The organism is Acidovorax sp. SUPP3434, from assembly GCF_030159015.1.
Taxonomy (GTDB): Bacteria; Pseudomonadota; Gammaproteobacteria; order Burkholderiales; family Burkholderiaceae_C; genus Paracidovorax.
Genome location: NZ_BQXL01000003.1, coordinates 504,138 through 556,417 on the forward strand (window position 1 = coordinate 504,138; position 52,280 = coordinate 556,417).

A 52,280-nucleotide genomic window follows, 5' to 3' on the forward strand; every position below is an offset into this window, starting at 1 on the left:
GAGGTGTCGATGCTGTTCGCCGCTCTCATCGGCGGCCACCTGCTGGGTGAGGGCGACCGGGCCGCGCGCATCGCGGGCGCGGTGCTGATCGCGGCGGGGGTCACCGCCCTGGCGCTGGGGTAGGGCATGGATGCGGGTGACAGCGCCGTGCCGCCGCTGCCGATGCCGATGCTGATCGGCTGCGATTTCTCCAGCAGCCCCAGCCGGCGCAAACCCATCGTGGTCGCCAGCGGGCAACTGGCCGGCGCGCGCGTGCTGCTGTCGGGCCTGGAGACCTTCGACACCCTGGCGGGCTTCGGCCGCTGGCTGGCCGAGCCGCGCACCTGGGTGGGCGGGTTCGACCTGCCGTTCGGCCTGCCGCGCGAGCTGCTGGCGCACCTGGGCTGGCCGCTCACCTGGCACGCGAGCATGCAGCACTACCGGGGCCTGAGCCGCGCGCAGATCCGCGACACCTTCGCGGCATTCTGCGATGCGCGCCCGGCGGGGGCCAAGTTCGCCCACCGCGCCTCCGATGGGCCGGCGGGCTCCAGCCCGTCGATGAAGTGGGTCAACCCGCCCGTCGCCTACATGCTGCACGCGGGCGTGCCGCTGCTGCTCGATGCGGGCGTGCACCTGCCCGGCCTGCATGCGGGCGATCCGGCCCGCGTGGCGCTGGAGGCCTACCCCGGCCTGTTGGCGCGCGAGATCCTGGCCCGGCGCAGCTACAAGAGCGACGACCGCGCCAAGCAGACGCCCGACCGCCTCATCGCCCGAAAGGACCTGGTCACGGCGCTGGAGAACGGCGTCACCCGGCTGGGGCTGCGGCTCAAGCTCACGCACGCGCAGCGCGATGCGCTGGTGGACGACGCCAGCGGCGACCGCCTGGACGCCGTGCTGTGCCTGGTGCAGGCCGCCTGGGCGGAGCAGCGCCACCGGCAGGGCGATGCGCTGTATGGCCTGCCGCCGGGGCTGGACCCGCTGGAGGGCTGGATCATCTCGGCGCCCGTGGATTGAGGCCCGGGCCCTCACAATGGCAACGGGGCGGCGCCGCAGGCTGCGACCCGTCCATGCTCAACAGCCATGTCAAAGACACGCCATGACTTCGTCGCTTCCCGATTTCCGCACCCGCCTGGCCCGCGCCTTCGCCCTGCGTTGCGGCGCCGCGCTGCTGGCAGCCGCATGCCTGGCCGGTGCTGCGGGGGCCGCGCCCGCGCCGTGGTACTTCTGGCGCAGCAAGGTCGACGGCAAGCGCGTCTGCGCCCAGGTGTCGCCAGGGCCAGGCTGGGAGCGCGACAGCACGCCTTACGACGGCCCGGGCTGCGAGGCGCGCCGCCGGGTGTTCGTCATCCCGATGCGCTGACGCTGCCGCCGCAGGGCGTGGCAGCACCTGCACCGCGCCGCTATACGCCGGCCTGCTGGTGCCGCCATTCCTGGCTGCGTCCGCCGTAGCCGTAGGCGGCCCCGCGGGCATCGATCAGGTGGATGTAGCTCACCTCGTGCAGGCGGGGCAGCAGGCCGGCGAACGCGGCATGGATCTCGCGCAGGTAGCGCGCCTTCTCCGCCTTGGTGTTGGTCTCGTCGGTGATGCTGATGTCCAGGTGGAAGGCGGTCTGGCCCAGCTCGGCCAGCGAGACGCCCCCGATGAACCTTGGTCGGCCGCGATGAACTGCACCGTGGTGGCGATCACGGGCAGGGCCTTGCCCAGTGCGTTCTGGGTGATGTCGGCGACGGCGGCGGTCGCGCGGCGAGCCAGGGCGGCATCGGCGGGGCCGGACAGGTGGATGGCGATGTGGGGCATGGTGCGGGTGCTCGTTGAAGGGATGCCGTGATTTTTCGCCGCATCCACCGTCCTGAAAAGCGGGATTCATGGATACCATCCATCGGTTATTCCGTTGGATGCACTGCGCCATGCACGCCTTTCCCCTCGACCAGCTTCGCACCTTCGCCGCCGTGATCGACGCGGGAAGCCTCACGGCCGGCGCGCCGCGGGTGTTTTTGTCGCAGTCGGCCGTCAGCGAACAGTTGCGCAAGCTCGAAGAGCAGGCCGGCCAGTCGCTGCTGCTGCGCTCCAAGGCCGGCGTGGCGCCCACGGCAGCGGGCGAGCGGCTGCTCGGCCATGCGCGCCAGCTGCTCGCGCTGAGCGAGGCGGCCTGGCGCGATCTGCACGGCGTGGCGCTGCAGGGCACGCTGCGGCTCGGGGTCACCGATTACTTCCGCCCGGCCGATCTGGCGGGCCTGCTGGCGCGCGTGGAGGCGCAATACCCACAGGTGCGGCTGCAGGTCACGGTGCAGAAAAGCGGGCTGGTCGAAGCGGGCTATGCCGGCGGCGAGTTCGACGTGGGGCTGACCATGGCCTTGCCCGCCGCGCGCACGACGAGTGGCGCTGCCCGCGCACGGCCTGCCGCCAATGCCGCCGCGGCGAAGGCGTCGCTGCTGCGCCAGGAGGCCCTGCACTGGATGGCCGCCCCCGGCGTCACGCGTGTGCGGGGCGAGCCGCTGCGCCTGCTCGCGCTGCCCGACAGCTGTTCGCTGCACCAGTTCACCGTGTCGCTGCTGGAACGCCGCCGGGTGCCTTACCGCATCGCGCTGCTCGCCTCGGGCGTGGCGGGGCTCCAGTCGGCGCTGGCGGCGGGCCTGGGCGTGGCCTGCCTCAATGCCTCGGCGCTGTGCCCCGGCGTGCGGGTGCTGCCGGCGCCCCACGGCCTGCCGGCCTTGCCGCAGGCGGGCTTTTATCTGCTGCCGCCCCGGGCCGGGGAGTCGGATTTCGTGCGCGAGGCGCGCGGGGTGCTGGCGGCGGGCTTTGGCTGATCCCCGCACGTCCATGCGGATTGCTATTAAAAATATAGCGGCATGCCCTAGTTCCAATTGCGCTGGAGGCACTTTTCACTCCTGGTCGGTGAATGGCGGCCCTTCTAGCCCTCGGCCCGGGTGGCCGCAGGGGCGCCCGCCCGCATGGCCCTGCCGGCACGCGGGCCGGGCCGGCTGACTACAATCGCGCTCCCCGAAAGGCGGCTGTCCCGGCCGCCTTTCGCGTTTCCATCCCCCGGGACCATGTAGAGGACCACCATGTACAAAAACCTCGCAGCCACGCTCGTGGCCGCTTGCTGTTGGCTTTCCCCCGCCTTTTCCCAAACCGGCCAGACCGCCCAGACCGTCCCCCCGGCCGTGGTGAAGGCCGGCTTCGTCTATGTCTCGCCCATCACCGAAGCGGGCTGGACGCGACAGCACGACGAGGGCCGCAAGGCCGTCGAGGCCGCCTTGGGCGACCGCGTGCGCACCACGTTCGTGGAGAACGTGGCCGAGGGCGCGGACGCCGAGCGCGTCATCCGCGACTTGGCGGCCACGGGCCACCAGATCATCTTCACGCCCAGCTTCGGCTACATGGAGCCCACGCTGCGGGTGGCGCGGGACTATCCCGGCGTGAAGTTCGAATCCATCACCGGCTACCAGACCGCGCCCAACGTGGCCACGGCCAACGCCCGTTACTACGAGGGCCGCTACCTGGCCGGCGTCGCCGCCGGGCGCATGACGCGCACCAACGTGGCGGGCTACGTGGCCGGCTTTCCCATCCCCGAGGTGCTGCAGGGCATCAATGCGTTCACGCTGGGCCTGCGCTCGGTCAACCCCCAGGCCACGGTCAAGCTCGTGTGGCTGGACGTGTGGTTCGACCCGCCCAAGGAGCGCGATGCGGCCATGGCGCTGTTCAACCAGAACGTGGACGTGGTGGCCTTCCACACCGGCTCCACGGCGGTGATGGCCGCGGCCCAGGAGCGCGGCAAGCTCGCGATCGGCTACCACTCCGACATGCGCCGAATGGGGCCGGACGCGCAGATCCTCGCCGTCACGCACCAGTGGGGCGGCTACTACACCGAACGCGTGCGCGCCGTGGCGCAGGGCACATGGAAAAGCGGCAACCTCTGGGGCGGCGTGCGCGAGGGCATGATCCGCGTCGAGGGCTTCGGCAGCAAAGTGCCGCCGGCTGTGAAGGCCGAGGTGCTGGCCCGCCAGGACGACATCGCCAAGGGGCGCTTCCACCCGTTCCGCGCGGGCGCGACGCCCGTGCGCGACAACACCGGCCGCGAGGTCATCGCCGCGGGCCAGACCCTCGGCGATGCGCAGATCCTGCAGATGAACTGGCTCGTCGAGGGCGTGCAGCGCTGAAAAGGGCGGGAAGGGGCCTTGGCGAGGCCCCGTCCTCTCTCTTTCGGCTGCTACAGGTGGCGCGCCACCAGCTGCGGCAGCGACGAGGCCAGCAGGGCCACGCCCGATGCCGTGAGCAGGCCCAGCACGATCTGCCGGAAGGCCACGTCGCTCAGCCCGATGTACAGCCGCGTGCCGAGCAGCGTGGGCACCAGCATCGCCGGCGCCACGATGGCGAAGAACGGCAGCATGTCCCGCGTGACCATGCCGGTGCCCAGGTAGGTGCCCATGGTGACCAGCAGCATCGACAGGTTGAAGTTCTGGATCACGGCGCGCTGCTGGTCCTTCTCGTAGCCGCGCAGGGTGCACCACAGCGTGGGCAGCGTGCCGGTGAATCCGCCGATGCCGCCCATCACGCCGCCGGCCAGCCCCACGACGCCATCGGCCACGCGGCCACCCGAGCGGATGCGCGGCAGGCGCTTGGCCATCAGCATGGTCGGGCACCACAGCACCAGCAGGGCGCCCAGCAGCGTCTTGAACCACACCATGTCCAGGCGCGGCAGCAGCGCCACGCCCAGGGGGATGCCCAGCAGCCCGCCCAGCACGAACGGCGCGAGCGTGCGCACGTCGAAGCCGCGGCGCACCGACACCGCCGCGACGATCTGCCCGGTGAGCGCTCCGAACACCGCCAGCGCCGCCGCCAGGCGCGGCTCCAGCGTCCAGGCCCAGAACGACATGGCCACCATGCCGAACGCGAAGCCTGACAGCCCCTGCACGAACCCGGCCACCACCGCCCCGATGCCCACCACCCAGTAGATCGTTTCCATTGCGCGCTTCTCCCCCCATTTTTTTTGATCGGAAGGCGTCCGGCCCCGCAGGGCCGCCGCCGCATGGGCTGCGATTGTGGAGTAGCCGCATGAGCCAATCTTTCTCATTTAGTATTGCCCCATAAGCCAATGGATATGGCTCTGGGAGCGTTCAATGACCCCTGCCGACATGGAGGCCCGGCTCGCGTCGCGGCTCAAGATGCGCCACTTGGTGCTGCTGCGCATGATTGCGGAACACGGGTCGCTGACCCGCGTGTCGCACCGCATGGCGACCAGCCAGCCGGCCGTCACGCACGCGCTGGCCGAGCTGGAATCCATGTTCGGCGGCGCGCTGTTCCACCGTTCCGCGCGCGGCATGGCGCCCACGGCGCTGGGCGAGCTGGTCATCGCCCGGGCCCGGGCGATGCTGGAGGACCTGGGCCATTGGGTGCGCGACATCGAAGCCGTGGGCCTGGGTCGCGCCGCGCACCTGCAGGTGGGCGTGATCCCTTTCGTGTCCGGGCGGCTGCTGGCTGCCGCCATCGGCCAGACGCGGCCGCAGGGCCTGCAGGTGACCGTGACCATCCACGAAGGCACCAGCGACCGCCTGCTGGAGCGCCTGCGCCAGCATGAACTGGACTGCGTGATCGGCCGTGCATCGGCCGTGCTCGACATGCAGGGGCTGGAGCATGAGGTGCTCTACCACCAGACGCCCCGCCTCATCACCCACCGCCGCCTCGCCGCCCGGCTGGGGCGCCAGCCCCTGGCCTGGCAGGAGCTGGCCCGGCTGGAGTGGATTCTGGGCGCCCGCCAGACGCCCATGCGCGAGCAGATCACCGATTTTTTCCTGCGCGCAGGGGTGGCGCCGCCCGCGCCGTTCGTCGAGAGCCTGTCGTCCAAGCTCATCGGCGAGCTGATCGCGGCCAACGAAAAAGCGGTGTCCATCGTGCCCGCCGACATCGCGGAAGAACTGGCCCGCATCGCGGGCGTGGGCATCGTCGACCACCGCTTCGGCTGGACCCTGCCGCCCATCACGCTGTTCCAGCGGACCGAGGGCGCGCGCTACGAAGAGCAATCGCTGTTCGTGGCGGCGCTGCGCGCGGTCTGCGCCCGGCAGGCGGCAGCGCAGGCCGGCGACGCCGCATAGCGCCAAGCGCGTCGTTCGCAGGGCTCCGCGCTGACCTGGAATGCATCTGCGTCGGTCTGGCAACTACCCGAAGGGATAGTTTCCGGGCGCCCCGGGCATTGCTGTAATGCCATCGACATGCCTGCCAGGCGCGCGATGCGCCGGCCCGCGCGGCCTGCGGCGCGCCCGGCGGGTCCAGAAAAAAACCAAGGGGAGAAGGTCGATGCGAATGTTCATCACGGCGGCGCCTGTGGGCGCCGTTCCACAGCAAGCCCTGGCCCGGGAGCCGAAATTCCTGCCCGCCCGGTCGATCGAGGCCGCGGACGCCCAGGGCATGGGCCTGGCCCATCGGCTGGCCGCCGATGGCTGGGAGGCGGTGCCGGCCGGCGGCCTGGGGATCTGCGACAGCCTGGACGCCCTGCAGGTGGCCAGCGCGGCAGACGGGCCCCAGGCCCCGGGCCGCCGCCTGGGCGACGTGGAGGCACGCCGGCACCTGCCGGGTGAGGCCCTGCACCGCATCGCCTCGGCGAAGACGGCGCGCGAGCTGGTGCTGACGCTCACCTCCCAGGGTTGGGATGTGGCGGGCGCCGGCGATCTGGCATGGCGCGCGGAAACGATCGAGACCTACCTGCCGCCCGCATTGGTGGCCGCGTTGCAGGCCGAGGCGCCGCAGCTGCTGGACACCCTGCGCGAGCGCGGCTGGGCCGACCACGGTGCGGGCCACTGGAACCCGGGCAGGACGGCATCGCCGCACCTGCCCATCGCACCCGAAGCCATCGTCGCGCACAGCGTGGCGGCGGTGCGCGAAGGGGCCGCCATCGTGCACCTGCACACGCGGGACTGCAGCGGCCAGCACCCGGTCCACGTGCCCGGGGTGGCCATGCCGGTGCGCCTGGGGCGGCAGGCCAACCACATCGACGAGGCGCAATACGCGGCGATCGTGCCCCGGCTGCACCAGGCGACGCCCGCTGCCATCCTGAACCTGTCCACCAGCGTGCGAGGCGGTGCCGCCGACTTCGAAAGCCCCGTGCGCCGGGTGCATCTGCGGGCCTACGGCGCGCAGCAGCGCGCGCCGGAGATGGGCTCCTTCAGCCCCGGGCCGGTGGTCTTCCAGACGGGCGGCGGCTATGAAAACCCCCCGGCCTTCCTGGCGGCGCAGATCGCGCACTGCCGGCAATGGGGTGTGCGGCCCGAGGTGGAGGTGTTCAACGGCGCGATCCTGGACGGCGCGCTGGGGCCGTATCAGGCCGGCCTGCGTTCGATGGGCGGGCCCGTGCTGTTCATGCTGGTGGTGGGGGTGGACCAGCACCGGCGCCTGCCCGAGGGCGGTGTGCAGGACGATTCCCTGCTGCCGGTGCAAGAGCGCAAGGACATCCTGCGCCTGCTGGCCGAAGGCTCCGCGGAGTGCTTCGAGCAGGCACTGGCCCAGGCGGTGGCGCGGCTGCAGCCAGTGGTGGCGCGCATCCGCGCGGAGTGCCCGGGCGCCAAGGTGTCCGCCCTCGTGCCCGGCCCGATGATCGTGCTGCTGCCGCGCATGGCTGTGGCCCTGGGCCTCGACGGCGTGCGAGTGGGCCTGGAAGATGCCTTGAACGTGCCGGATCCCGAGGTGGCTGGTGGCTGGCGCCGCGGCACCACGGCGGAGCAGGTGCGCTATGTGCGCGAGCAGTTGCAGGCCCTGGGGGCCACGGTGCTGACGGCCGAGGAAACGCGCGTGGCGCTGGACATGCCCCACCCCGATGTGGCGCTGCTGCAGGCCGCGATCGCCCAGCTGCAGCCGCTGGCATCGACCGTGCCGCTGGACCGCCCCCGGGCCATGGCAAGCGCCGTGCTGGCGGCGCTGGCACCGCTGCAGCCCGCCTACGCGGCCCGGGAAGCCCGGTTCCTGGACGCGCTGGAGGCCGAGGCCAACCACCTGCCGCCCGATGCGCAGGCACCGGGTGCGGGCGACCTCGCGCTCGCGGCCCTGCGCGACCACGGGCTTTACGCGCGCTTTTTCGTGGAAGAGCGGGACCGCTATCCCCGTGAAGGTGCGGCGGTGTTCCGGCACGTCTATCCGCTGCAGGCCCTGAACTTCGTGCGCGAGTTGCTGGCCGAGCGCCAGCGCCCCGGCGGCCGATGGGACGCGGCGCTGCAGGCCATGGCTGCCGAAGCGGGCCTGCCGTCCCATGCCTACCAGGTGCCGCCTGCGCAGTTCAAGGGGCCGGAGGGGCGGTTTCTCGAATTCCTCACCGCCATTCCTTGCCACTACACGGACGACCGCACCGACATCGTCCACACCGCCGTGCGCAGCGAGCCCGGCTACAGCGCCGCCATGGCCGTGCTGTTCGAGGCCATCCACGAGCGGGCGGTGGCCCTGCGGGCCAATTCGGAGGCCGAGCCCAAGAGCGCCGGCATCCGGGTGTACCGGGACGCGCCGCGCAGCGGCGGCCTGGCGGTGCCCATCGACATGGACGTGGCGGCCGTGCAGGGCGCCATCGCCCGCGGCGCGTGGATCGTGCTGCCGAGCACGCCCACCACCCACTACCCGGAGGGGCTGAAGCTCTCCACCGGGCTCACGGCCACGTTCGCCCGGTTCCTGGAGCGCACGCAGGCTGCCGCCGAGGTGCTCGGCATCGCGCACGCCGGCCTCGATGCCGACGGCACCGTGCTGATCGAATCCAGCATGCTGCACAACCGCTTCACGCTCAACACAACGGCGCATGCGCAGGTGGTCAGCCACTCGTCCCGCCTCATCTACGAGCGCGTGGTGCTGCCCCGGCTGGTCGCGTTGCCGCGTGCGCTGGCCTGGACGGCCACCGGGCTGGTGGAGCGCGATGCGGCGGGCCGGCCGCTGAACCGCGACGGGCAGCCGGCGGGGCGGCTCTCTTTCCAGGGCATCGAAGACCTGGTGCGGCTGCATTTCCTGGCGCACAGCTCCGGCATCGCGACCATCCAGCAGATCGACAACGCCGCCCGGGCGGACCTGCAGCGGCTGGGCTATTCGGTGCAGGAGCAGGAGGAAATCTTCAACCGCTCCGTCGCCCTGTCGTTCGCGTCGGCCTGCGACGTGAACCTGTCGGTGCTCGGCACCCCCACCGTGGACGTCACGGCGCTGAACGATGTGCGCAGCGTGGCCGGCACGACCACGCCGGACTACCTGTGCGGCAGCGGCAACGGGCTCTGGAGCCTGGCGCCGCTCCTGCCGCACCGCGATGACGAGGCGTTCCGCTACGGCAGCGCGCACTGGATCTTGCGCAAGGGCGAGCAAAAGAAGCTGCTGCTCCGCCTGGCGGGCGTGGTGCTGCGGGAAGACCCCGTGCGCCTGCACGACGGGCACTCCATCCGCCGTTACCTGGAAGGCGCGCCCGCTTCGCTGGTCGAGCTGGTGGCACTGCTGCAGACCGCTCCCGCCTCGCTGCGCGCCGACATGTTGCTGCGCCAGCATTTCGCACGGCATGGCTCCCCGGCACGCCCCGTGCCCGCGGCCCGGGATCGCGCGGCGGACCTGGCCCTGGCCGGTGGTACCGCCTGATGCGTCGGCGCACCGCACCCGCGAAGGAGACATGAGCATGGCCAGGATCGCCATCATCGGGGGCGGCTGCAGCGGCACCCTCGTCACGCAAGCGCTGAGCCGCATGGGCGGCCAAGCCGGGATTTCCGAGGTGCTGCTGTTCGACGAGTCCGGCGGGTTCGGCCCGGGACTGCCTTACGGCCGGGACACCAACGACGGCGAGTTCATCCTCAACATGGCTTCGTCGTTGCTGAGCGCCCGGGCCGGCGAGCCGGACGGGTTCGACCGCTGGCTGCAGCAACTCTGCGCGGGGCAGGCCGAAGCGCCCGGGGGATACGTGCGGCGCTCGCTCATGGGAGCCTACCTGCAGGATGTCGCCCACCAGGCCGAGAGCGCGTTTGCCGCGCGCGGCGTGAAGCTGGTGCGCGTGGCGCAGGCGGTGACCGACATCGAGCGCGGGGCCAGCGGCTTTCACGTGGCCACGGCCCAGCATGCCTGGCATGTGGACCAGGTCGTGCTGGCGCTGGGGCATCTCAAAAAGCGGTCGCCGTTTCCGGGCGTGGCGCACTACCACGCGAACCCATACCACGACCTGGGCGCCATCAAGGCCGAACTGCCGCGGAACGCACGCATCGGCATCCTCGGCACCAAGCTCACGGCCATCGACATGGCGCTGCTGCTCGGCCGGCTCGGTGTGGAGCGCATCCACATGTTTTCCCATTCCGGTCAGCTGCCCCTGGTGCGCGGCGCCCTGCCCACCACGCCCCTGGTGCGCCCCGAGCACCGCTATGCGGGCGACACGCTGCGCGGCTTCCTGCGCTGGTTCCGCGAAAGCCATCCTTGTGGGCACGAATACCCGGGCCTCATGACGATCCGCGACCCCCTGGTCCGCATCGGCCGGGAGATCGAGGCGGCCCAGGCCGTGCGCAACTGGCAGCTGCAGCTGGACGCCACCAAGGAGGACATCGACTGCTACTGGGCCGCGCTGCGTCCGGACCAGAAGCGCCAAATACCAGGGCCTTTGGATGAGCTACCGGCACCCGATGCCGCTGGACAACGCGCGCAAGGTCCAGGCGCTGCTCCAGGCGGGCCGGCTGACCGTGCACCCCGGCTACCGGGCCACCCGGCTGGCGGAGGGCCGGCCGGGATTCCAGGTGGAGCTGGCCGGCGGAATGCTGGCGCTCGACGGCATCCTGGATGCGACCGGCGTGGCCGGCAACTTGGCGCGCATCGATTCGCCGCTCATCGAGAACCTGATCGACCGTGGCCTGATCCGCCAGCACGAACTGGGCGGCATCGCGATCGATGCGCAGAGCCTTCAGGTGCTGGGCCAGCCCGGCCTGTTCGCCATCGGGGCGCTGACCCAGGGCGCGCTGTTCTACGTGTCTGCCATCGAGCGGCTTTTGCTGCACGCCCAGCGCATTGCGGGGCAACTGGGCCGCTCAGCCGCTCCGACAGCGGCGCAGGACCGCGAGGCGTTGCGGCCCCGGGAGCGGGTGGCGGTGTAGCGCCGCCGGTATGGGCCCCATGCGCTGCGGCGCATGAAAGGCGCCGTGCCCGGCGTTAAGCTGCCGCCATGCAAATCTACCGCTCCGGCCTGCTGCGTTTCGCCGACGACCATTCGGCCCTGTATGAAGAAGACGGCCTGCTGGCCATCGGCCCCGATGCCCAGGGGCGCCAGCGCGTCCAGGCCGCAGGCGCCTGGAACACCCTGGCGGCCCAATACGCACAGTGGCCGGTGGTGCACTGGCCCGGCCGCATCATCGCGCCGGGGTTCGTCGACATGCACGTGCATTTTCCGCAGACCGACGTGATCGGCTCGCCCGCCGACGGCCTGCTGCCCTGGCTGGAAAACTACACCTTTCCCCACGAGTCCCGCTTTGCCGATCCAGCCTATGCCGCCGGCGTGGCCACCGTGTTCCTGGACGAATTGCTGCGCAACGGCGTGACGACCGCGCTCACGTTCGCCACCTCGCACCCGGCGTCGGTGGACGCGCTGATGGGCGAGGCCCAGGCGCGCGGACTGCGCCTGATCGCCGGCAAGGTGCTGCAGGACCGCCACTCGCCCGATGGCGTGCGCGACCAGACCGAGCAGTCCCTGCGCGACACTGAATCGCTGATCCGCCGCTGGCACGGCCAGGACCGGCTGGGCTATGCCATCACGCCGCGTTTTGCGCCCAGCTGCACCGAGGCCCAGTTGCGCGGCGCGGGCGAACTGGCCGCGCAATATCCCGACGTATGGATTCAGTCGCACGTGGCCGAGAACCTGGACGAGATCCGATGGGCCCGCGAACTGTTTCCCGCGGCCCGCAGCTACCTGTCGGTGTACGACGATTTCGGGCTGATGCGCGAGCGCGCCGTGTACGCCCACTGCATCCACTTCGACGATGCCGACCGGGCGCTCATGCGCGACACCGGCGCGGTGGCGGCGGTCAGCCCCACCAGCAACCTGTTTCTGGGCAGTGGCTTCTTCGACTACGCCGGGGCCGACCGGGTCGGCTTTCGCTACGGATTGGCGAGCGATGTGGGGGGCGGCACGAGCTTCAGCCCGTTCCACACCATGCTCGCCGCCTACTATGTGGGGCGCGAAGGGCAGACGAAGCCCGGCCTGTCGCTGTCGCCGCAGGCGCTGTGGTGGCAGCACACGGCCGGCGCGGCGCGCGCGCTGGGGCTGGCGGGCGTCATCGGCAACCTGCAGCCCGGGTGCGAGGCCGACTTCGTGGTGCTGGATCCGCGCGCCACGCCGCTGCTGGCGCGCAAGACCGCGCACGCGGCCAACCTGGACGAACTGCTCTTCGCGATGATCGTGCTGGGCGACGACCGGGTGATCGAGCGCACCGTGGTTTCCCAAGCCGAATAGGCCCCTGGCGCAGGTTGCACTAGCGCATGTCGCTATGAAAAATATAGTGCCTGCCCGCGCGTCCTCTCTACAATGGCGGCCCAGCAGGAGTGAGCAATGAGCATCAAAAGCGACAAGTGGATTCGCCGCATGGCAGAGCAGACCGGAATGATCGAGCCCTTCGAGCCGGGCCAGGTCCGTGAGGCGGAAGGCCGCAAGATCATCAGCTACGGCACCAGCAGCTATGGCTACGACATCCGCTGCGCGCCGGAATTCAAGGTGTTCACCAACATCCACAGCACCGTGGTGGACCCGAAGAACTTCGATGAAAAGAGCTTCGTCGACTTCGAAGGCGACAGCTGCATCATCCCGCCCAACAGCTTCGCGCTGGCACGCACGGTGGAGTACTTTCGCATTCCCCGCAACGTGCTGACCATTTGCCTGGGCAAGAGCACCTATGCCCGCTGCGGGATCATCGTGAACGTGACGCCGTTCGAGCCCGAGTGGGAGGGCTATGTCACGCTGGAATTCAGCAACACCACCCCGCTGCCGGCCCGCATCTATGCCGGCGAGGGATGCGCCCAGGTGCTGTTCTTCGAAAGCGACGAGGTTTGTGACGTGAGTTACAAAGACCGGGGCGGCAAATACCAGGGCCAAAGCGGCGTCACGCTGCCCAAGGCCTGATGCGGGCCTGATTTTTCGGGCGGTGGAGTCCTACACTGCCACGGCTTTTTTGCCGTGAGCGAGGGCGGCTACGGTTTTTTACGATTCAGCCAGGTTCTGTGTTGCATTCGGTTGAATGCTGTAAATCCCACGCAGAACGCTGCCTGAGGATCCCACCATGCCTGCCACCCACCACGCCGTATCGTCTTTCCAGGCCGAGCGCACGGGCCTTTCGCATGTGCTGCACGAGGCTTCGGGAGGCAGCACCCACCGCTGCTATTGGCCCGCCGAAGCGCTCGATGCCTTCCTGCTGCAGATGGCCGCCCGTGGCCATTGCATCAGCGCCGCCATGATGCTCGGCGACCGCACTTACGCCATGCAGCAGATCGAACGGGCCCGTGCCCTTCCGGGATGCGCCCTGCAAGACCTGGTGCAGGAGTTGTCCGGGTATTTCGAAGACGCCGAGCCCGCCGCCGCCAGCGTGCACTGGTGCACGCGTTGATCCAGGCAGGGAGCGCCTGAAGGTCGGCGCGTTGCAGGGGGTGTCGCCAGACCGGCTCCGTCCTACGCCCCCGCAGGCCATCGACCGGGTTTTCGGCTCTGGTGCGCTGCCTAGCATCCCATCCATCCATTTCAGACCCATCCGCAAGAGACCGCCATGCACGACGATTTTCATCCCCCCGTGTCCCCCGCCCCGACGCTGCGCCCTTGGCCCATCGTGATCGGCAGCGTGGTGATCGCGGCGCAACTCGTCGCGCTGGGCTGGGTGGTGCAGGGGCAGGTGCAGCAGGCGTCGGAGCGCCAGGCGCACTGGGCCCCCCGGGGCCTGCAGAGTTCACCGGCCACCTATGCAGCGGTGGACGCGCCCTCGTTCAGCGAGCCGCAGCCTTGATGCGGAAGCGAATCGACCCATGGGAACCGCTGCCCGGTGTGCGGCGCGGGCGTAACATCCGGCGCACCGCATCCGCAGGTGCGAGCAGGAGAACCGTATGAAATGGGAAGGCAACCGCGAATCGGACAACGTCGAGGACCGCCGTGATGGCGGCGGCGGTGGGGGCATGCCGGTGTTCGGCGGCCGCAGCATCGGCATCGGCACCATCGTGGTGGCGTTGCTGGGGGGCTGGATTTTTGGGATCAATCCCTTGACCATTCTGGGACTGCTGAGCGGCGGCGGAGGCGCTCCCGCCCAGGTCCAGCAGGCGCCGGCACACCGCCCGCCGGCCGACGACAAGATGGCGCGATTCGTCTCCACCGTGCTGGCCGACACCGAAGACGTGTGGACCGACATCTTCCGCCAGGGTGGCAACGCCTATCAGGACCCGAAGCTCGTGCTGTTCCGTGGCTCCACACCCACTGCCTGCGGCACCGGCCAGGCAGCGATGGGCCCGTTCTACTGCCCCGGCGACCGCAAGGTGTACATCGACCTGGGCTTCTATGAAACCTTGAAGAACCGGCTGGGCGCGCCTGGGGATTTCGCCCAGGCCTACGTGATCGCCCACGAGGTGGGCCACCACGTCCAGAACCTGCTGGGCATCAGCGCCAAAGTGGACCAGATGCGCGGCCGCGTCAGCCAGGTGCAGTACAACCAGCTGTCCGTGCGTCTGGAACTGCAGGCCGACTGCTTCGCCGGGGTCTGGGCCCACCATGCCCAGAATGCCCGCCAGATCCTGGAGCAGGGCGACGTAGAAGAGGCCATGAACGCCGCGGCCAAGATCGGGGACGACGCTCTGCAGCGGGCGGGCGGCGGCGCCGTCGTGCCGGACAGCTTCACCCACGGCACCAGTGCGCAGCGCCAGCGGTGGTTCCATGCCGGCCTGGAAAACGGCAGCGTGAAGGCTTGCGACACGTTTTCGGCCCGCAGCCTGTAGTGTGAACGCCGCAGTGGAAGCGTTCACCCTGCAATGCTTGGGGTGGCGTTTGCGCTTTTACAGCCATCGTATGGTGCTATGAATTGAATAGCATCGTGCCTTTGGCGCACGAATGCCTACCCGAAAAAACACCCCGTTCAGCCCCTGGTGCGACAATAGCGGGCTAAATGACAAGTTCTTTCTCCAATTTATCGCTGGCTGAACCGCTGGCACGCGCCGTGGCCGAAATGGGCTACGAGTCCATGACGCCCATTCAGGAGCAGGCCATTCCGGTCGTCTTGACTGGCAAGGACGTGATGGGTGCGGCCCAGACGGGCACCGGCAAGACGGCCGCCTTCTCGCTGCCCTTGCTGCAGCGCCTGCTCAAGCACGAAAACAGCTCTACCTCCCCCGCCCGCCATCCGGTGCGCGCCCTGGTGCTGCTGCCGACGCGGGAGCTGGCCGACCAAGTCGCCCAGCAGGTCGCCCTGTACGCCAAGTACACCAAGCTGCGCAGCACCGTGGTGTTCGGAGGCATGGACATGAAGCCGCAGACGCTGGAGCTGAAAAAAGGCGTGGAAGTGCTCGTGGCCACGCCCGGTCGGCTGCTGGACCACATCGAAGCCAAGAATGCGGTGCTGAACCAGGTCGAGTACGTGGTGCTCGACGAAGCCGACCGCATGCTGGACATCGGCTTCCTGCCCGATCTGCAGCGCATCCTCTCGTACCTGCCCAAGCAGCGCACCACGCTGCTGTTCAGCGCCACGTTCTCCCCCGAGATCAAGCGCCTGGCGGGCAGCTACCTGCAAGACCCGATCACGATCGAAGTGGCCCGCCCCAACGAAACGGCTTCCACGGTGGAGCAGCGTTTCTACAGCGCCAACGACGACGACAAGCGCCGTGCCATCCACCAAGTGCTGAAGACGCGGGGCCTGAAGCAGGCGTTCATCTTCGTGAACAGCAAGCTCGGCTGTGCCCGGCTGGCCCGGAGCCTGGAGCGCGAAGGCCTCAAGACCGCGGCGTTGCACGGCGACAAGAGCCAGGACGAACGCTTGAAGGCGCTCGATGCCTTCAAGCAGGGCGAAGTGGATCTGCTGGTGTGCACCGACGTGGCGGCACGCGGACTGGACATCAAGGATGTGCCGGCCGTGTTCAACTTCGATGTGCCGTTCAATGCCGAGGATTACGTGCACCGCATCGGTCGCACGGGCCGTGCAGGCGCCTCGGGCCTAGCGGTCACGCTGGTGTCCAGCAGCGACACGCGCCTGGTGGCGGACATCGAAAAGCTCATCAAGAAGAAGATCGATCTCGAAGCCCTCGAGTACGAGGAAGACCGCCCGCGCGGCCGCATCAACGATGGCCAGCGCGCATGGCGCGAGGATGGCCAGCGTGAAGGTGGCCGGCGTGAGCGGGGCGGCGAGGCGCACGACCCGCGTGGCAGCGCGCCGCGCAGCAGCTACCGCGCCCCTTCGGCACCCCGCGATCCGTTCTTTGACAAGCCCTACGAGGCACCGGCCACCGAGGCGGCGCCCCATTGGGAGTCTGCGGCCAAGGCCCAGCCGGCGCGCAGCGGCATCTCGGCCAACATCAAGCCCAAACGCAAGGTGGCGGCCCTGTTCAAGGCCGTGCAGCCCGAGACCGAAACCTCTTCGCAGTGAGCCCCCCGGTCCGATCCGTCGGCCGGGGCCTGATTCGCTGAGGCCTTGGGTGAGTCCTTATCGCCGTTGGACGGCGGGTGGCTCGTTCGTGTTCAGGCCCCAGGCTTTTGCGCCTCCTCGCAATCGACATGGCAGTGCTCACGGTCTGCCAGCGTTCGGCCGAACCGGACCGCGCTGAGGCAGCCGCCCCATACGCAACCGGTGTCCAGCGCCAGCAGGTTGGCTCGGTTCATCCAGCCCAGGGTGGACCAGTGCCCGAACGCCACCAGCCTGTCCTGCGTTTTGCGGCCCGGTGCTTCGAACCACGGCACCAGGCCGGCTGGGGCAGCGCTGGCACCCTCGCTGCTCTCGAAATCCATGGCGCCCTCAGGTGTGCAGAAGCGCAATCGGGTGAGGGCGTTGACGATCACGCGCAAGCGGTCCGTCCCGGTCAGCGTGGGGTCCCAGCGGTCGGGGGTGTTGCCGTACATGGCGTGAAGGAATGCGGGCATGTCGGCCCCGCGCAGCACGGCTTGCACCTCGTCGGCATTCGCCAGCACGTCCTGGGCCGACCACGAGGGCAATACGCCCGCGTGGACCATCAACAGGGGCTCTCCACCATGCACATGCTGGCGTGCCAGCGGCTGATGGCGCAGCCAGTCCAGCAGGGCCTCGCGGTCGGGTGCCTGCAGCACCTGGTCCAGCGTGTCGCGGCGGGAAGGCTTGCGGGCCCCGTGGGCGGCCGCCAGAAGATGCAGGTCGTGGTTGCCCAGCAGGCTGCGCAGGCTGTCGCCCTGATGCATGCAGCGGCGCAGCACGGCAGCGGAATCAGGGCCCCGATTCACCAGGTCGCCCAGCAAATAAACCGTGTCGCGGCTGGGAGAGAACCCGATGTGGTCCAGCAGGCGCTGCAATGCCGTGTCGCAGCCTTGAATATCCCCGATGCAGTAGAGCGCCATGGCGTTTCCGAAGGTGGTAAACCCGCATTGTCGCGGCTGGACGAAGCCGTGCCAGGTAATCGCCCAGGCCGCGATGCCCCGGCCGGGGCAAATCAGGGCGCGCGCTTCGATATGGCTGAGCTGGCAGAGTTCCCCGAAATTCCAGAAATCAGCGGGTTATTCAAAGGGTGGATTGCGCCCGCTTTCTCTGCACGATATTGAAAGATACCTATAATGCGGCCTTCGTTATTAATCTCCGTACATCACCATGAGCACTAGCTACAAAGACCTGCTGAAACAGCGCGAAGAACTTGAGCAGCAAATCGGCGAAGCACGTCGCCGCGAACTTTCCGATGCCATCAATCAGGTTCGCAATCTGGTGGCGGAGTATGGTTTGACCGCTCAGGACGTATTTCCCACGGGCCGTGCCCGCAGTGCCAGCGCTGGCGTCAAAGTCGCTCCCAAATACCGCGATCCCGCGACGGGCCAGACGTGGACGGGCCGTGGCAAGGCGCCCAAGTGGATCCAGAACCAAGACCGCGAGCAATTCGCCATTTGAGTGCAAGCCTTGAATTCCAGATCGCGCGCAGGCACTGCCCGCGCTGCGGATTGGCAAGAGCAACCCACGCAATAAAAAGCCCGCCTTGGCGGGCTTTTTTCATGGCTGCGAATACCGTGCCGTTCGGTTTGACTGCATGGGCAGCCCAGGCGGTTTTCCTGGCTTCCCTTTCATCGGTGCACTGGCCGCTTTCGGGCGCTGCGCTCTGCCTCCAAATCCCAGCCATTGGGAGTTGGCTTAACCTTCTTGAGCGGCAATGCTGCCCAGCCGATTAATTTCAAGAGAAGTCATCGGATAAAAATGGAGATTCCGCAGGGCGGTATTTTGTTAATCGAATGGCACGCGATATATGGCGCTGCATCTACCCGCGCTGCTGTTCCCATGGCGTAGGACGGCAGGCCTTGCGATCGGGCGTTTCTTCTGGAGTTTGGCGGTGGACTCTCTGAAATGTCCTGCATGCGATTACCCCACGATTGCATCGATATGTAGGACTGCCAGAATAGGTGCTCTCGTCCCCACAGGAGTAGCACTACATGGCCTCGATGTCACCCCCGGTTTCCCGCCACGCGTTCGCATCCACCCTGAAGAATTTCACGACGGGGTCCGGCAAAAGCGGCAAGTTCTATTCGCTTCCGGCACTGGCCAAGCAATACCCGTCGATCAAACGGCTCCCGGTTTCGATTCGGATCGTTCTGGAATCGGTGCTGCGCAACTGCGATGGCCGCAAGGTCACGGCGGAACATGTGGAGCAGTTGTCGCGCTGGCAGGCAGTGGCCGACCGCAAAGACGAGATTCCCTTCGTCGTGTCGCGCGTGGTGCTGCAGGATTTCACCGGCGTGCCCTTGCTGGCCGATCTGGCCGCCATGCGCAGCGTGGCCCAGCGCCTGGGCAAGAAGCCCAAGAAGATCGAGCCGCTGGTGCCCGTGGATCTGGTGGTGGACCACTCCATCATGGTGGACCACTACGGAACGAAAAAGGCGCTGGACCTGAACATGAAGCTGGAATTCCAGCGCAACCGCGAGCGCTACGAATTCATGAAGTGGGGTATGCAGGCATTCGATACCTTCGGCGTGGTGCCGCCCGGGTTCGGCATCGTCCACCAGGTCAATCTGGAATACCTGGCGCGAGGGGTGCACAAGAGGGCCGATGGCGTGTACTACCCCGACACGCTGGTGGGAACGGACAGCCACACGACCATGATCAACGGCATCGGCGTGGTGGGCTGGGGCGTGGGCGGCATCGAGGCCGAGGCGGCGATGCTGGGCCAGCCGGTGTATTTCCTGACCCCGGACGTGGTGGGCTTCGAGCTGACCGGCCAGTTGCGCGAAGGCGTGACCGCCACCGATCTGGTGCTGACGGTGACCGAGATCCTGCGCCAGCACAAGGTGGTGGGCAAGTTCGTGGAATTCTTCGGCGAGGGCACGCGCACGCTGTCGCTGCCCGACCGGGCCACCATCGGCAACATGGCACCCGAGTACGGCGCGACGATGGGGTTTTTCCCGGTGGACGAAAAGACCATCGATTACTTCAAGGGCACCGGCCGCACCGACAGCGAGATCGAAGCGTTCGAGGCGTATTTCCGCGCCCAGGGCCTGTTCGGCGTGCCGCTCGCCGGCGAAATCGACTATTCCAAGATCGTGCGCCTGCACCTGGGCGATGTGACCCCCAGCCTCGCAGGACCGAAGCGGCCCCAGGACCGTATCGAGCTGGGCAACGTGAGCAGCGACTTCGTGTCGCTGTTCAGCAAGCCCGCGGCGGAAAACGGCTTCAACCGCCCGGCCGAACTGCTGCACACGCGGCACCACATCCACCGGGGCGACGAGGGCGTGAGCGAGGCGGTTCCCGCCGAGAAGCCGGCCCCTGCGGGTGGCCCGCGTTTCCTGGTCGAGATGGAGCACAACAAGCCGCCGCTGGCGGTCACGCATGCCGATGCCGCCGTGCGCCTGCCGACCAAGGGGGTGGACCCCACCATCGGCAACGGCGACGTGCTGATCGCCGCCATCACGAGCTGCACCAACACCTCCAATCCGAGCGTGCTGCTGGCCGCCGGCCTGCTGGCCAAGAAGGCCGTGGAGGCCGGCCTGAAAGTGCGGCCGCACATCAAGACCTCGCTCGCGCCCGGCTCCCGCATCGTCACGGAGTACCTCACCGAAACCGGTCTGATGCCCTACCTGGAAAAGCTCGGGTTCGCGCTGGCGGGCTATGGCTGCACGACCTGCATCGGCAACGCCGGCGACCTCGCGCCCGAGCTGAACGAGGCCATCACCGGCAACGATCTGGTCTGCGCGGCGGTGCTGTCGGGCAACCGCAATTTCGAGGCCCGCATCCACCCCAACATCAAGGCCAACTTCCTGGCCAGCCCGCCGCTGGTGGTGGCGTACGCGATCGCCGGCACGGTGCTGCGCGACCTCATGACGGAGCCGGTGGGCAAGGGCAAGGGCGGGCGCGACGTGTACCTGGGCGACATCTGGCCCACCAGCGATGAAATCCACGCGTTGATGCGCTTCGCCATGAACGGCAAGGCCTTCCGCGACAACTACGGCAAGGTCAAGACCGATCCGGGCGCGCTCTGGAACAACATCAAGGGCGTGAAGGGCGACACCTACGACTGGCCCGCCAGCACCTACATCGCGGAGCCGCCCTTCTTCGCGCGGTTCACGCTGGATGCCAAGGAGCGGGCGGTGGGCGCGGACGGCTCCAAGGCATCGGAGTCGGTCGTGGGTGCACGCATCATGGCGCTGTTCGGCGACTCGATCACCACCGACCACATCTCGCCGGCGGGCTCCATCAAGGAGACCTCGCCCGCTGGGCAGTGGCTGCTGCACAACGGCGTGATGAAGCAGGACTTCAACAGCTACGGCGCTCGCCGCGGCAACCACGATGTGATGATGCGCGGCACCTTCGCCAACGTGCGCATCAAGAACCTGATGATTCCGCCCACCGCCGACGGCTCGCGCGAGGAGGGCGGCGTCACGCTGTTCCAGAACGAGGGGGAACTACAGGGCACGAAGATGTTCATCTTCGATGCGGCCATGAAGTACATCGCCCAAGACACCCCCACCGTGATCTTCGCGGGCGAGGAGTACGGCACCGGCTCCAGCCGCGATTGGGCGGCCAAGGGCACGCAGCTGTTGGGCATCAAGGCGGTGGTGGCCAAGAGCTTCGAGCGCATCCACCGTTCCAATCTCGTGGGCATGGGCGTGCTGCCCCTGCAGTTCAAGGCGGGCGATTCCTGGGAGTCGCTGGGCCTGACCGGCAACGAGACGATCGACGTGGCTCCCGATTCGGAACTCACCCCGCAAAGCGACGCGCTGCTGACGATTCGCCGGGCCGACGGGTCGCGCCAGGAGGTCACGGTCACGCTGCGCATCGACACGCCGATCGAGGTGGACTACTACCGCGCCGGCGGCATCCTGCCCTATGTGCTCCGGCAGTTGTTGACCGCTTGATTGGGGGACATCCGCCCAGGGGGCGAGCGGCCCGATACACTTGTGACGATATGTTCAGGTAACCCGCCGCCGCCATGACCCCCCCTCCCCACCGTCCGGTCACTGCAGCCATCGCGCGGACGCTTCTGTCGGAGGCGCCCGCGGTCACGCTGATGCTGGTGGTGGCAGTGCTGGCGCTGCTGCTGGTGCCGGTGGTGCAACTGCTGGGTTCGGGCCTGCAGGGGCTGCACGGCCTCGAGCCTTTCCTCGACATGGTGGTGGTGCTCATCGGCCTGCTGGCCGTGGCGGTGTCCCTGCACATGCTCGACGATACGCAGCAAGGCCGCGCCAACGTGCTCGTGGCCGGGCTGGCGACCGCTGCGGTCTGTAATTTCCTTCACGCCGTCCTGCTGCACCAGATGGAAAGCATGGCGTCCGTCACGCGGGCGAATGTCTCTTCCTACTTCGGATTGCTGGCCCATGGGTTCGAGGCTCTGACCCTGCTGCTGTTCGCCTTGCGGGTGTCGTTCCACGGGCCCGGTCGGGCCTGGGCCGTGGCCTCGGCCGGTGTGTCGCTGGTGCTCGTGTGGTCCGCCTCCAGCGGATTGCCCGAGCAGTTCGGGCTGGCGCACGGCGAGCGCTTCGCCATGGGGGCGGACGGGTTGCTCGGCGGCACCATGGCCGTGGCCGCCTGGATGATGTACCGGGTGCACGACACCGCCCGCAGGGAGCGCGGCCGGGGGCGCCGGCGCATCATGGCCTGTGCGGCCGCCGCCCTGGCGCTGGCGGAATTCGCCATGCTGCTGTACCCGCTGCATCCGGTTTTCGTCGACACGTTCGCACACGCCTTGCGCGTGCTGGGGTATGCGCTGATGTTCCAGGCGGTGTTCATCGCCGGCATCCGCATGCCGTTCGCCCGGGCGCGCGAGGCGGAGGCCCGGCTGCTGGAAAGCGAACGCCGCCTGCAGCTGCTGGGCCGCAACCTGCCCGACAGCGTGCTGTACCAGCGCGTGCGCGAGGCGGACGGCCGCTGGCATTTCGTGCACATGGGCGATGCGATCGAGCGCTTGAACGGCATTTCGGCCCAGGCGGTGGTGAACGATGCCACCCTGTTCTTCGAGCAGATGGAGCCGCAGGACCGCCTGGCCTGCGCGGCGTCGGACGAGGCGTCCTACCGCACCATGGGCGTCGGCGACTCGGTGGTGCGCATGCGCGTGGCCAACGGCCAGTTGCGCTGGATGCGGATGAGCTCCACCCCCCGGCCGCTGGACAAGGGCCGCGTGATCTGGGACGGCGTGCTGACCGACGTCACCGAGCAGCGGGAGGCCCAGGACCTGAGCCGCGCGCACGAGGTGCAACTGGCGAGCCTGCTCAGCCACCTGCCGGGCGGTGTCTCGCGGCTGGACCGCGATCTGCGCATCGTGTACGTGAACCCTTCGCAGGCGCACTGGCTGCGCCGACCGGTCGATGAGCTCGAAGGTCAGTTCCTCGTGGACGTGCTGCCCGCCGACCTGATGGCCCCGATCCAGCCGCATTTCGACCGGGCGCTGGAGGGCGAGACAGTGGTGTTCGAGCACCGCATTCCCAAAACCCATGGCGCCCAGTTCTGGCACACCACGCTGGTGCCGGAAGTCGCCGCTGATGGCCGCACGGTGGCCGTGGTGGTGTTCGCGTTCGACCTGACCGAGCAAAAGCGCATGGCGCTGGAACTCACGCAGCAGCGCACCCGCCTGGCCAGCCTGGTGAGCGCGATCCCCGACGTGGTGTTCCTCAAGGATGCGAACGGCTGCTACCTGTCGTGCAACCCCGTTTTCGAGCGTTTCATCGGGCGGCGCGAGCGCGACATCATCGGCCTGTCGGACGACGATCTCCTACCCGCCGTCGAGGCCCAGCGGGTGCGCCAGCTCGACCAGCGCGCCATGGCTGCCTGGCAGCCACTGGTGTACGAGGAGACCCTCACGTTCCAGGAAGACGGCTACGAGGGCTACTTCGAAACCATCAAGACCCCCATCCGCGACCTGCACGGCCACGTCACCGGGCTGCTGGGCGTGTGCCGCGACATCACCGACCGCAAGAAGGCCGAGCAGCAGATCGAACTGCTGGCCTTCTTCGATGCGCTCACCGGCCTGCCCAACCGCCGCCTTCTGCTGGACCGCCTGCAGCGCGCCAGCGCCGTCTGCCAGCGCAACGGCCAACTGGGCGCGTTGCTGTTCATCGACCTGGACAACTTCAAGGACCTGAACGACACGCTCGGCCACGACATGGGCGACCAGCTGCTGGCGCAGGTCGCCACGCGCCTGGTGTCGTGCGTGCGGGCCACCGACACGGTGGCGCGCTTCGGCGGCGACGAGTTCGTGGTGATGCTGGAAAACCTCGACGCCGGCCTGACCGAGGCGGCCACGCAGGCCGAGCACGTGGCCGACAAGCTCTTGCTGCAGCTCAACCAGCCCTTCATGCTGGGCACGCAGCAGCACTACAGCACGCCGAGCATCGGCATCACGCTGTTCGGCGACCAGCCGCGCAGTGTGGACGAGCTGCTCAAGCGCGCCGACCTGGCCATGTACCAGGCCAAAGCCGAAGGCCGCAACACGCAGCGCTTTTTCGACCCGGAGATGCAGGCCCAGGTGCACGCCCGTTCGCACCTGGAAGCCGACCTGCGCCAGGGGTTGGCCCGCCAGGAACTCGCGGTGCACTACCAGCCCATCGTGGACCACCGCGCGCAGCTGTGCGGCGCCGAAGCCCTGGTGCGCTGGCACCACCCCGGGCGCGGCATGATCAGCCCCGGCGACTTCATCCCGCTGGCCGAGCAGACCGGGCTCATCCTGCCGCTGGGGCGCTTCGTGCTCGAATCGGCGTGCGAGCAACTGGTGCGCTGGGCCGAGCACCCCGACACCGCGCGGCTGACCATCGCCGTCAACGTGAGTGCCCGGCAGTTCCGGCAGCCGGCCTTCGCGGCCGAGGTGCTGGAGACCCTGCAGCGCACGGGCGCCAATCCCCAGCGGCTCAAGCTGGAGCTCACCGAGAGCCTGCTGCTGGGCGACATCGAGGATGCGATCCAGCGCATGGCCCAGCTCAAGAAGCAGGGCGTGGGCTTCTCGCTCGACGACTTCGGCACGGGCTATTCGTCGCTCAGCTACCTGAAGCGCCTGCCGCTGGACCAGGTCAAGATCGACCAGGGCTTCGTGCGCGACGTGCTCACCGATCCCAACGACGCCGCCATCGTGCGCACCATCCTCGCCCTGGCCAAGAGCCTGGACCTGCAGGTGGTCGCCGAAGGGGTGGAAACCACCGGGCAGCTGGCGTTTCTCAAGCTGCACGGCTGCGAAGGCTTCCAGGGCTACCTGTTCGGCCGGCCGAGCCCGGTGGCCCAGTTCGAACGCGACCAGCAATTGCCGGGCGCCCTGCCCACGGCCGCAGAAGCTGGCATGGCATGAGCGCGCTGCCCACCGTTTCCCCTGCCGCTGCCGCCCCGTGCCCTCTGGGAACGGGCGGCGCGCCGGTATCCACCGCCATGGCCGCGCGGCCGCGCATCGGCTGGGTGGGCACCGGTGCGGCACCGGCCCGCGCGGCGATGCGATGGCTGTCCAGCCACCGCCCCGACTGGGAGGTGTCCCCCGCGGATTTCGCGGCCGGCCGCGATGGCGTGGCGCGGTCTCCCGCGTTCGCCGTGCCGGCGGCCTGCCAGGCGCTGGTGCTGGACCTGGAACGCGGTGCCACCGCCTTGCCGGACTGGGCGGCGCAGGGGCGCATCCAGCCGCTGGTGCTCTGCCTGGACCCGGCGCAGGAGGCACTCGCCGCGCGTGCCCTGCGCCTGGGCCCCGGGGATTACGTGCTGCGCGCCGAAGGCGGCGCGCACCTGCCGCAACTGGCCCAGCGGCTGGCGGCGCTGCTGCAGGCGCATGCGCCACACGGTCCGGTGCCCGCCGCCGCGCCCGCGCTGCCGTGGCCGGACGAACCCCCTTCGCAGCGCGCGCTGCTGCAGACCACGCTGGCCAGCATGAGCCAAGGCCTGTACACCGTGGGGCCTGACGGCCGCATCACCGTCTACAACGACCGGGTGCTGGAGTTGCTGGAGCTGCCGCGCGCATTGCTCGATGCCCGGCCCACGCTGATGGAGCTCAAGCAGCTGCAGCAAGCGCGCGGCGATTTCGGCGAAAGCGCCGAACTGGTCGATGCGCAGGCGCGGGCCTATGTGCAAAGCGCTGGCGGCATTCCGTCGCCCGCGGTGTACTGGCGCCGCACGCGCCACGGGCGCACGCTGGAGGTGCACACCACGCAGCTGCCCGATGGCGGCATGGTGCGCACCTTCACCGATGTGACCGACCACGTGCGCACCCAGGCCGAACTGCGGGTGAGCGAGGCGCGCTTTCGCAGCCTGAGCGACCTTTCCTCCGACTGGTACTGGGAGCAGGACGCATCCTTCCGGTTCATCCACTTCGTGGGTGGGCGCAACCCGGTGGGCATGGAGCCCGGCGAAGTCGTGGGACGCACCCGCTGGGAGCTGGGCGCCCTCAACATGACCGAGGAGGACTGGGCGGCCCACCGCCGGCTGCTCGATGCGCGCGAGCCGTTCCGGGAGCTCGAACTGCAGCGGCTGGCATCGGACGGCACGGCCTACTGGGTGTCGATCAGCGGCGTGCCCGTGTTCGACGAGGCCGGTGCGTTCCAGGGCTACCGGGGCGTCGGCCGCAGCATCACCGACCGCAAGCAGGTCGAGGCCGAGATCGAGCGGCTGGCGTTCTTCGACGTGCTCACCGGCCTGCCCAACCGGCGGCTGCTGATCGACCGGCTCTACCGCGCCACGCTGTCCGTCGGCCGCACGGGGCGGCACGGCGTGCTGCTGTTCATCGACCTGGACAACTTCAAGGACCTGAACGACACGCTCGGCCACGACATGGGCGACCGCCTGCTGGTGCAGGTCGCCCAGCGCCTGCAAGGCTGCGTGCGCCAGAGCGACACCGTGGCCCGGTTCGGCGGCGACGAGTTCGTGGTGCTGGCCGAGGGGCTGCCCGCCGAGGCCTGGGCCGCCAGCGCCGATGCCTCGCTGCTGGCGCGCAAGATCGGCAACGCCCTGAGCTTGCCGTACCTGCTGGACGGCATCAGCCACCACAGCACGCCGAGCATCGGGCTCACGCTCTTCGGCGAATCCGCCGGCAGCGTGGACGACCTGCTCAAGCACGCCGACATGGCCATGTACCAGGCCAAGGCGGCCGGCCGCAACGCCGTGCGCTTCTTCGACCCCGGCATGCAGGCCGCCGTCAGCGCGCGGGCTGCGCTGGAAGCCGAGCTGCGCCGCGCGCTGCAGGTGGGCGAGCTGATGCTGCACTACCAGCCCATCGTGGACCGGCGCGGCCAGATGCTCGGTGCCGAGGCGCTGGTGCGCTGGCAGCATCCGCAGCGCGGCATGGTGTCGCCGGGCGAGTTCATCCCTGTGGCCGAGCAGAGCGGACTCATCGTGCCGCTGGGGCAGTGGGTGCTGGAGCACGGCTGCCGGCAGCTCGTGGCCTGGTCCCGCAGCGCGGCCACGGCGCACCTGGTGCTGTCGGTGAACGTGAGCGTGCGCCAGTTCCGCCAGCCCGACTTCGTCGATCAGGTGCTGCAGGCGCTGCGCGAGAGCGGGGCGCAGCCGCGGCTGTTCAAGATCGAACTGACGGAAAGCCTGCTGCTCACCGACGTGGAGGACGTGATCGCCCGCATGGAAAAGCTGCGCTCGCACGGCGTGGGCTTTTCGCTGGACGACTTCGGCACCGGCTACTCGTCGCTCAGCTACTTGAAGCGCCTGCCGATTGACCAGCTCAAGATCGACCAGGGCTTCGTGCGCGACGTGCTCACCGATCCCAACGACGCCGCCATCGTGCGCACCATCCTCGCCCTGGCGCACAGCCTGGACCTGGACGTGGTGGCCGAGGGCGTCGAAACCACGGGCCAGCTGCAGTTCCTGCAGCGCCACGGCTGCCATGCGTTCCAGGGCTACCTGTTCGGGCGCCCGGCGCCGGCCACGGTGCTGGAGCGGGCGGTGCGGCCCGCGCTCTGAGCCCCTGCGGGGCCGGCACCCGGCCCTTGCGAAGGGCGGGATCGCTTCTTCCTTGATCTGCCCCCTGCGGGTGCCAGCCCTGCCGCGGGCACAATCGCCCGCATGCAGAAACAACAGGTGTTGGTCGCCGGCGGTGGCATCGGCGGGCTCGCGGCGGCGCTGGGCGCCTCCCGGGCGGGATGGGACGTGCGCCTGTACGAGCGCGCCGAGGCCTTCAGCGAAGTGGGCGCGGGCGTGCAGCTCGGCCCCAACGTCGTGCGCCGGCTGCAGGCCTGGGGCCTGCAGCACCGGCTGCAGTCGGTGGCCGCGTTCCCGGAGCGTCTGCAGGTGCGCAGCGCGCTGAGCGGTGCCGAACTGGCCGTTTTGCCCCTCGGGCCCACGGCCGTGGCGCGCTACGGCGCGGCCTACGCCACCATCCACCGCGCCGACCTGCACGGGCTGCTGCTCGCCGCCGTCACCAAGTACACCGACACGCAGATCTCGCTGGCCCACGCCATCGACCATTTCTCCGATGCCGAGGGCGTCGTCACCGTGCGCACCAGCCGCGGCAAGGAGGTGGAGGGCGATGCGCTGGTGGGCGCCGATGGCCTGTGGAGCCGCACACGCGCCGCGCTGCTGGGGGACGCGCGCCCGCGTGTGACGGGGCACCTGGCCTACCGCGCGCTGGTGCCGCAGCACGCCCTGCCCGACGTGCTGCGCACCCGCCAGGTCACCGCGTGGCTGGGGCCGCGCCTGCATGCCGTGCAGTACCCGGTGCGCCGGGGCGAGCTGCAGAACCTGGTGGTGATCGTGCAAGGGCCGGCGCCGCACGACCTGGAGGGCTGGGACCACGCCGCCAACGCCGCCGGACTGGCGTCGGCGCTGCGCGGTGCCTGCCCCGCGCTGCAGCAGGCGGTGAGCGGCGTGGCCGACGCCGGCGGCGGCTGGCGCCTGTGGCCGCTGTGCGATCGCCCGCCCGTGCGGGGCGCCGACGGCATGGCGCGCGGTCGGGTCGCCCTGCTGGGCGATGCCGCGCACCCCATGCGGCCCTACCTCGCACAAGGCGCCGGCATGGCCATCGAGGACGCCGCCGAACTGCAGCGCGCCCTGTCCATGCACGACCTCGACGTGCCCCTGCGCCTGCGCCGCTACGCCCTCAACCGCTGGCAGCGCAACGCCCGGGTGCAGGCGCGCTCCACGCGCAACGGGCGGATCTTCCACGCCACCGGCCCGGTGCGCTGGGCGCGCGATGCCTCGCTGCGGCTGCTGGGCGAGCGCCTGCTGGACGTGCCCTGGCTTTACCGGGGCGATGGCTCCAGCGCCAGCTCCTTGTAGTTTGCTATTGAATTTATAGCGATATGCCCTAGTGTCGATTGCGCTGGAGGCCGATTGGGCTTGAAGCCCGGTTGCGGCCTGGGGCGCAGTGGCCGGCCGCGCCCTCCCGCTCAGGCATGCGCTGGCGCGGGCAGCCGCAGGAAGGCCAGCACGCCGGCGGCCAGCAGCGCCGCGATCGTCAGCATCACGGCCGTGTATGGCTCCACGCCGTGCGCCGCTGCCATGGCCGCAGCCACGCCGGTCAGCCACTGCATCAGCGCCACGCCGAGGAACATCGCCATGGTGAACACGGCCATGGCTCGGCCCGTCATCGCGGCGGGGTAGGCCGAGCGCACGTCGGCGTACTGCAGCACCATGTAGCCCGACAGCAGCCCCACGCCGATGGCGCCGCCCACGTCCAGCCAAGCCTGTTGCACGAGGCCGATGGCGAGGAACACCAGGGCCAGCACGCCGGTGAACCCGGCGATCCAGCGCCGGCGCCGCGCGGGGCCCGGGTCCAGCCGCCCGAACAGCGCGGGGCTGAAGAGCGACACGAGCGACACCACCACGGCCACGTTGCCGCTTTGCACCAGCGAGAAGCCGTGCCGCTCGATCAGCAGCGGCCCCAGCCACAGCCCGCGCAGTGCGAGGAACGATGCATAGGTGTTGAGCGCCAGCAGCACGATGCCTGCCGTGTGCGGCAGCAGGAACAGCGCCGCGAAGCCGCGCACGGCGGCGCCCACCGATTCGCGCGGGGCGCCGTCAGCGTGCGGCCGCGCGGGCTCGTGCACCTTCCAGAAGATCAGCAGCCACGCCAGCGCGGCCAGGCCCGCCAGCACGCCGAACCCCCAGCGCCACGACGCGTGCTGCACCAGCCAGGCCAGCGGCGTGCCCGTGAACAGCATGCCCAGGCCGCCGACGCCCATGGACACGCCCGACACCACCGCGAACCGCTGGGCCGGAAAATGCCGCGCGATGAACACGGTGCACACCAAAAAGGCCGGGGCGCAGCCCACGCCGATCAGCGCCTGCCCGAGCAGCACCAGTCCGTAGCCCGGCGCCAGCGCCGAGAGCAGCGCGCCCGCGATGGCCAGTGGAAACGCCGCCAGCAGCGTGCGCCGCACGCCGTACAGGTCGATCCCGATGCCCATGAACAGCTGCATGGTGCCGAAGGCGAATGCGAAGGCCCCGGCGAAGGCACCCAGCGCCGCGGCCGACAGCCCGAACTCCGCCCGCAGGCCCGTGGCGATGATTGCGGTGATGGTGCGAAACGCCTGGCTCAGCGCAAAGCCCGACACCAGCGCCAGCAGCATGCCCCAGGCCGCGCGCGGCGCCAGAGCTGCAGGGGGCGGTGCGGCGGGCGCGGTCGGCATGGGCGATGGCGGGGTGGGGTGGGGACGATGAGGGCGGTCAGCCGTTGACCAGCGCCAGATAGGCCTTGCGCGTCTCCGGCGATACCGAGGCCACGAGCTGGTCGTAAGGCGTCTGGTGCCGCGCCATCATGCGGGCCGAGGCGACGGTCTTCGATTTGCAGAACCAGTGGCAGGTGTGCTGCATCAGGAACAGCTCGGCCGACAGGGTGAAGGCCTTGTCGCGCGCATCGCGGCCGGCTTCGTTGCGCACCGCGCGGTCGATGCCCTGGGCGTGCACCAGCAGGGCCTTGCGCATGTCGAACGCGGCCGATGGAAACAGCTGGTGGGCGAACGGCAGGCCGACCGCGATGCGGCTCACACGGGTCAGCGACGGGTCCAGGCGCGAGAACTCGGCCGTGAAGCGGTTGAACTGGTCGGTCAGCTGCGATTCGGTGGTGGTCAGCAGGCTCCAGATCTGGTCGCGCCGCTGTGGCTCGCTCTCGCCCAGGGCGCGCAGGTAGCCCTCGGTGAGGTTCTCCATCAGCTTCTCGATCTGGTAGTTGGCCAGGTGGCGCGCCAGCAGCGCGATGCGCCGGCGCTGCTGGCGGGCGTTGAGGGCGTAGGTGCCGGTGGCGATCAGGATCGCCAGAAGAAAGGTGTCCATGTGCGGGGTCGGGCCGTGGTGTCGGGAAAACGGGGGTGAAGGAAAGCAGGGCAGGCGTTGAAAGGAACATGGGCCTGAAAGGCGCGCTCGCGGGCGCACCCGTCAGGTCCCGGGGGGCTGGGGCCAGGGGCGTTGCGGCCCGCGGATCTGCTCGAAGGCATGGGCGACCTGCAGCACGCCCAGGTCGTCGAAGCGCGGCCCGGCGATCTGCAGCCCGATCGGCAGGCCCGCCGCCGTGTACCCGCAGTTCACCGAGGCGGCGGGCTGCTCGGACATGTTGAACGGCACGGTGAAGCCGATGTGCTCCAGCGGGCGCAGCGGGTCGTCGGTGGGCGAGGGCAGCTCGGCCGCGAAGGCGGGCAGGGGTGCGACGGGCGAGAGCACGTAGTCGAACGCGCTGCAGGCCTGCACCGTGGCCACGCGCGTCGCGTGGAACTGCTGGCTGGCGTGGAACACTTCGGTGCCCGACAGGCCCGCGGCGCTGTCGGCCCAGGCACGGATGTAGGGCAGCACGCGGGCGCGCCGCTCCTCGGGCAGGGTCTGCAGGTCGGTGTAGGAGCGCATGCGCCAGAAATGGTCCATGCCATCGAGCATGCCCGGCGTCATGAAGGGCGCCATGGGCTCCACCCGGGCACCGGCCGCCTCGAACCAGCGCGCGGCCTGCTCGACGGCGGCGCGCACCTCGGGGTCCACCGGCAGGCCGCAGCCGGCATCCAGCAGCAGCCCCAGGCGCAGCCCGCGCAGCCGTTCGGGCCCGCGCGCGGCATCGCCCCAGGCGATGGGCTGGAACGGCAGTCCCATGCTGTCGCGCCCATCCGGCTGGCTCAGCACCTGCATCATCAGCGCGGCGTCGGCCACGGTGCGCGTCATCGGGCCGGCGGCGCGGCCGGTGTAGGGCGGGTCGATGGGAATGCGGCCCAGGCTGGGCTTCAAACTGAAGATGCCGCACCAACTGGCTGGCAGGCGCAGCGAGCCGCCGATGTCGGTGCCGATGTGCAGCGGCCCGTAGCCCGCCGCCGCGGCCGCGCCCCCGCCGGCGCTGGAGCCCCCCGGGCCCTTGGACACATCCCAGGGGTTGCGCGCCAGCGCATGGAAGCTCGACAGGCCCGACGACAGCATGCCGTAGTCGGGCATGGTGGTCTTGGCCACGATCACCGCGCCGGCCTCGCGCATCCGCGCGGCCGGCGGGGCATCGGCCGGGGCCGGCACCAGCACCGTGGCGGCCGTGCCCAGCGGTGTGGGGTCGCCCGCGGTGGCGATGTTTTCCTTGATGGTGGCGGGCACGCCGTCCAGCAGGCCCTGCGGGGCGCCGCGCAGCCAGCGCGCCTCGCTTGCGCGGGCCTGCTCCAGGGCCGCTTCGGGGCGCAGCAGGTAGGTGGCGCACAGGTGGGGCTCCCACCGGGCGATGTGGTCCAGCACCGACTGCGTGACCTCCACCGGGGACAGGTGGCGGCTGCGGTAGGCGTCGAGCAGGGCGTGGGCGGGCAGGTCGTGCAGTGCGGATGGGGCGGACGATGCGGGCGTTGTGGAGGCGGCCTGGGGCATGGCGGGCTCGTTCACGCTCAGGCCCAAGACAGGGCCGACAGGTCGTTCACGAAGATCGGCATGTCCTTCCACAGCCCGCGCAGGTTCTTGTTGGCCACCGTGACCCATTGCGGCTGGTACAGGAAGGCATGCACGGCATCCTCGGCCAGCAGGCGCTGCGCATCGCCCAGCAGGCGCGCCCGGTCGGCGGGGCGGGCGGCGTTCTTGATCTGCTCGTACAGCGCGTTGAATTTGGGCGAGTTGTAGCCCCAGTAGTAGTCGGGCTTGGCGAAGTTGCCCAGGTCGAACGGCTCCACGTGCGAGATGAGGGTGAGGTCGTAGTTCTTGTTGCCGTAGGTGCCGCTCAGCCACTGCGCCCACTCCACGTTCTGCAGCTTGGCCACGATGCCCACCTTGGCCAACTGCGCCGCGATGACCTCGCCGCCCTGGCGCGCGTAGGGTGTGGGCGGCAGTGTCATGGTCAGCTCCAGCGGCGTCTTCACGCCGGCCTCGGCCAGCAGCTTCTTTGCCTTTTCGGGGTCGAAGGGGTTGATGCCCGTGGTGTCCAGGTAGCCGAAGGCGCCCGGCACGTAGTGGCTGCCGATCGGCACGCCCAGGCCGTCCCCGGCGCCCTGGATCACGGCCTTGCGGTCGATGGCGGCCGCGATGGCGCGGCGCACCCGCACGTCGTCCAGCGGCTTCTTCTGCTGGTTGATGGCCAGGATGGTCTTGGCGCGCGAGCCGCTCACGATCACCTGAAAACGCGGGTTGGCCTTGAACTGCGCCACGCTGCGCGGCGTGACGCGCGGGAACGCGTCCACGTCGCCCGCCATCAGGGCCGCCACCTGCGCGGCCGGGTCCGAGATGAAGCGGAAGGTCGCGCGCCGGATGTGCACCGCGTTCGCCGTGCGGTAGCCGTCCCAGCGCGCCAGCGTGACCGAGGCGCCCTTGCTCCACGATTCCAGCCGGTACGGCCCGGTGCCGACGGGCTTGGTCGCGTTGGTGTCGGCGCTGCCCGGCTCCACGATGACGGCGGTGGCCTGCCCCAGCAGGAAGAGCAGGTCGGGGTCGATGTCCTTGTTGATCACCACCACCGTGAGGTCGTCCACCACCTGCGTGGTGAGGTTGGCGAAGGTGCGCTTGTCCTTGTTGGTGCTCTTGTCGCCCGCCGCGCGCTCGAACGAGAACTTGACGGCTGCCGCGTTGAACGGCGCGCCGTTGTGGAACTTGACGTTCCCGCGCAGCTTGAAGGTGTAGGTCTTGAGGTCGGGCGAGACCTCCCAGCTTTCGGCCAGCAGCGGCGAGACGCTGCCGTCCGCGTTGATCTTGGTGAGCGGCTCGAACACGTTGTACAGCGTGATCTCGCCGATGGACGAGGCCGCACCGGCCGTCGGGTCCAGCCCCGGGGGCTCCAGCGTCATGGCGAGGGTGACGGCGTCCTTCTTGCCCTGGGCCAGCGCCTGCAGGGGCGCGGCGAGCGGCACGGTGGCCAGGGCGCCGGTGGCGAGGACGGTGCGACGGTTCAGCATGGGCGGATTCTCCGGATAGGAACAGACCAGGGGCGGGACGGAAGGCGAGGGGGCGGGCGGCGGCATCGGATCGGCGGGGTGGATCGGCCGGCGGCACGCGCCCTCGGCGGCCAACAGGCTTTTTACTACACCCCGGGCCCGGCCGGGGGGCGCCGCGCCGCAGGCGCACGCGCCCGCCCGGGTTCGATGGATGGCACGGCGGCCACCAGCGCGCGGGTGTAGGGGTGCTCGGCCTGGGTGAACAGCGCCTGGGGCGTGCCGCGCTCCACGATGCGGCCCTGGTAGAGCACCACCACCTCGTCGCACAGGTGGTGGACCACGGCCAGGTCGTGGCTGATGAGCAGGTAGGTGATGCCGAAGCGCTCCTGCAGGTCCTGCAGCAGGTTCAGCACCTGGGCCTGCACCGAGACGTCGAGCGCGCTCACCGGCTCGTCGGCCACCACCAGCCGCGGCCGCGTGACGATCGCGCGCGCGATGGCGATGCGCTGGCGCTGCCCGCCCGAGAACTCGTGCGGGTACTTGTCCAGGTCGCTCGTGCGCAGGCCCACCTGGGCGAGCGCCTCGCCCGCCCGCTCGCGCTGCTCGGCGCGCGACACCTTCGCCGTGCCCGGCGTGGCGGGCAGTGCCTGCAGCGGCTCGGCCACGATGCGCGCCACCGTCTGGCGCGGATCGAGCGAGCCGTAGGGGTCCTGGAACACCATCTGGAAGTCGCGCCGAGCGGCCCGCAGTTCGGCCGCCGGCAGCGCGTGCAGGTCGCGGCCCAGCAGGTGCACGCTGCCGGCGGTGGGCGCATCGAGCGCCATCACCAGCCGCGCCAGCGTCGATTTGCCCGAGCCGGATTCGCCCACCACGCCGAGGCTGCGGCCGGGCGCGATGGACAGGCTCACCCCGTCCAGCGCCCGCACCGTGGGCGGCGGCGACCACAGGCGCTCGCGCGGCAGGGCGTATTCGCGCACCAGGCCGGTGGCCTGCAGCAGCGGGGGCTCTTTGGGGTCGAATCGGTCCTGTGCCCTAGTACTGATTGCCGTGGTTGCTATGTTTTTGATAGTGGAATCCAAGGTCATGCCCGGCCCTCCTGCGCCGCCGCTGCCGCCACCGCGTCCAGGCGAATGCAGCGGGCCGAATGGCCGTCGCCCAGCGGCACGGCCGCCGGCAGGGCCGGGTAGCACGCGGGCACCGTGAAGCCGCAGCGGCCCGCGAACGGGCAGCCGGGCGGCAGGTCCACCAGTTCCGGCACCGTGCCGGCGATGGTGGGCAGGCGCACGCGCGCACCGTGGGCGCCCCTTCCCGACGCAGCCGCGTCGAGCCGCGGGCGGGCCGCGAACAGCCCCCGCGTGTAAGGGTGGGCCATGGCTGAGAACACTGCCGCCGTGGGGCCGCGCTCGACCACCGTGCCGCCGTACATCACCAGCATGCGGTCCACGTTCTGCGCGATCACGCCCAGGTCGTGCGAGATCAGGATCAGCGCCATGCCGCGCTCGGCCACCAGTTCGCCGATCAGCCCCAGGATCTGCTGCTGCACCGTCACGTCCAGCGCAGTGGTGGGTTCGTCGGCGATCAGCAGGTCCGGTCCGCAGGCCAGTGCCATCGCGATGGTGATGCGCTGGCGCTGCCCGCCCGAGAACTGGTGCGGGAACGCATCGAAGCGCTGCGCCGCGCGGGCAATGCCCACGCGGTCCAGCAGCGCCACGGCCTGCGCACGCGCGGCGGCGGCCGGCAGGCCCAGGTGCCGCCGCAGCGGCTCGGCCACCTGCCGGCCGATGGTGTGCACCGGGTTGAGCGCCGTCATGGGCTCCTGGAAGACCATGCCGATGCGGCGCCCGCGGATGCGGCACAGCGCCGCCTCGTCCTGGCCCAGCAGCTCGGTGCCGTCGAAGCGGATGCTGCCGCGCGTGGTGGCGCGGTCCGGCAGCAGGCCCATCAGCGCCATGGCGGTGAGCGACTTGCCGCAGCCCGACTCGCCGATCAGGCCCAGTGTTTCGCCACGTTCGAGCGTGAAGCCCACGCCCCGCACGGCATCGGCCGGGCCGCGGTGCGTGTGCAGCCGCACGTGCAGGTCGGAGACTTCGAGCAAGGGCATGGCGGGCGGGGCGTGGGGGGCCATGGCGTCAGCGCTGGCGCGACAGGCGCGGGTCGAGCAGGTCGCGCAGGCCATCGCCCAGCAGGTTCAGCCCCAGCACCGCCAGCGCGATCGCCACGCCGGGCCACACGGCCAGCAGCGGCGCCTGGAACATCAGCGTCTGCGCCTCGCTCAGCATGCGGCCCCAGGACGGCTGCGGCGGCTGCGTGCCCAGGCCCAGGTACGACAGCGCGGCCTCCGCCAGGATGGCCAGCGCGAACTGGATCGTGGCCTGCACGATCAGCGCCGCCGCGATGTTGGGCAGCACGTGCTCCCGCGTGATGCGCCACGGGCCCTTGCCGCAGGCGCGCGCCGCCAGGATGAATTCGCGCGACCACACGGCATTGGCGGAGGCGCGCGTGACCCGGGCGAAGGTGGGGATGTTGAAGATGCCGATGGCGATGATCGAATTGACCACGCCCGCCCCGAACACGGCGGTGAGCATGATGGCCGAGAGAATCGCCGGGAACGCGAAGGTGAAGTCCGCCATCCGCATGATGAGTTCTTCCACCCAGCCGCGCCGCGCCGCCGCCAGCAGCCCGAGCGCCGTGCCGATGGACAGGCCGATGCCCACCGCGATCACCCCCACCAGGATGGAATTGCGCGCGCCCACCAGCAGCAGCGAGGCCACGTCGCGCCCGAACGCATCGGTGCCCAGCCAGTGCGCGGCCGAGGGGGGCAGCAGCTTGGCCTCCATGTCCATGTCGTAGGGCGAGCCGGGCGTCCACACGAAGGACACCAGCGCCGCCAGCACCAGCAGCAGCGACAGCACCGCGCCGATGGCGAAGCTGCGGTGGCGCAGCGCGCGGCGCAGGCCGGACGGCGCGGCCCCCGCTGCCGGGACGGGCTGGGAGGGCGTGGCGGGGGACGGGGGCATCACAGGTCGCTCGCTTTCACGCGCGGGTCGATGGCGGCATAGAGAAGGTCCACCACGAAGTTCACCACGATCACCATGGCCGCCAGCAGCATCACGCAGTTGCGCACCACGATCAGGTCGCGGTTGGCGATCGACTGGAAGATCAGCCGCCCCAGGCCCGGCAGGTAGAACACGTTCTCCACCACGATGGTGCCGGCCAGCAGGTTGGCGAACTGCAGGCCCATCACCGTCACCACGGGAATCATCGCGTTGCGCAGCACGTGGCCCCAGAGCGCCGCGCGGCGCGACAGGCCCTTGGCACGGGCCGTGCGCACGAAGTCCTCGCGCAGCACCTCCAGCACTGCCGAGCGGGTGATGCGCGCCAGGATCGCCGCCTGCACCACGGCCAGCGAGATCGCCGGCAGCAGCAGTGCCTTCAGCGCCTCAAGCGGGCTACCGCCGCTGTCCTCGGTCCAGCCCGGAAAGCCGCCCGCCGAGAACCACTGCAGCTTCACCGAGAACAGCAGGATCAGCAGGATGGCGAACCAGAAATTCGGAATGGCGATGCCGATCTGCGCCAGCCCCATCACGCCCACGTCGCCCCAGCGGTTGTGGCGCGATGCCGCGTACACGCCCGCCAGCAGCGCCAGCACGGTGGTGATCGCCATGGCCATCAGCGCCAGCGGCACGGTGAGCGCCAGCCGCTCCAGCACCAGGTCCCGCACCGGAGTGCCGTAGGCGTAGCTGTCGCCCAGCTGGCCCGTGAGCAGCCCGCCCACCCAGTGGCCGTAGCGCTGCAGCGCGGGCTGGTCCAGCCCCAGCTTCGTCGCCAGGGCGGCCACGGCCTCGGGCGAGGCATCCGGCCCCATCAGCATCTGCGCCGCATTGCCGGGCAGGATCTCCAGCACCACGAACACGACCACCGACGCCCCGGCCAGCGTGGCGATGAGCGTGAGCAACCGTTTGAGGAGGAAGGGTCCCATGGGATGGATCGGAAGGGCGCCGCCAGGCGTCCGGGCTGCCGAAAGGGGCAGGGCGGTGTGGGTGCAGCATAGCGGCAAACACCGCGCGGCGGTCGGAGGCGGGGCGTGTGCGGTGCACTGGTGCCCGCTGCGGCACGCGTGCGGATGGGCCGGCGCAGGGGCGCGTGGGGATGGGGCATAGGGGGGGCAGACCGCCCCGCCTGTGCCAGGGACTTGCCGGTGCGGGGATAATCCCGGCATGACGTCCGCCCTCCGTGCCCTTGCGGCCTTTCGCGCGCCCCAGGCCTGTGCCAGGAGATCGCCATGGCTTTGATGATCACCGACGAGTGCATCAACTGCGACGTGTGCGAGCCCGAGTGCCCCAATCAGGCCATTTACCTGGGCGAGGCCATCTATGAAATCGACCCCGCCAAGTGCACCGAGTGCGTGGGCCATTTCGATGAGCCGCAGTGCGTGCAGATCTGCCCCGTGGCCTGCATTCCGGTCAGCCCGCAGCACGTGGAAAGCCGCGAAACCCTGTTCCAGAAGTACGAGCGCCTGCAAGCCGCAGCGGCCCAGGGCGCTGCGTCCTGATCCAGGCGTTTCGGCCTCCCGCGCAGGAGAGTATTGCGCGGGCAGCTCTCAAAATAATAGCTAAATGCCGTCGGGCCGTGGCGGCTTGGGGCGCGGGGGCTTGGTCGTGTGCACCAGCAGCGTGGCCTTTTCCATGTCGCCCGCCAGCATCGCCGGGTGTGCCTTCAACGAATGGGCGATGCTGTCTTCGATCAGCGTGCGCTGGTCGGGCGACGGCTTCTTGAGCACCCAGTTCGCCACTTCCGCCTTGATGCCCGGGTGCCCGATCCCGATGCGCAGGCGCCAGTAATCCGCCGATCCCAATTGCGCATGGATGTCGCGCAGTCCGTTGTGGCCGGCATGGCTGCCGCCGCGCTTGAGCTTCACATGGCCCGGGGCGATGTCGAGTTCATCGTGCGCCACCAGGATTTCGTCGGGTTGGATCTTGAAGAACCGCGCCAGCGCCGCCACCGATTTGCCCGAGAGATTCATGAAGGTCTGGGGCTCCAGCAGCCAGACGCTCTGCCCGTGCACGTTCGTGCGGGCGACAAGGCCGTGGTAGTTGCGGTCCGGCACCAGCGTGGTTTTCAGTTCGCGGGCCAGTGCATCGATCCACCAGAATCCGGCGTTGTGGCGGGTGGCGTCGTAGTCGGGCCCTGGGTTGCCCAGGCCCACAAACAGTTTGATCATGGTGTCCGCGATTATCCGTGTGTGCCCAAGAAAAACGGCCCACGCAGGTGGGCCGTTCGGAGCGGTGCCGCCGGAGCGGCCCGCCAGGAGGTTGCCCTCCGCCTGCCGCCGGGACGGCGACAGTTGGGGAGAAGATTACTTCTTCTTGCCCTTGCCGCCCTTGGCGTCGGCGGCAGGTGCTGCGTCGGCAGCAGGTGCTTCCACTTCGACCACGGGGTTGGTCACGGACACCAGAACGGGGTTGTTCTGGCCGCCACGGATTACGGCGCTCACGCCGCGGGGCAGCTTGATGTCCTTCAGGTGCAGCGATGCACCCTTCTTCAGCTTGGTCAGGTCCACGGCGATGAATTCGGGCAGGTCCGAAGGCATGCACGATACGTCGAGTTCGTTCACGACGGGGTTGACCAGGCACTTGTCCACCTTCACGGCATCGGATTCTTCAGCGCCGCTGTAGTGCAGTGGCACCTTCATGTGCAGCTTGGTCTTGGCATCCACGCGCTGGAAGTCGATGTGCAGCACGAGTTGCTTGTAGGGGTGGTATTGCACGTCACGCAGCAGCACCTTGGAGGTGGTGCCGGCCACTTCCATGTCCAGCACGCTGGAGTGGAAGGCTTCCTTCTTGAGGGCGTGCCACAGCGCGTTGTGGTCGATCTCGATCAGTTGGGGCTCGGCGGCACCGCCGTAGACGATGCCGGGCGTCTTGCCCGTGTTGCGCAGACGGCGGCTCGCACCCGTACCTTGCTTGGCGCGCTCAAAAGCGACGAAGTTCATGGTTAGCTCCTGTGAGGGCCGGCCGCGACCAGCTCGGCCCTGTTGAAAAAGACCCGTGCCACCTGGCAGCGGACCTGCTTGTGTTCCCGAACGAACAAACCTCCCGAAGGAGGTCTGCCATCCCTTCCGCCCCGAGGGCGGACGTCATCAGAAAAGGTTGTCCTGGTCCGAGAACAGACTCATCACCGACTCTCCCTTGGCGATGCGCTGGATCGTTTCTGCGATCAGCGGTGCCACGGAGAGCTGGCGAATCTTGGTGCATCCCTTGGCGGCTTCGCTCAAGGGGATGGTGTTGGTCACGACCACTTCGTCGAGTGCGGAGCCCTTGGCGATGCGCTCGATGGCCGGGCCCGAGAAAATGGGGTGCGTGCAATAGGCGTACACCTTCTTGGCGCCGCGCTCCTTGAGCACTTCAGCGGCCTTCACGAGTGTGCCGGCGGTGTCGATCATGTCATCCATGATCACGCAGTTGCGGCCGTCGATCTCGCCGATCACGTGCATCACTTCCGATACGTTGGCCTTCGGGCGGCGCTTGTCGATGATGGCCAGATCGCAGTTCAACTGCTTGGCCAGGGCCCGTGCGCGCACCACGCCGCCCACATCGGGCGACACGACGATCAGGTCGTCGTATTGTTTCTGGCGCAGGTCGCCCAGCAGCACGGGCGATGCGTAGATGTTATCCACGGGGATGTCGAAGAAGCCCTGAATCTGGTCTGCATGCAGGTCCATCGTCAGCACGCGGGCCACGCCCACGGCCTGCAGCATGTTGGCCACCACCTTGGCGGAAATTGGCACGCGGCTGGAGCGCGGACGGCGGTCCTGGCGGGCATAGCCAAAGTAGGGGATCACTGCGCTGATGCGTTCGGCAGAAGCGCGCTTGAGCGCATCGACCATGATCAGCAGTTCCATGAGGTTTTCGTTGGTCGGCGCGCAGGTCGACTGCACGACGAACACATCGCGGGCACGGACGTTCTGCTTGATTTCGACAGTGACTTCGCCGTCGGAGAAACGGCCCACGTCCACTGCACCCAGCGTGGTGCCGAGGTGCCGGGCAATGTCCGCCGCCATCCCAGGATTGGCGTTGCCGGTGAAAACCATGAAGTCGGGGTGATTGGCTTGCATGAGCGACCCAGCAGTCTAAAAAAAAGCCCGTGTGCGAAAGTATTTGGCAGGGGAAGAAGGATTCGAACCTTCGCATGCCGGAATCAAAATCCGGTGCCTTAACCAGCTTGGCGACTCCCCTACACAGGTCGATCACTGAAAGTAATCAACCGAAATCCTGATCCGAGGCCCATCCTGCCAGAGGATGAATCATCAGATTTTCACATGCCTTGACTTGCCACGCGCCGGGCGCGTCTTGCAAGTTCACTGCCTGTGGCATCTGCGCAAACACTGCACTTCCCGAGCCAGTCATTCGGCCTTGCAACCCTTTCGATTCCAGCCACTGAAGGGCTTGACCGATCTCGGGACACAGTGCCTGAGCAACCGGCTGCAGATCGTTACTTCCAAACTGGTAGTGTGCTGCAGCAAAGCCTAAGATTGTAGCACAGCCAGAATCGCGTTTTAAGGAAGGGTGCGAAAAAATCGATTTCGTATCCAATCCCGCTTCTGGTTTGACCACCAGGAATTGTGTTCTTGGCAGTGCATGCGCTTTCTCAAGCGGGCGTATTGTCTCACCAATTCCTTCCACCCAAGCGTTATGGCCGCGTAAAAAAAATGGCACGTCGGCGCCCAGCGACAGCCCGATGCGCTCCAGTTCCCCACGCGTCAGTTGCAGGTTCCACAATCGGTTGAGGGCCAGCAGGGTCGAGGCCGCATCGGACGAACCACCCCCCATACCCGCCTGCGCTGGAACTCGCTTTTCAATGCCTATGTGTGCGCCCAGCGTGCATCCGGTGGCAAGCTGCAAGGCCGAGGCTGCGCGCACGCAAAGGTCTTGTGGGGGCAGAGCCTCCGACAGGTCCTCCCGGGTGATCCCGCCGTCCTCGCGCAGTTCGAAATGGAGCGTGTCGCACCAATCGATCAGCATGAACACCGATTGCAGCAGGTGATAGCCGTCGGCGCGTCGCCCGGTGATGTGCAGAAAGAGATTGAGCTTGGCCGGCGCCGGCACATCGTGCAAAGACCGCATGGGTATCAGCGGTCCAGGGCAATGCGCAGTGTGGCGTGCGGCAAGGGGCTGCGACGGTGAGCGACGAGCCTTCCACGGTCCATGCCGTCGAGTTCTGCCTCCCAGCCATCGACCGCGATGGGTTCGCGTTTGAGCCAGCCGAACAAGGCGGAAACCGGCACCGTGCTGCCTGTCAGCTGCAGGACCAGCGCGTCCAGCGAGTCGGATCGTCGCGTTTCCGATCCGTTGGTCAGTGTGGCCAGCCCGGGCGACCACGCCAGCTTGGCCATCACATTGCCGAAGGGGTTGAGAAGCGTCAGTTCCCCTTGTTCGGGGGCGCCTCGCAATTCGAATGCAGCGTTCAACGGTTGTGCGGCGGGATCGTCCACTTGCAGCGAGAGCCGGCCGCTCCATGCATCGCTGGGCGCTGCATCCTGCGTGGCCAAGTGGGCGTGCTGCGCACAACCCGTGAGGAGCAAGAAGGCCACCGTTGCCAGCCAGGTACTCCAGGCAGGCCAGGCGCTTTTGGCATCTGCGCGGCGAACACCGCTTGCGGCATGCCGCATCAAGGGTTGGCCCCCAGGCGCTTCAAAGTCTGGCGCAGGGTGTCGTTGTCCTTGTTCAGCCGCAGGCCTTCTTTCCAGACAGATGTCGCGCGATCGCGCTCTCCAAGCGACCACAGCACTTCGCCCAGATGGGCCGCGATTTCCGGATCGGGTTGCGCCTTGAATGCATCGCCGAGCAAGCGCGCGGCTTCTTTCCGATTACCGAGCCGAAACTCGACCCAGCCGAGACTGTCCATGATGAACGGGTCGCCGGGCGCGTATTCCAGCGCCTTGGCAATCAGCTGTTTGGCTTCCGGCAGCCGGATGTCGCGCTCCGCGAATGAATATCCCAAGGCGTTGTAGGCATGGTGGTAGTCGGGCTGGCGGGCAATGATCTGCCGCAGCAGCTTTTCCATCTCGTCCAGCAAGCCCGCTTTTTCGGCCAGCATGGCTTGGTCATAGACGAGTTCGTTGTCTTGCGGAGCCAAGGCAACGGCCTTGGCTTGGGCTTCATAGGCTTCCCGGTATTTCTGTGCATCGCGCAGCAGCTGGACCTCGGCGAGCAATTTCATTCGCTCTTCCTGGGGTGTCTTCGCGGGCAGCGCGCGAATGAGCGCAAGAGCTTCAGGTAACTTGCCCTGGCGAGCTAGCAGGGATGCCCTGCGGCTTTGCACCGTCAGCAGTTCTGCGGAGTTCTCGACCCGGCCCAGCCAAGCCTCCGCTTCCGCCAGGTTGCCCCGCTTTTCTGCGATCTGGGCTTGCAGCAGGAATGCCTGCGTCATCGCGCTTCGGCGCGGATCGCTCGCAGGCAGTGCCTCAAGGAGTTTCTGAAACTGCGTCAGGGACGCATACGCCTCATCGAGGCGGTTGGCCTGCAAGTGCAGGCTGGCTTTGACCAGCCAGGCTTCTGCCATGTCCGGCGTGCTCTGGGTCAGCAGATCCGCCTGCTTGGAGGCTTCCGCATAGCGTTGTGAGTCCAGCAGGGTGCGAACGTATACCATGCGGATTTCCGGCTTGGGTGTCCCGGCCAGATAGCGGGCAACCAATGGCTCGGCCTCTGTCTCGCCGGCTTCCAGCAGTTGCAGCGCCAGCAAGGCGACTCCTTCGGCGGGCGCATCCATGGTCTGGGCCTGGCGTGCGGCTTCCAGTCCGCCCTTCTTGTCGCCCGCGGCCAGGCGCATTCGGCCGATGGTGATCCACGCGGACGGGCCGGATGCCGGGTTGCTGAGCTGATCTGCCAGCGCCTGCTCGACGACCTTGGCGGCTATGGCCTTGTCGCTGGCCCGTCCGTACAACTGCGGAATGGCCTGGAGCGTCATCGCCCTGTCATTCGCAGGCGATTGATCCAATTCCTGCTTGAGGAGGTCGGACGTCTCCTCGATGCGATTGAGCGCAATGAGGATCTGCAACACGTACCGGTTGGCCTCGCGCGACTGAGGCTGTGCGCTTTTCCACGCCCTCGCTGCCGCCAGCGCATATTCGGCCGAGCGCGATTGCAGGGCAATCTCGACGGCCCGTCGATAAAGCTGGCCATCGCCGCTGCGGCGGGCTGCTTCGAGCATGAGCGAATAACCGGTGCCGGGATCCCCCCCCGTGGTGCTGATCTCCCCGAGCAGGATTTCATAGAACAGTTCTGCATCGAGTGCGGCGGCTGCATCGCTGGAAGACTCCTGAGACGCTCGAAGACCAGCTTGCGATGTCGGTGCCGGCGAATTTTGCGCCTGTGCAGAAAGAGTTCCCGTCACCATGGCGCATGCCAGGGTGATGGTCCAGAGTCGATGTGATTGCGCCATCAACCCATAATAATCCATGGTTCAACGTCTTTGTGGAGCGTGCAGGCATGCCTGAGTTGCCGGAAGTGGAAGTAACGCGACTCAGCATCGCGAAGGGGATTTCCGGCGCGGTAATCCAGTCGGTCACGGTGGGCAAGCCATTGAGATGGCCACTTGGTTGCCCGCCCGAGGGGTTGATTGGCCGCACCATCACGGCAGTGCGGCGCCGGGGCAAGTATTTGCTCCTGGACCTGGACGGAGGGCTTCTCTTGATCCATCTCGGCATGTCGGGAAGCCTTCGTCTGGGGCAAGCGCTGGAAGCGCGTGGTCCACACGACCATTTTGAAATGGAAACGACCTTGGGGACCCTGCGCCTGCGGGATCCTCGAAGATTCGGCGCAGTGGTTTGGGCGCAAGACGAGGGTGCCGAAGAAGCGAAGAAGCTGTTGGGCTCACTGGGGGTGGAACCCCTTTCCGACCTGTTCACCGTCGACGGTCTCTTTGCCGGGTTGCGTGCGAGCCGGGCGCCGGTGAAGCAGGTCTTGCTCGGCGGCAAGGTGGTGGTGGGGGTCGGAAACATCTACGCATCGGAAGTGCTGTTCCTGGCGGGCATCCGCCCGACAGTGACGTCGTCGACCATCGGCCTGGCGCGGGTTCGCCGCCTGCACGCAGCCATCCGCGAGGTACTGGCGCGCGCGGTCGAGCGTGGCGGCAGCACGCTGCGGGACTTTGCCAGCGCGGACGGCAGTGAGGGCCATTTCCAGCTGGAGGCGCATGTCTATGGACGGCACAACGAGGCGTGCCGGGCCTGCGGGTCTCCGGTGCGAATGATCCGGCAGGGCCAGCGCAGCACCTACTATTGCATCCGTTGCCAGAAGGCTTAGGGTCAAGCGGGGTGGCGTCACGCCGCGTCGAGCTTTCAACAAGTTCGTTGGGTGCTATATTTTGCGAAGGCTCCTGCACGTGCGGGCGCAGCGACACTCGGGAGCAAAGTGGGACCCTCTTTTAACGAACAGTTCGACCAGCACGGCGCGTGGCGTCGGGCATTCGCACTTCAACTGAAGCAGTTGGCCGACTGGATGGCGTCGCATTCCCTCATGGACGCGGCCGTTGGCGAGAAGCTCCAGCGACTGGAAGGGCAAGTGCGCAGCGACAAGGTCATGGTGGCTTTCGTCGCGGAGTTTTCCCGGGGCAAGTCCGAACTGATCAACGCCATTTTCTTTGCCGACTATGGCCGCCGGATCATGCCCGCCAGCGCGGGACGAACGACGATGTGCCCGACGGAATTGGGCTACGACCCCAGCGTGCCTGTGAGCCTGCGCCTGCTTCCCATCGACACCCGGCTGCAGGTGCAGGGGCTGACGGAGTGGCGTCTGAAACCCGAACGCTGGGTGCAGATTCCCTTGGATGTGAATGATGCCGGGCAGATGGCCCGCTCGCTCGAGAAGGTGGCCGAGGTCCGGCGCGTCACCTTGGACGAGGCGCGAGCGCTTGGCTTCTGGCACGACGACCTGCCGGAGGAAAACCCGGTACCGGACGCCAGCGGCCTGGTGGAGGTTCCGATGTGGCGCCATGCCCTCATCAACATTCCCCATCCGCTGCTCAAGCAGGGCTTGGTCATTCTGGACACGCCCGGACTGAACGCGGTGGGGGCGGAGCCCGAACTCACCATCAATCTGATTCCGCAGGCACATGCGGTGGTCTTCATCCTGGGAGCGGACACCGGGGTCACGCGGTCCGATCTCTCGATCTGGCGGGAACATCTGGCAGCCCCGTCTGAAAATGCGGATGCCCGTTTGGTGGTCCTCAACAAGATCGACACACTGTGGGACACCCTGAACTCGCCTGAGCAGGTTCAAGAACAGCTAGAGCGCCAGCGCCTGACCTCTGCCGAGATGCTGGGTATCTCGCAAGAGCACGTCATGCTGGTGTCAGCCCAGAAAGGGTTGATCGCCAAAATCCAGTGCGATGACCTGTTGCTGGAGCGCAGCGGCTTGCCTCTTTTGGAAGAAGCGCTGGCACAAGGGGTGATGGGCAAGCGCCAGTCCATTCTCCGCTCTGCCGTGGCAGCGGGCATTGCCGGCCTGCGTTCGGAAACCTCCCGCGTGATCAACATCCGCCGGCGCGATCTCGATGACCAGATGCTGGAATTGCGGAGTTTGCGCGGAAAGAATGCTTCCGTCATCGATTCCATGCGCACTCGCATCGAGCAGGAGCAGCGGGAGTTCGAGCTGAGCACCGCGAAGATTCAGGCGGTGCGTGCGGTCCATCTCAAATTGCTGCGCGATATCTTCCATGAGCTCGGAGCCCGTTCGCTGAAGGCCGAACTGGTGCTGCTCACAGACGCATTGCAGCAAAAGGGACTGAAGCTGGGCGTGCGCAAAATCTACGCGGAGACCTTCCAGCGGCTGCAGGCCATCGTGGACAAGGCGCAATCTTCGGGCACTGAAATCCATGCCATGTTGGGCGGTACATTCCGACAGCTCAACACGGACTTCGGCTTTTCACTCCAAGTGCCTCCGACTCCGCAACTGGAGCCCTTCCTGCAGGAAATCGCGCAAATTGAGCAGCGGCATTTGCAGTACCTGGGCGTGGGCAATGCCCTCAAACTGGCGCAGCCTGAGTTCGCGCAGCGATTGGTCCGTGCGCTCGGCATGCGGCTACGTACGGTGTTTGAATCGGTCGCCAACGATTTGGAACTGTGGAGCAAATCCGCAACAGCGCAACTGGATGCCCAATTGAGAGAGCGCAAACGGAGCTTTGCACGTCGCATCGAAGCGGTGGACCGCATTCAGCATGCAGCAAGCGGTTTGGTGGAGCGCATTGCAGAGATTGAAATGGCCGAGCAGGAGTTGGGGCAAATGGAAACGCGCTTGAATGAGATGACGGAGCAACTCGCAGCTGTCCCGCGCGCCGAGCCGCCCCAGGTCAGCCCGCAAACTGCCCTGGCATGAGCGACACCCCGGAAATCGCCACCGATGTGGTTCGGTGGCAGGCGGTGCATGGCCGCAACCATTTGCCTTGGCAGCAAACACGAGATCCTTATCGGGTATGGCTGTCTGAAATCATGCTGCAGCAAACCCAGGTCGTCACCGTCTTGGGCTATTACGAACGCTTTCTGGCGCGATTCCCGGATGTGCAGTCGCTGGCTGCGGCAACGGAGGGCGAGGTGCTCGCCTTGTGGAGCGGTTTGGGCTACTACAGTCGCGCCCGCAATCTGCACCGTTGTGCTCAGCAAGTCGTGGATTTGCACGGGGGCGAGTTTCCCCGGACCGCCGAGGTATTGGCCCAGTTGCCGGGAATCGGCCGATCGACGGCTGGTGCGGTCACGGCCTTCTGTTTTTCCGAGCGTGTTCCCATATTGGATGCAAATGTTCGCCGGGTGCTGACGCGAGTGCTTGGCTTCACGGCCGATTTGGCAATCGCCAAGAATGAACGTCTTCTTTGGGATCAGGCCTGTGCCTTGCTGCCAGTCAGTGATCTGCAGCATGCGATGCCGCGCTATACCCAGGGTCTGATGGATCTCGGAGCGACGGTGTGCACGCCAAAGAAACCGACCTGCATGGTCTGCCCTTTGAACCGGCAATGCAAAGCCCGCCGCGACGGAGACCCCGAACGCTATCCCGTGCGGACCCGCAAATTGTCGCGTCGTGCGGAGTCGTGGTGGCTGATGCTGCTGCAGGACGGAAATGGGCGTGTCTTGCTCCAGCAGCGTCCCTCCAGCGGCATTTGGGCGGGTCTGCACTGCCTGCCGGTGTTCGAGGAACGCGCAGCACTGCAAACAGCATTGGCATCACGGCCTGCGCCGCTTCAGGATTTGGAGGGATTTCTTCATGTCCTGACCCATCGGGATCTGCACCTCCATCCCGTGCAAATCCCGTGGCAAGCGGAATGGGGCCTTCCGGTGGATGGTGCCTGGTTCGGTGCTTCCGATTGGGACCGCTTGGGTATGCCAACGCCCATCCGGAAATTGCTGCTGGACCTGTCCTGATTTTTCCACGTCTCGCCACTCTGTGGCGAGACGTGAAAGTCACAGGCCGTCCAACTCACGATGCCGCCGCAGGGTGGTCCAACGCTGGCTGAAGTGCGCTGCCAAGCGCTCTACCAAATAAACCGAGCGGTGTTGTCCGCCCGTGCAGCCAATGGCCACGGTCACGTAGCTTCGATGATTCTGCGCCAAAGGCTCCAGCCAGTGCGAAAGGAACTGCGCGATGTGTTCCTGCATCAGTTTCACATCAGCCTGGTGCTGTAAATAGTCGATGACAGGCTGGTCTTTGCCTGTCAACACCTTCAACGCGGGCTCATAGTGGGGATTGGGCAGCATGCGCACGTCGAAGACGTAATCTGCATCGACAGGCACCCCCCGCTTGAAAGCAAACGATTGGAAGACCAGCGTCAATTGCCCGGGCAGGGCAGGCATCAGGCTTTTGACATAGCCCTGCAACTGCGCTGCTCGAATGGCGCTCGTGTCGATGACATGGGACTGTTCACGCAGCTCGGCCAGCAGTTCACGTTCCAGTTCGATGGTTTGCAGCAACGCGCGTTGGCCTTCTGTCCACTCGTCTCTGGAGAGGGGATGGCGCCGGCGCGTTTCCGAAAATCGCCGGATCAATGTGTCGGTGGTGGCATCCAGAAACAGCGAATGGACGACCACGCCCTCGCCGCGCAGGCGTTTTAATTCCTGCGGAACCAGCGGTAATGCGGTGGCGCTGCGAACATCCATTGCGATGGCAATCCGGTTGCCATGGTGCTGATGTTCCAGCGCGACGAAGGCTGCCAGCAGCTCGGGTGGCAGGTTGTCTACGCAGTAGTAGCCTGCGTCTTCCAAGGCATGCAGGGCAACGGATTTGCCGGAACCCGCCATGCCTGTGATCAATACGACCTCTAGCGTCATTTCGTCATGCCTTGATCTGTGCGGGTTGGTTGCTGCTGAGCATTTCGCGTGCGTGCGCCATGGTCGCCTTCGACTGGCGCTCCCCTCCTAACATCCGAGCCATTTCGATCACGCGTTTTTCTCCCTTCGCCACGGCTACCTGACTGGTGGTGTGCTGATCCTGACTGGTTTTTGCAACGATCAGATGGTGATCCGCACAGGCCGCCACTTGCGGAAGATGGGTAACGGCCAGCACCTGGCGATCGCGGCCCAACTGCTGCATCAGCCGACCCACCGTCTCGGCGACGGAGCCTCCAACGCCTGAGTCCACCTCGTCAAAAATCAGGGTAGGGGCCTCGCCCAACTGGCTAGTCGTCACGGAAATGGCCAACGAGATGCGAGACAGCTCCCCTCCAGAGGCGACTTTGCCAACAGGCCGGGGCGTGGCGCCAGGATGACCTGCGACCAGAAAAGAAACACTGTCGAGACCTTGAATGCCGGGTTCCGGTGTCGGTTCCAAAAGCACCTCAAACCGCCCGCCCACCATGCCCAGGCCCTGCATGGCTTGTGTGATCGACTGGGCAAGCTGTGGCGCCGCAGTCGTCCGCTGGCGGGACACTCCCTGCGCCGCCTTGCGATAGGCTGTGCCACTGGCCTGTTCGGCCGCATTGAGCGCTTCCAGGTCTGCTGCCGTCTCCAGTTTGGAGAGCTCCGCTTTCCATCCCTCCAGCAGTGCCGGCAGTTCCGATGGTGCCCGCTTGTATTTGCGTGACAGCGAAATCCACAGCGACAGGCGTGAATCCAACTGTTCAAGTCGCTCAGGATCGAGTTCCGTGTGTCGAAGGTAGCTTTGCAATGAATGGGCCACATCGGCCGCTTGGTCCATGCACGACTGAAGAACCTCTCCCATCGCCTTGAATTCGGGATCGAGGGTTTGCTGCTCCTGCAGCAGATGGCAGGCGCGGCTCAACTGAGTCTGTGCGCCGGACTCTTCATCCTCCAGCGCGGACAGGGCCGTTTGTGCGCTGTCCAGCAAGGCTTGGGCGTGAGAAAGGCGGCTGTGCTGGGTGTTGAGTTCTTCCCACTCGCTGGATGCCGGGCCCAGCGTTTCGACTTCACTGATCTGCCACTGCAGTCGTTCCCGCTCCTGTTGCAGGGTATGTCTGGCCGCTTCTGCTTGTGCTACCGCTTTGCGGTCGTCACGCCAGCGAGTCCAAAGCGGTTCCAGCGCCGCGGTGCTGATGCCGCCATAGGCATCCAACAGACTGCGAACGGCCTCCTGGCGCGTCAAGCTCTGCCATGCGTGCTGGCCATGGATATCAAGGAGATGCGCCCCCAGGGTCCGCATTTGGGTGGCGGTTGCTGGAACGCCGTTCATCCACGCACGGCTTTTTCCTTGCCGATCAATGGTTCGGCGAAGCAGCAGGCTTTCCTCCTGCGGGATGCCTGCTTCATCAAGCCATGCAGACAAACTGGGTGGGCAATCGAATTCAGCGCAGATGTCCGTGCGCTCGGTTCCCTCGCGAATCACCCCGGCGTCGGCGCGGCCGCCGAGCAGCATTTGCAAGGCATCGATCAGGATGGATTTGCCTGCACCCGTTTCTCCGGTCAGAACCGTAAATCCTTTGTGAAGATCCAGGTCCAGGACATCCACGATGACGAAATCGCGCAATGCGATCCGTTTGAGCGCCATCTATGAGCCCCCTTCATTCCAGCGCAATTTTTTGCGCAAAGTAGCAAAGTAGTTCCAGCCTCGAGGGTGCAAGAAGCGCACGCAGTGCTCCGACCGCCGAACCACGATCCGATCGCCATGCTGTAGCGATGCCAGCGACTGCATGTCGAAATTGGCGCTGACGTCTCGGCCCCCTACGACTTCCACCGCAATGTCCGTCGAATCCGGCAGCACGATGGGTCGATTGGACAGCGTATGGGGTGCGATGGGGACCATCACCCAACCAGGAATTGCAGGGTGCAGCATCGGGCCTCCCGCGGAGAGCGCATAGGCTGTGGACCCAGTGGGCGAAGCGATGATCAGCCCGTCTGCCCTTTGGTTCGAGACAAAATGCCCGCCCACTTCCACCCGCAATTCGACCATGCCGGAAGTGGAGCCACGATTGACGACGACGTCGTTGAGTGCCAGTGCTTCAAATACGCATTCGTCCTGACGCATCACGCAGGCATGCATGAGGGGTCTGGCGTCTTCTTCGTACTCGCCATGGAGCATCGGCCTCAGTGCTGAAGCATGCTCGCCCAAAGGGATATCGGTAATGAAGCCCAGTCGTCCCTGATTGATGCCGATCAGCGGGATTTTGTAGGGGGCCAATTGCCTGCCGATGCCCAGCATCGTGCCGTCTCCACCAATCACCATCCCCAGATCGCACTCCTTGCCGATCTGTTCCACCTGCATCGCAGGGTAGTCAGAAATGCCGGTGTTGTTCGCCGTTTCCTGATCCAGAATGGGTTCACAGCCTTCATTTCTGAGGAACTGGGCAACCTCTTGTACGGCATTGCGCGAACTGTCAGAAATAACGCTGGAAGTGAGCGGCTGATACTTGCCGAAGAGTGCGACCCGTGTGAACCTGAGCTTCATTGGGAAATTAGATCATTAAAGAGATCTGAGTTTTTCCATTCGCTTCAATGCTGCCTCTAGGGCTGCTTTGGCGCGCTGTCCTTTTGTCGTGTCCAGGTTGATTCCTTCGATCACTGCTTCAACGGCTGCGACTGCGGCATCTTCTCCTGCTACTGATGCAAGTGCTGCTCTGTCTGGAGCTGAGCACGGCCGCTTTCCACTCTTCCAGGCTGCGATGGTTGGTTGTTGCATGCCAAGCATCTGCGCCAGCTTGTATTCGCTACCGGCTATCACTGCGGCTTTTTCAATAAGGAAATTCAATTGGGTCATGGTTAGCACTCCTGCTAATATTGCATTTAGTTAGCAATGTTGCTATGTATTGCAACCGTGCTAACTAGATGCACTTTACCACCCATGGAGCTACCCATGCCAGCCCTGCAATTGAATTTCCCGGAATTGGCCGTGTGTGATGCGGCGAACGATTGCCACCCTCTGGTCTGTGCGGATGCATCCGCAGCCCTGGTAGCTCAGGTTGGCCGCGAGGGTGGCACCCAATGTTCCACCGGGAACGAAAAGCGCAAGGGACGCCCAG

At 67.5% G+C, this 52,280-nt stretch carries 44 protein-coding genes, 1 tRNA gene and 2 pseudogenes (1 of these 47 only partly in view); 25 read left to right on the top strand and 22 right to left on the bottom strand.

The window, feature by feature from the left end; translation table 11 throughout:
- The 3 genes from AVKW3434_RS08725 to AVKW3434_RS08735 form a co-directional block, all read left to right on the top strand.
- A protein-coding gene (locus tag AVKW3434_RS08725) for an EamA family transporter (RefSeq protein ID WP_284405502.1) crosses the window boundary here: on the top strand, positions 1-123 show its 3' portion. Its footprint begins 759 nt before the window's first position; the window shows 123 of its 882 coding nt (coding positions 760-882); the start codon falls outside the window, past its left edge; it ends in the stop codon at positions 121-123.
- A gap of 3 nt (positions 124-126) precedes the next feature.
- Positions 127-993, top strand: a complete 867-nt coding sequence (locus AVKW3434_RS08730; RefSeq protein WP_284405503.1) for a DUF429 domain-containing protein — start codon at positions 127-129, stop codon at positions 991-993.
- Between the two features lie 82 nt (positions 994-1,075).
- Positions 1,076-1,339, top strand: a complete 264-nt coding sequence (locus AVKW3434_RS08735; protein WP_284405504.1) for a hypothetical protein — start codon at positions 1,076-1,078, stop codon at positions 1,337-1,339.
- Between the two features lie 40 nt (positions 1,340-1,379).
- Here AVKW3434_RS08735 and AVKW3434_RS08740 read toward each other — a convergent pair.
- Positions 1,380-1,777 (bottom strand): annotated as a pseudogene (locus AVKW3434_RS08740) (4-oxalocrotonate tautomerase).
- Between the two features lie 110 nt (positions 1,778-1,887).
- Between AVKW3434_RS08740 and AVKW3434_RS08745 the strand changes: the two are divergent.
- Positions 1,888-2,787, top strand: coding sequence for a LysR substrate-binding domain-containing protein (locus tag AVKW3434_RS08745; RefSeq protein WP_284405505.1), 900 nt, complete (start codon positions 1,888-1,890; stop codon positions 2,785-2,787).
- Positions 2,788-3,045: 258 nt separating this feature from the next.
- Entirely contained in the window at positions 3,046-4,140 is a 1,095-nt protein-coding gene (locus AVKW3434_RS08750; protein WP_284405506.1) for a BMP family ABC transporter substrate-binding protein, read from the top strand.
- 50 nt (positions 4,141-4,190) lie between these two features.
- On the opposite strand, the gene AVKW3434_RS08755 is transcribed toward AVKW3434_RS08750, so the two are convergent.
- Positions 4,191-4,946, bottom strand: a complete 756-nt coding sequence (locus AVKW3434_RS08755; protein WP_272564920.1) for a sulfite exporter TauE/SafE family protein — start codon at positions 4,944-4,946, stop codon at positions 4,191-4,193.
- Positions 4,947-5,100: 154 nt separating this feature from the next.
- Here AVKW3434_RS08755 and AVKW3434_RS08760 point away from each other — a divergent pair, with 154 nt between their 5' ends.
- From AVKW3434_RS08760 to AVKW3434_RS08800, 10 genes and pseudogenes are all read left to right on the top strand, one after another.
- A complete protein-coding gene (locus tag AVKW3434_RS08760; RefSeq protein ID WP_284405507.1) occupies positions 5,101-6,072 on the top strand; it encodes a LysR substrate-binding domain-containing protein in 972 nt (323 codons plus the stop codon).
- Positions 6,073-6,274: 202 nt separating this feature from the next.
- Positions 6,275-9,562, top strand: coding sequence for a 3-keto-5-aminohexanoate cleavage protein (locus AVKW3434_RS08765; RefSeq protein WP_284405508.1), 3,288 nt, complete (start codon positions 6,275-6,277; stop codon positions 9,560-9,562).
- Positions 9,563-9,599: 37 nt separating this feature from the next.
- A pseudogene (locus AVKW3434_RS24230) lies at positions 9,600-10,061 on the top strand (FAD/NAD(P)-binding protein); the annotation flags it as partial.
- Between the two features lie 505 nt (positions 10,062-10,566).
- The gene (locus AVKW3434_RS08770) at positions 10,567-11,049 is read left to right on the top strand and encodes an FAD/NAD(P)-binding protein (protein ID WP_284405509.1); all 483 of its coding nucleotides are present in this window, start codon (positions 10,567-10,569) and stop codon (positions 11,047-11,049) included.
- 68 nt (positions 11,050-11,117) lie between these two features.
- Positions 11,118-12,401: a guanine deaminase gene (gene guaD / locus AVKW3434_RS08775; RefSeq protein WP_284405510.1), complete on the top strand. Its 1,284-nt coding sequence runs from the start codon at positions 11,118-11,120 to the stop codon at positions 12,399-12,401.
- 96 nt (positions 12,402-12,497) lie between these two features.
- Entirely contained in the window at positions 12,498-13,064 is a 567-nt protein-coding gene (gene dcd / locus AVKW3434_RS08780) for a dCTP deaminase (RefSeq protein ID WP_272564912.1), read from the top strand.
- A 157-nt stretch (positions 13,065-13,221) separates the two neighbouring features.
- Entirely contained in the window at positions 13,222-13,545 is a 324-nt protein-coding gene (locus AVKW3434_RS08785; protein ID WP_284405511.1) for a hypothetical protein, read from the top strand.
- A gap of 156 nt (positions 13,546-13,701) precedes the next feature.
- Positions 13,702-13,935, top strand: coding sequence for a hypothetical protein (locus AVKW3434_RS08790; protein WP_284405512.1), 234 nt, complete (start codon positions 13,702-13,704; stop codon positions 13,933-13,935).
- 97 nt (positions 13,936-14,032) lie between these two features.
- Entirely contained in the window at positions 14,033-14,911 is an 879-nt protein-coding gene (ypfJ, locus tag AVKW3434_RS08795; protein ID WP_284402275.1) for a KPN_02809 family neutral zinc metallopeptidase, read from the top strand.
- A 167-nt stretch (positions 14,912-15,078) separates the two neighbouring features.
- Positions 15,079-16,548, top strand: coding sequence for a DEAD/DEAH box helicase (locus AVKW3434_RS08800; protein WP_272564908.1), 1,470 nt, complete (start codon positions 15,079-15,081; stop codon positions 16,546-16,548).
- A 92-nt stretch (positions 16,549-16,640) separates the two neighbouring features.
- Here AVKW3434_RS08800 and AVKW3434_RS08805 read toward each other — a convergent pair whose 3' ends face one another.
- Entirely contained in the window at positions 16,641-17,486 is an 846-nt protein-coding gene (locus tag AVKW3434_RS08805) for a symmetrical bis(5'-nucleosyl)-tetraphosphatase (RefSeq protein WP_284405513.1), read from the bottom strand.
- On the opposite strand from AVKW3434_RS08805, the gene AVKW3434_RS08810 reads away from it, so the two are divergent.
- The 6 genes from AVKW3434_RS08810 to AVKW3434_RS08835 all read left to right on the top strand — a co-directional run bounded on the left by AVKW3434_RS08810 (position 17,457) and on the right by AVKW3434_RS08835 (position 28,800).
- The gene (locus AVKW3434_RS08810) at positions 17,457-17,687 is read left to right on the top strand and encodes a hypothetical protein (protein ID WP_284405514.1); all 231 of its coding nucleotides are present in this window, start codon (positions 17,457-17,459) and stop codon (positions 17,685-17,687) included. The genes AVKW3434_RS08805 and AVKW3434_RS08810 overlap by 30 nt on opposite strands.
- A 46-nt stretch (positions 17,688-17,733) precedes the next feature.
- Positions 17,734-18,024: an H-NS histone family protein gene (locus AVKW3434_RS08815; RefSeq protein ID WP_272548868.1), complete on the top strand. Its 291-nt coding sequence runs from the start codon at positions 17,734-17,736 to the stop codon at positions 18,022-18,024.
- Positions 18,025-18,557: 533 nt separating this feature from the next.
- Positions 18,558-21,473, top strand: coding sequence for an aconitate hydratase (locus AVKW3434_RS08820; protein ID WP_284405515.1), 2,916 nt, complete (start codon positions 18,558-18,560; stop codon positions 21,471-21,473).
- A gap of 74 nt (positions 21,474-21,547) precedes the next feature.
- On the top strand, positions 21,548-24,886 hold the full coding sequence (locus AVKW3434_RS08825; RefSeq protein WP_284405516.1) for an EAL domain-containing protein: 3,339 nt from the start codon (positions 21,548-21,550) through the stop codon (positions 24,884-24,886).
- A 77-nt stretch (positions 24,887-24,963) separates the two neighbouring features.
- Positions 24,964-27,486 (top strand): putative bifunctional diguanylate cyclase/phosphodiesterase, encoded by a 2,523-nt coding sequence (locus AVKW3434_RS08830; RefSeq protein ID WP_502869045.1) that lies wholly within the window; start codon positions 24,964-24,966, stop codon positions 27,484-27,486.
- Positions 27,487-27,588: 102 nt separating this feature from the next.
- Complete coding sequence (locus tag AVKW3434_RS08835; RefSeq protein WP_284405517.1) at positions 27,589-28,800, top strand: FAD-dependent monooxygenase; 1,212 nt, start codon at positions 27,589-27,591, stop codon at positions 28,798-28,800.
- 110 nt (positions 28,801-28,910) lie between these two features.
- Here AVKW3434_RS08835 and AVKW3434_RS08840 read toward each other — a convergent pair whose 3' ends face one another.
- From AVKW3434_RS08840 to AVKW3434_RS08875, 8 genes are all read right to left on the bottom strand, one after another.
- On the bottom strand, positions 28,911-30,152 hold the full coding sequence (locus AVKW3434_RS08840) for an MFS transporter (RefSeq protein ID WP_284405518.1): 1,242 nt from the start codon (positions 30,150-30,152) through the stop codon (positions 28,911-28,913).
- 37 nt (positions 30,153-30,189) lie between these two features.
- The gene (locus tag AVKW3434_RS08845; RefSeq protein ID WP_284405519.1) at positions 30,190-30,795 is read right to left on the bottom strand and encodes a hypothetical protein; all 606 of its coding nucleotides are present in this window, start codon (positions 30,793-30,795) and stop codon (positions 30,190-30,192) included.
- A gap of 102 nt (positions 30,796-30,897) precedes the next feature.
- Positions 30,898-32,340 carry an amidase gene (locus AVKW3434_RS08850; protein WP_284405520.1) on the bottom strand — a complete coding sequence of 481 codons (1,443 nt, stop codon included), beginning with the start codon at positions 32,338-32,340 and terminating at the stop codon, positions 30,898-30,900.
- 17 nt (positions 32,341-32,357) lie between these two features.
- On the bottom strand, positions 32,358-33,848 hold the full coding sequence (locus AVKW3434_RS08855; RefSeq protein ID WP_284402286.1) for an ABC transporter substrate-binding protein: 1,491 nt from the start codon (positions 33,846-33,848) through the stop codon (positions 32,358-32,360).
- Between the two features lie 125 nt (positions 33,849-33,973).
- Positions 33,974-34,912 carry an ATP-binding cassette domain-containing protein gene (locus AVKW3434_RS08860; RefSeq protein WP_284405521.1) on the bottom strand — a complete coding sequence of 313 codons (939 nt, stop codon included), beginning with the start codon at positions 34,910-34,912 and terminating at the stop codon, positions 33,974-33,976.
- A complete protein-coding gene (locus AVKW3434_RS08865; protein ID WP_284405555.1) occupies positions 34,909-35,928 on the bottom strand; it encodes an ABC transporter ATP-binding protein in 1,020 nt (339 codons plus the stop codon). Before AVKW3434_RS08865 ends, AVKW3434_RS08860 begins: the two co-directional genes overlap by 4 nt.
- 28 nt (positions 35,929-35,956) lie before the next feature.
- On the bottom strand, positions 35,957-36,844 hold the full coding sequence (locus tag AVKW3434_RS08870; RefSeq protein ID WP_284405522.1) for an ABC transporter permease: 888 nt from the start codon (positions 36,842-36,844) through the stop codon (positions 35,957-35,959).
- Positions 36,844-37,806, bottom strand: a complete 963-nt coding sequence (locus AVKW3434_RS08875) for an ABC transporter permease (RefSeq protein ID WP_284405523.1) — start codon at positions 37,804-37,806, stop codon at positions 36,844-36,846. Before AVKW3434_RS08875 ends, AVKW3434_RS08870 begins: the two co-directional genes overlap by 1 nt.
- 303 nt (positions 37,807-38,109) lie before the next feature.
- Here AVKW3434_RS08875 and AVKW3434_RS08880 point away from each other — a divergent pair, with 303 nt between their 5' ends.
- Positions 38,110-38,379, top strand: coding sequence for a YfhL family 4Fe-4S dicluster ferredoxin (locus tag AVKW3434_RS08880; protein ID WP_272564890.1), 270 nt, complete (start codon positions 38,110-38,112; stop codon positions 38,377-38,379).
- Between the two features lie 60 nt (positions 38,380-38,439).
- On the opposite strand, the gene pth is transcribed toward AVKW3434_RS08880, so the two are convergent.
- The 7 genes from pth to AVKW3434_RS08915 form a co-directional block, all read right to left on the bottom strand.
- Positions 38,440-39,048, bottom strand: a complete 609-nt coding sequence (gene pth / locus AVKW3434_RS08885) for an aminoacyl-tRNA hydrolase (RefSeq protein ID WP_284405524.1) — start codon at positions 39,046-39,048, stop codon at positions 38,440-38,442.
- A 135-nt stretch (positions 39,049-39,183) separates the two neighbouring features.
- Positions 39,184-39,819: a 50S ribosomal protein L25/general stress protein Ctc gene (locus AVKW3434_RS08890; RefSeq protein ID WP_272564888.1), complete on the bottom strand. Its 636-nt coding sequence runs from the start codon at positions 39,817-39,819 to the stop codon at positions 39,184-39,186.
- Between the two features lie 147 nt (positions 39,820-39,966).
- A complete protein-coding gene (locus AVKW3434_RS08895) occupies positions 39,967-40,941 on the bottom strand; it encodes a ribose-phosphate pyrophosphokinase (protein ID WP_272548852.1) in 975 nt (324 codons plus the stop codon).
- Between the two features lie 44 nt (positions 40,942-40,985).
- Positions 40,986-41,062 (bottom strand) — tRNA-Gln (locus tag AVKW3434_RS08900).
- Between the two features lie 24 nt (positions 41,063-41,086).
- Positions 41,087-41,950 carry a 4-(cytidine 5'-diphospho)-2-C-methyl-D-erythritol kinase gene (gene ispE, locus AVKW3434_RS08905; protein ID WP_284405525.1) on the bottom strand — a complete coding sequence of 288 codons (864 nt, stop codon included), beginning with the start codon at positions 41,948-41,950 and terminating at the stop codon, positions 41,087-41,089.
- A 5-nt stretch (positions 41,951-41,955) separates the two neighbouring features.
- Complete coding sequence (locus AVKW3434_RS08910) at positions 41,956-42,375, bottom strand: lipoprotein insertase outer membrane protein LolB (RefSeq protein ID WP_284402291.1); 420 nt, start codon at positions 42,373-42,375, stop codon at positions 41,956-41,958.
- Positions 42,376-42,494: 119 nt separating this feature from the next.
- Positions 42,495-44,285, bottom strand: a complete 1,791-nt coding sequence (locus AVKW3434_RS08915) for a tetratricopeptide repeat protein (RefSeq protein WP_284405526.1) — start codon at positions 44,283-44,285, stop codon at positions 42,495-42,497.
- Positions 44,286-44,314: 29 nt separating this feature from the next.
- On the opposite strand from AVKW3434_RS08915, the gene mutM reads away from it, so the two are divergent.
- The 3 genes from mutM to mutY all read left to right on the top strand — a co-directional run bounded on the left by mutM (position 44,315) and on the right by mutY (position 48,237).
- Entirely contained in the window at positions 44,315-45,130 is an 816-nt protein-coding gene (gene mutM / locus AVKW3434_RS08920; protein WP_284405527.1) for a bifunctional DNA-formamidopyrimidine glycosylase/DNA-(apurinic or apyrimidinic site) lyase, read from the top strand.
- Positions 45,131-45,238: 108 nt separating this feature from the next.
- Positions 45,239-47,200 (top strand): dynamin family protein, encoded by a 1,962-nt coding sequence (locus tag AVKW3434_RS08925; protein ID WP_284405528.1) that lies wholly within the window; start codon positions 45,239-45,241, stop codon positions 47,198-47,200.
- On the top strand, positions 47,197-48,237 hold the full coding sequence (gene mutY, locus AVKW3434_RS08930; RefSeq protein WP_284405529.1) for an A/G-specific adenine glycosylase: 1,041 nt from the start codon (positions 47,197-47,199) through the stop codon (positions 48,235-48,237). The genes AVKW3434_RS08925 and mutY overlap by 4 nt, the downstream gene beginning before the upstream one ends.
- Positions 48,238-48,276: 39 nt before the next feature.
- Here mutY and rapZ read toward each other — a convergent pair whose 3' ends face one another.
- Genes rapZ through AVKW3434_RS08950 form a run of 4 tightly spaced genes read right to left on the bottom strand, consistent with a single transcriptional unit; the run spans position 48,277 to position 52,018 of the window.
- Positions 48,277-49,140 (bottom strand): RNase adapter RapZ, encoded by an 864-nt coding sequence (rapZ, locus tag AVKW3434_RS08935; RefSeq protein ID WP_284405530.1) that lies wholly within the window; start codon positions 49,138-49,140, stop codon positions 48,277-48,279.
- A gap of 4 nt (positions 49,141-49,144) precedes the next feature.
- Positions 49,145-50,812, bottom strand: coding sequence for a DNA repair protein RecN (gene recN / locus AVKW3434_RS08940; protein WP_284405531.1), 1,668 nt, complete (start codon positions 50,810-50,812; stop codon positions 49,145-49,147).
- Positions 50,813-51,709 carry an NAD kinase gene (locus tag AVKW3434_RS08945; protein ID WP_272564878.1) on the bottom strand — a complete coding sequence of 299 codons (897 nt, stop codon included), beginning with the start codon at positions 51,707-51,709 and terminating at the stop codon, positions 50,813-50,815. It lies immediately after the preceding gene.
- 15 nt (positions 51,710-51,724) lie between these two features.
- Positions 51,725-52,018 carry a helix-turn-helix domain-containing protein gene (locus tag AVKW3434_RS08950; RefSeq protein WP_284405532.1) on the bottom strand — a complete coding sequence of 98 codons (294 nt, stop codon included), beginning with the start codon at positions 52,016-52,018 and terminating at the stop codon, positions 51,725-51,727.
- Positions 52,019-52,280: the final 262 nt, after the last annotated feature.

Excerpts from the sequence above, each read along its gene's own strand:
- AVKW3434_RS08790 (WP_284405512.1), top strand. The coding sequence starts at position 13,702 with ATGCACGACGATTTTCATCCCCCCGTGTCCCCCGCCCCGACGCTGCGC.
- dcd (WP_272564912.1), top strand. The coding sequence starts at position 12,498 with ATGAGCATCAAAAGCGACAAGTGGATTCGCCGCATGGCAGAGCAGACC.
- AVKW3434_RS08865 (WP_284405555.1), bottom strand. The coding sequence starts at position 35,928 with ATGCCCTTGCTCGAAGTCTCCGACCTGCACGTGCGGCTGCACACGCAC.
- AVKW3434_RS08735 (WP_284405504.1), top strand. The coding sequence starts at position 1,076 with ATGACTTCGTCGCTTCCCGATTTCCGCACCCGCCTGGCCCGCGCCTTC.
- AVKW3434_RS08845 (WP_284405519.1), bottom strand. The coding sequence starts at position 30,795 with ATGGACACCTTTCTTCTGGCGATCCTGATCGCCACCGGCACCTACGCC.
- AVKW3434_RS08805 (WP_284405513.1), bottom strand. The coding sequence starts at position 17,486 with ATGGCGCTCTACTGCATCGGGGATATTCAAGGCTGCGACACGGCATTG.
- AVKW3434_RS08760 (WP_284405507.1), top strand. The coding sequence starts at position 5,101 with ATGACCCCTGCCGACATGGAGGCCCGGCTCGCGTCGCGGCTCAAGATG.
- AVKW3434_RS08730 (WP_284405503.1), top strand. The coding sequence starts at position 127 with ATGGATGCGGGTGACAGCGCCGTGCCGCCGCTGCCGATGCCGATGCTG.
- AVKW3434_RS08880 (WP_272564890.1), top strand. The coding sequence starts at position 38,110 with ATGGCTTTGATGATCACCGACGAGTGCATCAACTGCGACGTGTGCGAG.
- AVKW3434_RS08815 (WP_272548868.1), top strand. The coding sequence starts at position 17,734 with ATGAGCACTAGCTACAAAGACCTGCTGAAACAGCGCGAAGAACTTGAG.
- AVKW3434_RS08875 (WP_284405523.1), bottom strand. The coding sequence starts at position 37,806 with ATGGGACCCTTCCTCCTCAAACGGTTGCTCACGCTCATCGCCACGCTG.
- AVKW3434_RS08765 (WP_284405508.1), top strand. The coding sequence starts at position 6,275 with ATGCGAATGTTCATCACGGCGGCGCCTGTGGGCGCCGTTCCACAGCAA.
- AVKW3434_RS08850 (WP_284405520.1), bottom strand. The coding sequence starts at position 32,340 with ATGCCCCAGGCCGCCTCCACAACGCCCGCATCGTCCGCCCCATCCGCA.
- mutY (WP_284405529.1), top strand. The coding sequence starts at position 47,197 with ATGAGCGACACCCCGGAAATCGCCACCGATGTGGTTCGGTGGCAGGCG.
- AVKW3434_RS08820 (WP_284405515.1), top strand. The coding sequence starts at position 18,558 with ATGGCCTCGATGTCACCCCCGGTTTCCCGCCACGCGTTCGCATCCACC.
- mutM (WP_284405527.1), top strand. The coding sequence starts at position 44,315 with ATGCCTGAGTTGCCGGAAGTGGAAGTAACGCGACTCAGCATCGCGAAG.
- AVKW3434_RS08800 (WP_272564908.1), top strand. The coding sequence starts at position 15,079 with ATGACAAGTTCTTTCTCCAATTTATCGCTGGCTGAACCGCTGGCACGC.
- AVKW3434_RS08750 (WP_284405506.1), top strand. The coding sequence starts at position 3,046 with ATGTACAAAAACCTCGCAGCCACGCTCGTGGCCGCTTGCTGTTGGCTT.
- recN (WP_284405531.1), bottom strand. The coding sequence starts at position 50,812 with ATGGCGCTCAAACGGATCGCATTGCGCGATTTCGTCATCGTGGATGTC.
- AVKW3434_RS08855 (WP_284402286.1), bottom strand. The coding sequence starts at position 33,848 with ATGCTGAACCGTCGCACCGTCCTCGCCACCGGCGCCCTGGCCACCGTG.
- AVKW3434_RS08785 (WP_284405511.1), top strand. The coding sequence starts at position 13,222 with ATGCCTGCCACCCACCACGCCGTATCGTCTTTCCAGGCCGAGCGCACG.
- AVKW3434_RS08870 (WP_284405522.1), bottom strand. The coding sequence starts at position 36,844 with ATGCCCCCGTCCCCCGCCACGCCCTCCCAGCCCGTCCCGGCAGCGGGG.
- AVKW3434_RS08895 (WP_272548852.1), bottom strand. The coding sequence starts at position 40,941 with ATGCAAGCCAATCACCCCGACTTCATGGTTTTCACCGGCAACGCCAAT.
- ypfJ (WP_284402275.1), top strand. The coding sequence starts at position 14,033 with ATGAAATGGGAAGGCAACCGCGAATCGGACAACGTCGAGGACCGCCGT.
- AVKW3434_RS08830 (WP_502869045.1), top strand. The coding sequence starts at position 24,964 with ATGGCCGCGCGGCCGCGCATCGGCTGGGTGGGCACCGGTGCGGCACCG.
- AVKW3434_RS08945 (WP_272564878.1), bottom strand. The coding sequence starts at position 51,709 with ATGAAGCTCAGGTTCACACGGGTCGCACTCTTCGGCAAGTATCAGCCG.
- AVKW3434_RS08840 (WP_284405518.1), bottom strand. The coding sequence starts at position 30,152 with ATGCCGACCGCGCCCGCCGCACCGCCCCCTGCAGCTCTGGCGCCGCGC.
- guaD (WP_284405510.1), top strand. The coding sequence starts at position 11,118 with ATGCAAATCTACCGCTCCGGCCTGCTGCGTTTCGCCGACGACCATTCG.
- AVKW3434_RS08890 (WP_272564888.1), bottom strand. The coding sequence starts at position 39,819 with ATGAACTTCGTCGCTTTTGAGCGCGCCAAGCAAGGTACGGGTGCGAGC.
- rapZ (WP_284405530.1), bottom strand. The coding sequence starts at position 49,140 with ATGACGCTAGAGGTCGTATTGATCACAGGCATGGCGGGTTCCGGCAAA.
- AVKW3434_RS08825 (WP_284405516.1), top strand. The coding sequence starts at position 21,548 with ATGACCCCCCCTCCCCACCGTCCGGTCACTGCAGCCATCGCGCGGACG.
- AVKW3434_RS08770 (WP_284405509.1), top strand. The coding sequence starts at position 10,567 with ATGAGCTACCGGCACCCGATGCCGCTGGACAACGCGCGCAAGGTCCAG.
- pth (WP_284405524.1), bottom strand. The coding sequence starts at position 39,048 with ATGATCAAACTGTTTGTGGGCCTGGGCAACCCAGGGCCCGACTACGAC.
- AVKW3434_RS08835 (WP_284405517.1), top strand. The coding sequence starts at position 27,589 with ATGCAGAAACAACAGGTGTTGGTCGCCGGCGGTGGCATCGGCGGGCTC.
- AVKW3434_RS08860 (WP_284405521.1), bottom strand. The coding sequence starts at position 34,912 with ATGACCTTGGATTCCACTATCAAAAACATAGCAACCACGGCAATCAGT.
- ispE (WP_284405525.1), bottom strand. The coding sequence starts at position 41,950 with ATGCGGTCTTTGCACGATGTGCCGGCGCCGGCCAAGCTCAATCTCTTT.
- AVKW3434_RS08915 (WP_284405526.1), bottom strand. The coding sequence starts at position 44,285 with ATGGATTATTATGGGTTGATGGCGCAATCACATCGACTCTGGACCATC.
- AVKW3434_RS08745 (WP_284405505.1), top strand. The coding sequence starts at position 1,888 with ATGCACGCCTTTCCCCTCGACCAGCTTCGCACCTTCGCCGCCGTGATC.
- AVKW3434_RS08950 (WP_284405532.1), bottom strand. The coding sequence starts at position 52,018 with ATGACCCAATTGAATTTCCTTATTGAAAAAGCCGCAGTGATAGCCGGT.
- AVKW3434_RS08755 (WP_272564920.1), bottom strand. The coding sequence starts at position 4,946 with ATGGAAACGATCTACTGGGTGGTGGGCATCGGGGCGGTGGTGGCCGGG.